The following is a 55050-nucleotide window of genomic DNA, read 5'->3' as shown; positions in this document are numbered from 1 at the left end:
CGGCATGGCCGTGGCCAATTCGCTGGCCGGCGTGAAGATTGGCGGCGCGCGCCAGGTCGAATGCACCATCAACGGTCTGGGCGAGCGCGCGGGCAACTGCTCGCTCGAAGAAGTCGTCATGGCGGTGAAGACCCGCAAGGACTACTTCGGGCTCGATTTGCGCATCGACACCCAGCACATCGTGGCCGCGAGCCGCATGGTCAGCCAGACCACCGGTTTCGTGGTGCAGCCCAACAAGGCGGTGGTGGGCGCCAACGCCTTCGCGCACGCCTCGGGCATCCACCAGGATGGCGTGCTCAAGGCGCGCGACACCTACGAGATCATGCGTGCCGAGGACGTGGGCTGGACGGCCAACAAGATCGTGCTGGGCAAGCTCAGCGGCCGCAATGCCTTCAAGCAGCGCCTGCAGGAGCTGGGCGTGACCATGGCCAGCGAAGGCGACATCAATGCCGCGTTCCTGAGCTTCAAGGAGCTGGCCGACCGCAAGTCCGAGATTTTCGACGAGGACATCCTCGCGCTCGTCAGCGCGGAAGAGGTGTCGAACGTTGGTGAGCAGTTTGCTTTCGTCTCTCTCTCCCAGCATAGCGAAACCGGCGAGCGCCCCCAGGCGAAGGTCGTATTCACCGTCCAGGGCAAGGAAGTCACCGGCGAATCCGACGGGAATGGCCCGGTTGATGCTTCCCTGAAGGCCATCGAGTCGCATGTCAAGAGCGGCGCCGAGATGGTTCTTTACTCTGTAAATGCCATCAGTGGCTCGACGGAAAGCCAGGGAGAAGTTACAGTCCGGTTACAAAACGCAGGGCGGGTGGTCAACGGTGTGGGTGCAGACCCGGACATCGTGGTTGCTTCGGCAAAGGCTTATTTGAGTGCGCTCAACAAGTTACAGAGCCAAGCTGAGAGAGTTGCGGCACAAGGTTAGGTTTTCAGGCGATCCTTGGTATTCGATCGAAGAAGAGGATGCAAGTAACTGATATTGCGTGCTTTTTTTGATTTGGATACACTGCGGTCCTCGTTTGTCGCCGCTGGAGATTTATTAATGCCCGAAGCCCGTCTACGCCGAGTTTCCAGCCAGCGGTTTCTACCCGCGTTCAAATTCATCGCCGTCGCGCTGTGCGCCACGGCGTTTTTGCTGCCTGGCGCCCAGGCAGCCAAGAAAGAAAAGCCCGCTGCCGCCAAGACCACCGTCGCCAAGAAGGCGAAGGGTCCGGTGCCGGTCGAGGTAAAGCGCAACGCCGCTTCGTCCAAGACCGCTCGTGGTCCTGTGCCCGTTGTTGTCGCCAAGCGCGGCGGCCGTGCCGAGAAGAGCGAACGCGCCGAGAAGGTCGTTCGCGGTGGCCGCAATGTCGTGGCCACCATCCACAAGAGAAATGGCAAGACCGTAGTGGCCGTGCAGCGCCGCTCGGTGGTTCGCGTCGTCGAGGCGCCCCCGCGTCAGTCCTTTGGCCAGATGGCCGGCCTGCATGGCACCGAAGACGTGCTCGACCTGAAGTCGAGCGTCGCGCTGGTCATCGACCAGGACACGCACGAAGTGCTGTTCAGCAAGAACGACCATGCCGTGCTGCCGATTGCGTCGCTCACCAAGCTCATGACCGGCCTGCTCATCAGCGAAGCCCATCTGCCGAACGAAGAGCTCATCACCATCACGCAGGATGACGTCGACACTGAAAAGCGCAGCAGCTCGCGTCTGACGGTCGGCACTACGCTGTCGCGCGGCGAACTGCTGCACCTGGCGCTGATGTCGAGCGAAAACCGTGCTGCGCACGCGCTGGGCCGCACCTACCCGGGTGGCCTGACGACCTTCGTGAGCATCATGAACGCCAAGGCCAAGATGCTCGGGATGAAGGACACGCGCTACGTGGAGCCCACCGGCCTGTCGAGCAGCAACCAGTCGAGCGCTCAAGACCTGGCACTGCTGGTCAATGCCGCTTATTCCGATGCCACGGTGCGTTCGCTGTCCACCTCGCCTGAATACCAGGTCGAAGTCGGCAACCGGGTGCTGCAGTTCAACACCACCAACCGCCTCGTGAAGAGCCCCGATTGGGAAATCGGCGTGCAGAAGACGGGCTACATCTCTGAAGCCGGTCAATGCCTCGTGATGCAGGCAAAGGTCGCCGGGCGCAAGCTGATCATGGTGTTCCTGGATTCGGCCGGCAAGTTCAGCCGCATTGCGGACGCCGAGCGGGTTCGCCGCTGGGTGGAAGCCACGCACGGCGTTGGTTCGCCGGCAGCTTCGTCGCGCAATGCCGCCTATCAAGTCGCAGGCTGAACGGCAAATCGCCAGCCCCTGACGAAAAACAGGCCCTTCGCAGGGCCTGTTTGCTTTTGGGGATTGGCTCCCTCCCTGGTCAGGCGCCTGCTGGCGGGGTGCTGCCCGAAGGCGACGGTGTTGCAGCCGTGCCGTCCTTGAACCCTAGCGCACCCGAGATTTCATTGGCCGTGGCCTGCAGCTTGGGCAGCCAGCCTTCGTCCAGCCGGTCGGCCGGTGCGGAGATCGACAGGCCCGCCACCAGCTTGCCCTGGTCGTCGTAGATACCGGCGGCCATGCAGCGCACGCCCAACTCCAGCTCTTCGTTATCGCGGGCGATGCCGTACTGGCGCGCCTTCGACAGTTCGCGCTCCAGCGCCGGCAGTTGGGTGATGCTGTTGCGCGTATGGCCGGCCAGGCCCGTGCGCGTGGCGTAGCTGCGCACGCGCTGCGGATCATCCGCTGCCAGGAAGAGCTTGCCGGTCGAGGTGAGGTGCAGGGCAGCACGGCCGCCGATGGCGCGCACCACCTGCATGCCTGAGCGCTCGCTGTAGGAGCGCTCGATGTACACGATTTCGTCGCCCTGGCGCATGCTCAGGTTGACGGGCTGTTGCGTCAGCTTGTGCAGCTCGCGCATCGGGCCCAGGGCGGCGTCGCGCACGTTGAGCCGGCCCTTGACCAGATTGCCCAGTTCCAGCAGGCGCATGCCTAGCCGGTAGCTGCCAGCTTCAGGTCGGTCGACAAAACGACCGACCGCCAGGTCGTTGAGGATGCGGTGCGTGGTCGACGGGTGCAGCCCCGTCTTTTCGCTGATCTCCTTCAGCGAAATAGCCTCCTCACGGGATGCCAGGACATCGATCAGCGCGAACATGCGCTCGATCACCTGGATCACGGGAACGGCGGGGATGTCGGATTGGTTTTTTCTCATGGCGCTTTGCGGTGATGACCGGGCGCCATTTTACCTTGTGAAATTGCCTGATGCCTGCCAATGCCCATCCACCAACACTTCGTGCGGGGAGAAACGCGCCTTGTAGTTCATCTTCGGGCTGTGTTCGATCCAGTACCCGAGGTAGACGTGCGGCAGGCCCAGCTTGCGGGCCTGTTCGATCTGCCAGAGCACGCTGTAGGTGCCGTAGCCCGCACTGGTCTCGGGTTCGTAGAAGGTGTAGACGGCGGAGATGCCGTCGTTCAGCACGTCGAGGATCGACACCATCCTGAGCGCACCGGCGCTGCCGTCGGGCAGCGTTTCGCGGAACTCCACCAGCCGCGAATTGACCCGGCTTTGCAGCAGGAACTGGGTGTACTGGTCGATGCTGTCGTGGTCCATGCCGCCGCCCGCATGGCGGCCGTTCTGGTAGCGCAGGTAGAGCTGGTAGTGCTCGGGCATGAAGCACAGCTTGAGAACGCGCGCCTGCAGATCGGCATGCTGTTTCAGCGCCCGGCGCTGGCTGCGCGTGGGACTGAAGGCGTTGGCCAGCACGCGCAGCGGGATGCATGCGCGGCAGCCGTCGCAATAGGGGCGGTAGGTGAACATGCCGCTGCGCCGGAAGCCGCTGAGCACCAGGTCGGAGTAGGCGTCGTTGTGGATCAGGTGGCTGGGCGTGGCCACTTGCGAGCGGGCCTGCCGGTCCGGCAGATAGCTGCAGGGGTAGGGCGCCGTCGCGTAGAACTGCAGCGTGTGAAGCGGGAGATCCTTGAGGTGCGTCACGTCGGGGAAAGAGGTCGCGCGGAAAGGAGTTCGGACCAGTATACGGGGTCGAATCGCCACCGTGGGCCCTCTTGTTGTCGCGCCCGGGCCACGTGCGCGACGAAGCGTTTGCGCGCCATCTCGCGGGCGCCGAGGCTCGCGAGGTGGGCGGTGTTCTGCTGGCAGTCGATCATTTGCACGCCGGAATGCCGGCACAGCGACACCAGCGCGGCCAGCGCAATCTTCGAAGCGTCCGGTCGGCGGGTGAACATCGACTCGCCGAACACCGCGCGGCCCAGCGCAACGCAGTAAAGCCCGCCCGCGAGCTCGCCGTCGATCCAGGTTTCAACGCTGTGGGCGTGGCCGGCATGGTGCAAATTCGTATAGGCCTTCACCATGTCCGGCACGATCCACGTGCCTGACTGGCCCACGCGCGGCGAGCCCGAACAGGCCTTGATAACGGCCGCGAAATCGTGGTCGATGCGCACCTCGCAACCCGGCGTCTGTGCAAAGCGCGTCAGGGTCTTGCGAAGCGAGCGATGGAGCTTGAACTCCGCCACCTGCAGCACCATGCGAGGGTCCGGGCTCCACCAGAGGATCGGCTGGTCTTCGCTGAACCACGGGAAGACGCAGTTGCCGTAGGCCTGCATCAAAGTATCGACATCGAGTGCGCCACCGGCTGCCAGCAGGCCGGGGACGGGGTCGGCCATGCCCCAGGCCGATGCAGGATCGGGCAGGGCATCTCCGGGTTCGAGCCAGGGCAGTTGTCGCATGGGCATAGGTATACACGGCTTCACCAACACCAATCCAGTTGGGCGAAAATCGCACACCGCCGACACCGCCACAAGGGTTCGGCTCACACGCCACGGCACCACAAAACCCGCCGGAAACCCTATAGTGCGCAGCTTGCATTCGCAGACCCACGCAAATCAGGCAGGCCCGCACACACGCCGGGGATGAGCACAAGAGGACCACGTACGTTGACCACTGAACCCAATCCCACGCGCTTCGGCAGCGGCCAGGCGGTACGCCGCCTCGAAGATGAAAGCCTCCTGTCAGGCGCCGGCCGCTACACCGACGACGTCACGCTCCCCGATCAGGCGCATCTCGTTTTCCTCCGGTCCTCCTACCCGCACGCACGCATCGTCTCGATCGACACCGGCGCCGCCGCCGCCATGCCCGGCGTGCTGCGCGTGATCACCGGTGCTGAAATGGCCGAGGCCGGCGTCAAGCCCATGCCGGGCGCCGCAGGCTTCAAGCGTGCGGACGGCAGCGACAGCGCCAGCCCGCCGCGCTACGCCATCGCGCACGAGCGCACACGCTTCGTCGGCGAGGCAGTGGCCGCCGTGGTGGCCGATACGGTGCAGCAGGCCCGCGATGCCGCCGAGGCTATCGTGGTCGACTACGAAGACCTGCCCATGGTGGTCGACCTCGCAAGCGCCACCGCTGACGGCGCGCCGCAGTTGTGCGAAGAAGCCTCCGGCAACGTAGCCGCCGAAATGCGCCACGGTAGCAGCGAAGCCGCGATCGCCGCCTTCGCCAAGGCCAGCCATGTGGTCGCGCTCGACGTGAACAACCAGCGTGTGGTCGCCCTCACGATCGAGCCGCGTTCCGTGCTCGCGGTGCGCGACGGCGAAACCGGCCGACTCATGATCCGCATGAGCACGCAGATGCCCTCCGGCGTTCGCGATTCCGTCTGCGCCGCCATCGGCCTTGCCAAGGAAAAGGTACGCGTGGTGGTGGGCGACGTTGGCGGAGGCTTCGGCATGAAGACCGGCGCCTATCCCGAAGACATCGCCGTCGCCTTCGCCGCGCTGCAAGTCAGCCGGCCGGTGAAGTGGGTGGCTGACCGCAGCGAGGAATTTCTCTCGAGCGCGCACGGCCGCGACATCGAGGCGCGCGCCGAAATGGCGCTCGACGCCAGCGGCAAGATCCTGGCCCTGCGCATCAAGACCCTGGCCAACGTCGGCGCGTACGCCACCGGCACCGGCGTCGCGATCCAGCTTCTGATCGGCCCCTGGGTGCAGACCAGCGTCTACGACATCCAGACCATCGACTTCCATTTCAAGGCGGTGCTCACCAACACCGCGCCCACCGGTGCCTACCGCGGCGCTGGCCGCCCCGAAGCCATCTTCACCATCGAGCGGTTGATGGACGAGGCCGCACGCCAGACTGGCATCGACCGCATCGTGCTGCGCCGCCGCAACTTCATCCGCCCCGAGCAGATGCCGTACAAGAACCCGATGGCGCAGACCTACGACACCGGCAACTTCGAGTCGGTGATGGACCAGGCGCTGACGCTCGCCGACTGGCAGGGCTTCGAGACCCGCGCGGCCGAGTCGGCCAGCAAGGGCAAGCACCGCGGCCTGGGCATTGCCACGTTTCTCGAATGGACCGGCGGCAACGTGTTCGAAGAGCGCGTCACGGTCTCGGTGCAGGCCGATGGCGTGATCGAGGTGTTTTCCGCAGTCAATGCCATGGGACAGGGCATTGCCACCTCGCTGGCTCAGCTGGCGGTCGATGCATTCGGTGTGCCCATCGAGAAGGTGCGCGTGGTGCTCGGCGACACCGACCGCGGCGACGGCTTCGGCAGCGCCGGTTCGCGCTCGCTGTTCACGGGTGGTTCGGCCGTGCGCATCGGTGCCGAGCGCACCATCGACAAGGCGCGCGAGCTGGCCGCGCAGGAATTCGAGGCCTCCATCGACGACATCGTCTACAGCCGCGGCGTCTTCAACGTGGCCGGCACCGACCTTGAACTCGACCTCTTCGCGCTCGCCGCCAAGCAGCCCGAGCGCGAAATCTTCGTCGACTCCACCAGCACCGTGGCCGGCCCGACCTGGCCCAACGGCTGCCACATCTGCGAGATCGAGATCGATCCGCCCACCGGCGAAATCAGCGTGGTGGCCTACAGCTCGGTCAACGACGTGGGCCGCGTCATCAACCCGATGATCGTGCGCGGCCAACTCGAAGGCGGCGCGGTGCAGGGCATCGGGCAGGCGCTGTACGAGCAAGTGGTGTACGACCACGAAACCGGCCAGCCCGTCACCGGCAGCCTGATGGACTACGCGGCCCCGCGCGCCGACATCGTCGACACCATGTTCAACATGGAGATGGACGAATCGACGCCTTGCAAGAACAACCCGCTGGGCGTGAAGGGCGTGGGCGAGCTCGGCACCATCGGCGCCACGCCGGCCATCGTGAATGCGGTGGCCGACGCCTTCGCGCGCAACGGCCTGGCCACGCGCGCTCCACGCCTGCACATGCCGCTGAGCCCCGCGCGCGTGTGGCAGGCGATGCAGACCATCGACTGAGCGTCACACCGCATCGGGGACCTGAAAGGCGCAAGCCATGCTCGTCACCACCGAACTGCAGACCGACCCGATCCGCGTTTCCAGCTACCGTTGCGACGCGGGCCCCGACGCGCAGCCCTTCACCGAGCTGCACGAAGGCTATTCGGTCTCGTATGTGCGCAAGGGCAGCTTCGGCTACCGCACGCGCGGCCATGCCTACGAGCTGGTCGCCGGCTCTGTGCTGGTCGGCTGCCCGGGCGACGAATACGTCTGCACGCACGATCACCATGTCTGCGGCGACGAATGCCTGGCCTTTCACCTGTCGCCGGGTTTCGTCGACCTGATCGGCGGTGACCGGAAGACCTGGCGCACCGGCGGCCTGCCGCCCCTGGCCGAACTCGTGGTCATCGGTGAACTCGCACAGGCCGCGGCTGATGGGCAGAGCGACGTTGGCCTGGACGAGCTGGGCATGTGGTTCGCGAGCCGCTTCGTCGAAGTCGTGTCCGACCGAACCAAACCTAAGACCGCGCCCGTTGCTGTACCACGCGACCGCCGCCGTGCGGTCGATGCCGCGATGTGGATCGACGCCCACTCGCAGCACGACATCGGCCTCGACGGCGCGGCCGCAGAGGCCGGCCTGAGTTCCTTCCACTTCCTGCGGCTGTTCTCGCAGGTGCTGGGCGTCACGCCGCACCAGTACCTCGTGCGCTCGCGCCTTCGGCATGCCGCACGCCTGCTGGCCGACGACGACAGCCGGCCCGTGACCGAGGTCGCGCTCGACGTGGGTTTTGCCGACCTCAGCAACTTCGTGCGCACCTTTCATCGCGCGGCCGGCGTGTCGCCCGGCAGCTTCCGCAAGGCCGCCCAGGGCGACCGCAAGATTTTCCAAGACCGCATTGCCGAGCTCTTCCATGATGACCGCCTGATCCACCCATCGAGCAGGAAGCCATCATGTACGACCACATCGGACTGAAAGTCAAAGACCTCGCCGCGAGCCGCCGCTTCTACGAAGCCGCGCTCGCACCGCTAGGCCACGTGCCGGGCCCGCACGACGAAAGCTATGCCGGCATCGGCCCGGCTGACGAGCCCGCGCTGTGGCTCTACGCGGCCAAGGGAGCGAAAGGGCCCGGCACCCACATCGCCTTCCGCGCGTCGAATCACGAGGCCGTGGCCGCCTTCCACAAGGCCGGCCTGAGAGCGGGCGGCACCGACAACGGCGGCGCGGGCCCGCGGCCGGACTACAGCCCGACCTACTACGCGGCCTTTCTCATTGACCCCGACGGCAACAACGTCGAGGCGGTCTGTCCCTGAAGCGAGGTTTGCCATGGCCACGGTCTACAAGGAAATCATCGTCGAAGCAGATGCAGCTCAGGTGTGGGATGCGCTGCGCGACTTCAGCGCGGTGCATACGCGGCTCGCGCCGGGCTTTCTCACCGCCTGCACGATCGACGCCGAGGGTGCTCGCATCCTCACTTTTGCCAACGGGCTTGTCGCGCGCGAAGTGCTGGTTGGCGTCGACGATGCCCATCGCCGGTTGGCCTATACCGTCACCGGCGGGCAAGCCGCACATCACCACGCAACGGCGCAGGTGTTCGAGGAAGGTGCGGGCCGTTCGCGCTTCGTCTGGATCACCGACGTGCTGCCTGACGCCATGGCGGCCTACATCGGGCCGATGATGGAGCAGGGCGGTGCGGCCATGAAGGCCGCGCTTGAAGGGCGTGCCGTTTCGGCGGCCGCCTAGAAGTCTTCCAGCGGCAGGCCGACGTAGTTCTCCGCCAGAGCGGTGGAGGCGGCGGTGGAATGCACCAGGTAGTCGAGCTCGGCCTCCTGGATCTTCTGGCCGAAGGCGCCCGTCTCCGGAAAGCGGTGCATCAGCGAGGTGAACCACCACGAGAAGCGCTCGGCCTTCCAGACGCGGCGCAGGCACAGGTCAGAGTAGCGGTCCAGCGCCGAGGCTGATTTCTCGCTGTAGAAGATTTCGAACGCGCGCGATAGATAGCCCACGTCGGCCGTGGCGAGGTTCAGTCCTTTGGCGCCTGTCGGCGGCACGATGTGCGCCGCATCCCCCGCCAGGAACAGCGAGCCGAAGCGCATCGGCTCGGCGACGAAGCTGCGCAGCGGCGCAATGCTCTTTTCGAGCGAAGGCCCCGTCACCAGCCGCTCGCGCGCCTCGGGGTCGAGGCGGGCGCGCAGTTCGTTCCAGAAGGCCTCGTCGCTCCAGTTTTCCACGCGCTCTTCGGTCGGCACCTGCACGTAGTAGCGGCTGCGCGTGGCACTGCGCATGCTGCACAGCGCGAAGCCGCGTTCGGTGTTGGCGTAGATCAGCTCGTGCGACACCGGCGGCACGTCGGCCAGTACGCCGAGCCAGCCGAAGGGGTAGACCTTCTCGTAGGTGTGGATCGCATCGGCCGGCACGCTCGCGCGGCTCACGCCGTGGTAGCCGTCGCAGCCGGCGATAAAGTCGCATTCGATCTCGTGCGTCTGGCCGTCCTTCTCGTAGCGCACGCGTGGCTTGCCCGAATCGAAGTCGTGCAGGCTGACGTTCGCCGCGCTGTAGATGGTGGTGAGCCCCTCGGCCGTGCGCGCTTCCATCAGGTCGCGCGTTACCTCGGTCTGGCCGTACACCGTCACCTGCTTGCCGCCCGTGAGGCCGTGCATGTCGATGCGGTGGCGTGCGCCCTTGAACAGCAGCTCGATGCCTTCGTGCGGCAGCCCTTCGGCCTTGGCGCGGGTGTCGACGCCGGCACGCGCCAGCAGGTCCATCGTGACCTGTTCCAGCACGCCGGCGCGGATGCGGCCCAGCACGTAGTCGCCGCTCTGGCGTTCGACGATGACGTTGTCGATGCCAGCCTTGTGCAGAAGCTGCCCGAGCAGTAGGCCGGCGGGGCCGGCGCCGATGATCGCGACCTGGGTGCGCATGTTCGTGTCTCCGAGAGGGTTTCGTGGAGCGTAGGCCGCATGCGGCTGTCTGTGGCGGTGGCTCGCGAGGCTCTGTGCGATCATGCGAACGCGTGCGCGATGATCGCGCAACACTTCGACCAGACGACGAACCACCGACGCATGACCATCGCCAAAGCCGACTTCATCGAGGGCATCGCCAAGGGAATGGCAGTGCTCGAAAGCTTCGACACCGAGCGCCAGCGCCTCAACGCCACGCTGGCCGCCGAGCGTGCCGGCCTCACGCGAGCCGCGGCCCGCCGGCACCTGCTGACGCTGGCCCACCTGGGCTATCTGGAAACCGACGGCAGCTATTTCTGGATGGCGCCGAAGGTGCTGCGCTTCTCGGGCAGCTATCTCGCATCGTCGCGTCTGCCGCGCGCGCTGCAGCCCACGCTGAACCGGCTCGCGGCGCAGACCGGCGAGTCGTTCTCGGCCGTGGTGCTCGATGGAGAAGAAGTGGTCATCGTCGCGCGCAGCGGCAGCTACGGCACGCCGACGCGCGTGCTGGCCTATGGCCTGCACCTTGGTGCGCGGCTGCCTGCGCATGCCACCTCCACCGGCCGCGTGCTGCTGGCGGCGCTGGCGCCGACCCAGTTCACGCAATGGCTCAAGGGCCGTCACCTCGCGCGGCTCACGCCCAACACGGTGACGCAGGCGCGCGGCCTGCGGCAGCTGATTGCCCGCACGCGCAAGGACGACTATTGTTTTGCCAGCGAGGAACACGAGCTCGGCGTGCAGGCGCTGGCGGTACCGCTGCGCGACATGCAAGGCCACACGGTGGCCGCGCTCAACGTGGTGCTGTCTGGCACGCGCTATCAGGAAGAGACCCTGCAGCGCGACATGTTGCCGCTGCTGTTCGAAGCCGCACGCGAAGTCCGCTCGTTGCTCTGATCTGAACTTTGGCCGCGGCCCGCGCCTCGAACCCCCGGAAACGGACACAACCATGCGACTCCTCCTTCTAGAAGACGACGTGATGATCGGCGAAGCAGTGCTCGACCTGCTGCGTGCCGAGCAGTACGCGGTGGATTGGGTAAAAGACGGTGAAGCCGCCGAATCGGCTCTGCGCACCCAGCAATACGACCTTGTGATGCTCGACCTCGGCGTGCCGCGGCGCGACGGCCTCGAGGTGCTGCGCAATCTGCGAGCGCGCAAGCAGCGCATGCCGGTGCTGATCGCCACCGCGCGCGACTCGGTGCAGCAGCGCATCGAAGGCCTCGACGCCGGTGCCGATGACTACGTGCTCAAGCCCTACGACCTCGACGAACTGCTGGCCCGCATCCGCGCCTTGCTGCGCCGTGCGGCAGGGCGCGCCGAGCCTGTGTACGAGCACATGGGTGTGAGCATCAACCCGGCAACCCGCGAGGTCACGGTGGCCGGCCAGCCGGTGGTGTTGTCGGCACGCGAATGGGCCGTGCTGGAGCCTCTGCTCGCGCGGCCCGGCATGGTGCTGTCGCGCGCCCAGCTCGAGGAAAAGCTCTACAGCTGGAAGGACGAGATCAGCAGCAACGCGGTCGAGGTCTATGTGCACGGCCTGCGCAAGAAGCTTGGCGCTGAACTCATCCGCAACGTGCGAGGCGTCGGCTACATGGTGCCGAAGGTATGAAGTGGGCGCTGACCGGATCGCTGCGCGCACGGCTACTGTGGTTTCTTCTCGCGGCCATCGTGCTGGCCGCGGGGGCGCAGGCGCTGGTGGCCTACCGCACGGTACTCGCCGAGGCCGACGACATCTTCGACTACCACATGCAGCAGATGGCGCTCTCGCTGCGCGCAGGCCTTCCGCCGAGTGCGGCAGTGGGCGGTATCGGCACCGGCGAGCAGAACTTCGATTTCGTCGTGCAGGTGTGGACTGCCGAAGGCGTGCGCATCTTCGAATCCGCCGAAGAGGCTGCGCTGCCGCAGCTTGCGGTGCTCGGCTTTGCCGACGTGCACGCGCGCGGCACCACCTACCGCGTGTTCTCGATGCAGACGCGCGGGCTGGTGATCCAGGTGGCGCAGGACATGGCGGCGCGGCGCCACATGGCCGGCACGCTGGCCCTGCGCACCATCGCGCCGGTGGCGCTGATGGCGCCGCTGCTGATGCTGGTCGTGTGGTGGGTCGTGAGCCGGTCGCTCGCCCCCGTGGCGCGCGTGCGCAAGCAGGTGGCATCGCGCCAGGCCGACGACCTGTCGCCGGTGAGCGAGGAGAACCTGCCCGAGGAAGTGCGCCCGTTGGTGCAGGAGCTGAACCTGCTGTTCGACCGCGTGCGCCACGCCTTCGATGCGCAGAAGCACTTCGTCGCCGATGCCGCGCACGAGTTGCGCTCGCCGCTGGCCGCATTGAAGCTGCAGGTGCAGGGCCTGCAGCGCGCGCCCGACGATGCGTCGCGCGACCTCGCCGTGAGCCGCCTGGTGGCGGGCATCGACCGCGCCACGCGGCTGGTCGAGCAGATGCTCGCGCTGGCCCGGCACGAGGCCAGCATGGCGGCCGGCGCGAAGCCCGAGCCGGTCGACCTGTCCGAGGTTGCGCGGCTCGCGGTCTCCGACGCCGTAGCGGCAGCGCAGGCGCGGGGTATCGACATCGGCATTGCGCATGCCGATGCGGCGGTGGTCAACGGCCAGTCGGAGGCCTTGCGCATGTTGCTGCGTAACCTGCTCGAGAACGCGATCAAGTACACGCCCATCGAGGGCCGCGTCGACATCGGCATCGCCCGCCAGGGCGACGCGGCCGAGCTCACCGTGGACGACAGCGGGCCGGGCCTGCCACCCGACGAACGCGAGCGCGTGCTCGACCGCTTCTATCGCTCGGGCGAAACGCAGGCGCCCGGTAGCGGCCTGGGCTTGGCCATCGTCAAGTCGATTGCCGACCTGCATGGGGCGACGGTGGCGCTCGACCAGTCGCCGAGCCTCGGCGGGCTGCGCGTGCTGGTGCGCTTTCCCGCGCGTGCCTGAGCCCCTTTGCAGGGGCCGCGCCGTTTAAGCGGCGCTTAAGTCAGACCGACGACATTCCTTTCATCGTTTTGGCGCCCAAGCGCCCTGAAAGGAACCGACAAATGAACTCCCGTCTGACTTCGCCCCGCGCCCTGGTGATTGCCCTGGCGAGCGCGGGCGTGATCGGTGCCGTTGGTGCCGGTGCCTACACCAGCGCCCGTGCCGTGGGCACGCCGACCACCAATGCCACCGCCGTGGCGCCCGCAGCCATGGTCACGCTGCCCGATTTCTCGACCATCACCTCGCGCGACGGCCCGGCCGTGGTCAACATCAGCGTGACCGGCACCATGAAGGCCTCCGACGACGAGGCTGCCGCCGAGATCCAGGGCGTCGACCCCGATGACCCGATGTTCCAGTTCTTCCGCCGCTTCCAGGGCCAGATCAATCCGCGCGGCCAGCAACAGCAGCAGCGCGAAGTGCCGGTGCGTGCGCAGGGCTCGGGTTTCATCGTGGACCCCAGCGGCATCATCATCACCAACGCCCACGTCGTGAAGGACGCGAAGGAAGTCACCGTCAAGCTGACCGACCGCCGCGAATTCCGCGCCAAGGTGCTCGGCGCCGACGCCAAGACCGACATCGCGGTGCTCAAGATCGACGCCAAGAACCTGCCCGTGCTCGCACTCGGCAACACCAAGGACCTGAAGGTCGGCGAATGGGTGCTGGCCATCGGCTCGCCCTTCGGTTTCGAGAACACCGTGACGGCAGGCGTCGTAAGCGCCAAGGGCCGCTCGCTGCCCGACGACAGCTACGTGCCTTTCATCCAGACCGACGTGGCCGTGAACCCCGGCAACTCCGGTGGCCCGCTGCTCAACACGCGCGGCGAAGTGGTCGGCATCAACTCGCAGATCTACAGCCGCAGCGGCGGCTACCAGGGCGTGTCGTTCGCCATTCCCATCGACGTGGCGATCCAGGTGAAAGACCAGATCGTCGCGACCGGCAAGGCCACACACGGCCGGCTCGGCGTGGCGGTGCAAGAGGTGAACCAGGCCTTTGCCGATTCGTTCAAGCTCGACAAGCCCGAAGGCGCGCTGGTCTCGAACATCGAGAAGGGCGGCCCCGGCGACAAGGCCGGCCTGAAGGCGGGCGACGTGATTCGCAAGGTCGATGGCCAGGCCATCGTCTCCTCGGGCGACCTGCCCGCGGTGATCGGCCAGCAGGCGCCGGGCAAGAAAGTCACGCTCGAAGTGTGGCGCCAGGGCGAACGCCAGGAGCTGCAGGCCAAGCTTGGCGATGCGAGCGAAAAGCCCGTCAAGGTCGCGAAGGCCGATGCCGACGTGGGCCAAGGCAAGCTGGGCCTGGCGCTGCGTCCGCTGCAGCCGCAGGAAAAGCGCGAGGCCGCTGTCGAGAACGGGCTGCTGATCGAAGACGCGGCCGGTCCCTCGGCGCAGGCCGGGGTGCAGGCGGGCGACGTGCTGCTGGCCATCAACGGCACGCCGGCGCAGAGCGTGGAGCAGGTGCGTGAGGTGGTGGCGAAGGCCAGCAACAAGTCGGTGGCGCTCTTGATCCAGCGCGGCGAAGACAAGATCTTCGTGCCGGTTCGCATCGGCTGACCGAAGAGACGACGGCCCGATGAAGCCGCCAGGCAAGCTGCAGTTGGAAGTGATCCACGAACGCTCGCCGGCCGGCGGCCTCTCGGCGCACATCCTGCCCACGTCGGCCACCATGATCGGCGTGTGCATGACCGTGATGTCGATTGGGCATCTCGGTCCGCGCGACGACATGCGGCTGCTGATCGATCGTCTGCTGGCCCTCGACGCGCTGGTCTTCCTGGCCAGCGCGCTTTTGTCTTTCATCTCGATGCGCGCCCGCAGATCGGGTGCGCGGCTCGAAGCCTGGGGCGAAATGGTCTTCATCGCCGGCCTCGGGCTGCTGGCGCTGGGGGCGGTGACGCTGGCGTTCGCGCTGCGCTGAAAGAAGCGCCTCAGGCCCGTGCGCAGGGCCAGTCGAGCTGCATGCGCGCTCCCCCGGATGCGGGGTCCACCGTTTCGATCTGCAGCCGCGCGCCGATGGACTGGGCTCGCGCATGCATGTTCGCAATGCCGTGTCCCCTGTGCCCACCACCGGCTGGCGCAGTCGGCAGGCCGCGCCCGTTGTCCGTGAGCACGATGCGCACCAGCGACGGCTTCTCGTCGCCATGCCAGCTCGCATGCATCACGATGCGCGTGGCTGCCGCGTGCTTGAGCACGTTGGTGAAGGCTTCGAGCAAGATGCGCTGCAGCTGCAGGGCCGCCCGTGCGGCGAAGGGCTCCAGCGGCGGAATGACCTCCACGTCCCACACCAGCTCGATGCCGGCTGCGTCGAGCCGCGGCTGCAAGCGGTAGCGCAGGGTGGCCAGCACGGTCGGCAGGTCGTCGTGCGTGGGTTGCAGCGAATCGACGGCCATGCGCATTTCGTCGAGCGCGAGCTTCACGTGCTCTTCGATCACGGCGCGGTCCGGCCTGGCCTGCGTCACCACGTTGAGCAGGCCCACCAGCTGCGAGCCCACGCCGTCGTGAATCTCCCGCATGATGCGCTGGCGCTCCAGCAGCACGGCCTGTTCCTGATTCTGCTGGCGCACGGTTTCGAAGGCACTGCGCAACTGATCTTCGCGCTCCGCCACGCGCGCCGCGAGATTGGTGTTGAGTGCGCGGTAGTCGGCCACGGTGCGGCTGTAGCGCTCGACCACGAGGCCGGCCAGGATCATCACGAAGAAGAACATCGCGTGCGCCGTCAGAGTGAAGTCGGCGCCGCCGAAAAGGCCCATGCGCACCAGCAGCAGATCGTGCGCGCCGGCCAGGATGGCCAGCGTGCCCGCCGCCATCAGCACGCCGGCAATGCGCCGCCGATCCACCAGCGCGCCATACACCACGTAGGGCAGGCAGACGATGCTGGTCAGCTGCAGGACGACCAGGCCGGCGGTCCACAGCGAAGGCCGCGCAAACGCGAAGGAGGCGCAGGCCAGCGTGACCGACAGCGCGAGCGCGGCGTGGATCGATCGCACCAGCCACGGCGGGTTGCGCTCGAGCACCAGCAGCACGAAGCGCGCGATCAGCCCGATGTGGCAGGCGTAGCAGACCGCCACCACCGCGCCCCACAGCGGCCAGGGAATCGGCACGTCGGGCCACACGCGGTCGAGGTTGCGCGCCACGCCCGAGAGCGCGGCCAGCGCGAAGCAGCCGTAGAGCGCATCGCGCTGGCGCAGCCACAGGCCGCCGGCAATGCCGCCCATCAGCAGCAGGCTGACGGCATACACGATGGCCGAGGTGTTGCGCCAGCCTTGCCGCTCGCGATAGAGCACCGCGAGCGAGGCCTCGGTGCCGTACTGGACGCTGGCCAGCCCCGCGCCACGCTGGCGCTGGATGGTCGTGCGCACGACCAGCGACTGCGGCTGCCCCGTACGGTGCAGCACGGCCGGAACCGGAACCAGCAGGTTGCTCTTGGTCGCGTCGTGCTTCGGCACGCCCAGCGTGCCGAAGCTGGCCACCAGCGCGTCGTTGAACGAGATCGCCACCTGGTTGCCCGCGCCCGACATCAGCAGGGCCGCGGGTTCGTCGGCCGGCACCGCGGCGGAGGGCAGTTCGATGCGGTAGGTTGCCTTGCCTCCGCGGCCGGGGAACTCGTGGTCCCAGCGGAAGGGCAGTTGCACGCGGCGCTGCTGCACCGGCAGGCCGTCGGGTTCGAGCGTGGCCTCGACCGAACTCGCGTCGATGACGCCAGGCGTCGCAGCGGCACGGGCGTGGGCGCCTGCCAGGGCGAGCCACAGGCAGAGCAACGCCGCGAACAGCAGGCGTTGAACGCCGCTGCCGGTCACGCTAGGGAAGCCAACCGAGGTTGCGTGCCTCGAACACCGCTTCCGATTTGTTGTGCACATCCAGCTTGCCGTAGATATTGCGGATATGGGTTTGGACCGTCGACGCCGAGACTCCCATCTGCGTTCCGACTTCGACATAGGTGAAACCACGAGAGACCAGGTCGAGCACCTCGAACTCGCGCGGCGACAGGCGTTCGGGGGCGATCGCCGAAGCGCTCGACGCGGTGCTGGCGGGCTTGGCGGCAGCCGGTTGCTGCTGCCGCGGGGCAGCACCCGAATGAGCCTGCCAGCGGCGCAGCAGCTTGCGCGCGATTACCGGCGACATCGGCGAGCCGCCGGCGCGCAGGTGGCGGATGTGGGTGGCGAGGTCGGCCTCGGTGCCGTCCTTCAGCAGGTAGCCGCTGGCGCCGGCCTCGAAGGCCTGGACCATGTTGGCCTCGTCGCCGAAGATCGACAGCACCATCACCGCGCAGGCCGGCTGCATGTTGCGGCACTGGCTGATCACCTGCAGCCCGGGGCGGTCGGGCAGGCCGAGGTCGACCAGCAGCACGTCGATGGGGTTGTCGACCAGCCAGCCGAGTATGTCGGCGGCGTTGGAGGCGCTGTAGGCCAGGCTCAGCGACGGATCGGCGTCGACCACGCGCGAGATGCGCTCGCGCATGCCGGTGTCGTCTTCGACGAGGGCAACCTGTGTTTCTGCGGTCATGCGCGCGCCAGGCCGGGGAGGCTGTATGCGCTCATGCAGGACGTGGGGGCGAGGCGCATGGAGAAGAGGTCTCTGGGGTTGCTGGATGGCACAAAGGGTAGGGTGCCACCAGCGCGCCGCCCATCCTATATACGGGGGAGGCGGCCCACCGCTTTCCGTGGCTTGCGCGTGGCCCTGCCGAGCCGCTCGGCCACGAGCGCCAGATGCTCGACCAGTTCCTTCGGCGATTCGACCTCGAAGTCATGCGGCAGGCAGCCGAGCCAGACGGCCAGTGCGTCCAGCGAATTGGCGCCGGTGGCGATGCGCGTCGAGCCTTCGTCGATGGCCTGCGGCATGCCGCTGACCCAGCCGAGGTAGGGCTCGAGTGCCTTGGTGGATGCGTGCACCACGACCTGCGCATGGTGCAGGTAGGGCGACACCTGCAGCGCGTGTTCCATGTAGGCCGCGACGTCGCCATGGGGCAGCCGGCGCGGCGTGAATCGCGCGCCGGTGGGCGCGGGCTCGACGATGCGGTCGAGGCGGAAGGTGCGCCAGTCCTGCCGCGTCGTGTCCCAGGCCAGCAGGTACCAGCGCTGCCCCGTCTGCACCACGCGATGCGGCTCCACCGTGCGTTCGGTGGTGGCGTCGTGATGGTCGTGATAGGCGAAGCGCAGCTCGAGCCGGTCGGTGCAGGCTTCGGCAAGAAGGGACACGGCCTTCAGCCGCACCGGCGACTTGCCGCGCATCACCGGCACCACCGACGCGCGCACGCTGTCGAGCCGGCGGCGCAGGCGCGGCGGCATCAACTGTTCGAGCTTGGCCAGCGCGCGCATCGATGCGTTCTCGATGTCGCCCGCGGCGCCTATCGGGTTGCCCAGGCCGAGCGCGACGGCGATGGCTTCTTCGTCCTCCAGTAGCAGCGGGGGCAGGGCTGCGCCCGCGCCCAGCCGGTAGCCGCCTGCCACGCCCGAGGTGGAGTCGACCGTGTAGCCGAGGCTGCGCAGGCGGTCCACGTCGCGGCGCAAGGTGCGCTCGGTGATGTCGAGCCGGGCGGCGAGGTCGGCGCCCGTCCAGGAACGTTGCGCCTGGAACAACGAAAGAAGCCGGATCAGGCGTGCGGAGGCAGACAGCATGTGCGCATGATGCACGCGATCGAGGACAGGATCTGTCCGCAATGGGTCGTAGCCTTGGCTTTCATCTCAACCCCAGGACACAGACCCATGAAGAAGACATACAACGGCAGCTGCCATTGCGGCAAGGTTCGCTTTCAGGCCCTGATCGATCTCGCAGAGGGCACGGGCAAATGCAATTGCTCGATCTGTACCAAGGCCCGCGCATGGGGCGCCATCGTGAAGCCGGAGGCCTTCACGCTGCTGTCGGGAGAAGAAGACTTGTCGCTGTACCAGTTCAACTCGCACAGTGCCGAGCACCTGTTCTGCAGGCACTGCGGCATCCGGTCGTTCGGGCGCGGCAATGTGCCCGAGATCGGTGGTGCCTACGTGAGCGTGAACGTGAGCTGCCTGGACGACGTCACGCCGGAAGAGCTGTCGAAGGCACCCGTCCAGTACATGGACGGGCGCAACAACAACTGGTTCGAGCCGCCAGCCGAAACGAGCTACCTCTGAGCGAGGCGGGCCGGCCGGCGATGTGCGCTACTGCGCCTGCTTGCTGCTGCTGCGGCGCTGCTGCTTTGCTGCTCCCGGCGCCGAGGTCTGCGAGGGCGCCGCACCGCCATCCACGCCCAGGCGGCCACCACCACCTAGGCCCTGGCCGCGCACCGTCTGCGCCTTGTAGTTGCGCAGCGAACGAACCATCTGATTGAACGCATCCATGAAGGCCGCGGCAATCACCTTGCCCTGCGGCGTGCGCGTGTAGCCGCCAATGCCGCCCGCGGCGGAAAGACCGCCGAGACCGGCAAAGCCCGCGAAGTCGGTCTTGGAGGCGCTGCCTTCGGCAGCCGCGACCTGCACGCCCGAGCGGTTGTCGATCAGGGTCAGCAGCGCGCTGGCTTCCTTGGTCTGAAGGCTGGCGCCGAGGCTGGCAATGGCGCGGCCGCGGCCACCACCCACCAGGCCGCCGAGTGCGCCACCCAGGCCACCGGCGTCGTTGTTGCTGAAGACGATTTCGGGCGACAGGCCGTAGTCGGATGCGACCATCTGGCCGCGCCCGAAGTTGCTGCCGCCGCGCATTTCGCCCGACTGCATCAGCGCGCGCTCACGCGTCATGGCGTTCATGCCGGCCGCGCTGCGCTCGACCACCACGAAGCAGTTCGATTGCTGCACCAGCAGGCGCAGCAGGTTGGCGGTGGGAGGCAGCTTGTATTCGCCGGTGAGGATGGTGTACCAGCCCGCATTCACGTTCTCGATCAGCGAGACCGTGCCGAGTGGCGAGTCGCAGCGCTCGAGCTGGCTGCTTTCGCCAGAGGTTGCGCTGCCTGCGGCGCTGCCGGTGGCCACGGTCTTGGCCGACTGGCTGCCCATTTGCATGTCCATGGTCTGGCAGCCTGAAAGGGCTAGCAGGCCCGCGAGTGCACTTGCGAGAGAGAGTTTGGAAAAAGCCATGTCCGGATCAGTCAAGTGAAAAGAATGCGGCGCCCGTGACGGGCGTCACTAGTCAAGACCGAAGATGGAATTGCCATGGCCTGTACGACCTCCCGATTCGTCGCGCCGCTGGCGACCGCGCGACGATACGACCCGAGAGTCCGGCACACCAGTGCCGAAAGTCATGTGCGTGTGCGCGCGGCCTGATCGCTTGCTTGCCACCGCGTGAGTGGCGCCTCGGCCAGAGTCCGAAAACGGGGACGTGTGGGTGACGGCAACCCATGTCCTCGATCGCCCCGGCCGCAACGTCGAGCAGGCGCGCTGCGCTTGGGAACGGCACTGGAGCGCGGCGATTATTACTCAGGAAACTTTTTAAAACAGAAGTGAAACAGCGGGTGCGCCTTGCCTGCAGTTTCAGAGGGAAAAGATCACGGCGGCGCTGTCCCGAAAGTTACAGTCGGCGCCTCACCTACAGGAGATCCCAGATGGCAACCAAGAAGAACGTCGTTGGAGAAGCGGCAGCGGAACTGACCCGCCAGCAGGTGCAGCAGGCCCTGGCCATTGCAGGGGCCTCGAACTTCGCCGGAGCCGCCGACCCGGCTTTCGTCGGCTCCATCCTGGTGGCCCTGGCCGTCAACACGAGCGCTGTGAGCGCGACCATCGACAGCGCCAAAGACCGCACCGGCGTCGTCATGAAGCACTGACCGGACCGACCCGCGGGCGCGGGCACCGTCAGCGCGTGTATTCGCCGTTGGCCTCCGGCTGGAACAGCACCGCGACCACGCGCGCCGCGCCTTCTGCGCCGTTGGGCATCTGCCAGCGTGCGAGCGCTCCGGTCTTCACGCCCAGCAGGCCGATGCCGACGGGCGACAGCACCGAGACGAAGCCCTCGCCCGGCTGCGCGTCGCCGGGGTAGCAGAGGGTGATCTTCTGTCGCTGGTGCGTGGCCGGGTCTTCGACCTCCACCTGGGAATTCATCGTCACGATGTCCGCAGGGACCTCGCGCGAGGGCAGCACGTCCGCCGCGTCGAGAAGCTCGGTGAGCGCGGGTGGAAGCGGCTGGCCCGGCAGTTTGCCGAGGCGCACGAAGTCGAGTTCGGTGAGCGTGCGCTCCCCGTGAATGGTTGCAAGCATGAAGCACTCCAGTTGAATGCGACCTCGCCCTGTGCAGGAGAGCGGGCGAAGTCGCTGCCGCGCGGCGGGTGCCCGGCGGTCAATGGTTCGCGCATCAAGAAGGAAGGTAGCGGACCGCCGGGCTCAGGAAAGTGCGCAGGTGCGTCGCAAGACCGCCGTGGTCGCCGCAGCGACAACACCCGCGCGACGGCCTGCCGCTGCCTGGGGCAGGGCAGCGCGTGCAGAGTGTTTGCGGAACACGGACGAGGGGGCCATCCGGACGAGTGTAGGGACGCGATGCGAGGCCATCAAGCAATGGCCTCACGTGCCTTGCCGGTAAGCGTGGTGTGGGCCGAGGTGTTGCCTGAAGAAAGCCAGCACCTGTGCATTGAAGTGAGCATGGAAGGCGGCGCGGTCGAAATCCAGGCGGTCGCGGCAGATTTCCGGCATTGCCTGCGCCATGGACGGCGGGCAGGGGGCCACGAAGGCGAAGTGTGTGGCGCCTTGCACCATGTGCCACTCCGGCTTGACGGGCAGGTCGCGGCGAAGCTCTTCCACGTAGCGAGGCGCAACGCCATCGCCTCCGAAGGCCGAGGCCCACAGCTGCATCGGGAGCGTCACTCCCTTCAAGCCGCCGGCGTCGAAGGCAGTCAGCGGATCGACGATGACGGCGGCCTTGATGCGGTTGTCCGGCGGCGGCATTTTCGGCACTTCGTTGCGGCGGATTTCTCCGCACAGCGGAACCGTGGAAGCTGGCGGGCACAGGTCTTCGCGCAACCGGAAGTCTGGAACGGCGCCGACCGAGACAAGGCCGGTGTAGCCGCCCGCCGAGAAGCCGAAGAGGCCGACCCGGTTTGCATCGAGCGCGGCGCGTCCGGGCCACGCGCTGAGCATGTAGTCGACCAGCCGCTTCATGTCCGCCGGCCGCGTGGCATACACCGACAGATGGCTTGCGCCGCTCATGTCCTGATAGTTGTGGCCCGGGTGGTTGATGGCCGCCACGACGAAGCCCGCGTCGGCGAGCGCGGCCGCCGTGTCGTGGTGCAGGAGGGACGAGCCGCCCTTGCCATGCGAGACCACGACCAGCGGCAGCTGCGTGCCGGAGATCGGGCAGTTCCTGGTGCCCTCGATGACCAGCGGATCGATCGCGATCTTGACTGCGGGCGCATCACAGGGTGTCCACACGGCGCCGAGCAATGCCGGGCCGTCCTTGCCGGCGGGCACTTCGATAAAGGCGAAGCCCGCGGCGTGCGCAAGGCTGGCGCAAAGGCTGAGGGCGATGAGAAAGAGGGAGCGGTGCCACAAGGTCATGACGTGCTCGCGCGGCGAATGGGAATCAGCAGATCGGTGCGCAGTTCGGCCGGCGAGACCTTGCGCGTCGAGTTCAGGTAGTGCTCCAGTGTGGGCCGGTCGTCAGGCTCGTAGCCGCTGGCCGGTAGCCACCGGACATAGAGCGCGCGCACGGCAGCGTTGATCTGGGTGTAGGGGCCGGCCAGGCGGTGCACGGCGTAGCAGCCGCCGGGAATGTCGAGCATCTCGACCTCGGCATCGTCCGGCCAAGGGTCGGGCGAGTTGACGGCGGCGTAGTACCTGAAGCTGGCCTTGTCTTCGGGATCGTTGAACGAGGCGCCCCATCGGTCCGAAATGACTCGTGCGCCGGCCTGCAGGCGCAGCCGCCGGTGGGTGTGGGGAATGGTCGCGAACGGCCCCTGGTGCCGCAGCGCATGTAGCCGCTGCGCCGGGCACTCGACGATCCGCACGGCCGGTGCAGCGCCTTCGTTGTTGTCACCGGAGCGCGGCAACGCATCGACATCGAGGATCGCCCGGGCCATCTGCTGCTGGAATGCGCGCGGCGACTGTCCGGTGAACTGGCCGAAGGCGCGCGTGAAGGCTTGAGGGCTCTCGTAGCCCACGGCCAGCGCAACCTGCGTGACGCTCTGGGTGCCGCCTTCCAGCAGGCGGGTGGCGAGCGCCAGCCGCACGCGGCGGACCGTGGCGGCCACCGTTTCGCCGGCCACGCTTGCGTAGACGCGGTGGAAGTGAAAGGGCGAGAAGTGCGCGAGCCGCGCGAGGTCTTCGAGGCGGTGGTTGGCCATTGGGTCCGCGACGATGGCCGCGACCGCGCGCGCCACGCGGGCCCGGTAGTCCTGCTCGGTTCGACGGCTTTCCATGCGCGGGAGTTTGCGCGCTTCGCGGGGCCGGTACTTAGCCGACTTTGCGCATATCCAAAAAGACGTCGGGGCTTGCTGATCTGCCCGAAGAAAGGCTCCAAACGCGGATTTGTTCACAATTGAATACATTGGTGCTAATCTAGAGTTGCGGTCTGTCACACCATCGTCATGGCGTGCATCTGGAGCCGTCTTTGAAGCACCCGCATTTCTTCGCCCTTGGTGTCCTTCCCCGCACATGCCTTTCCAGCGCACTGCTGCTGTGGCTGGGCAGCAATGCGATGGCGGCCTGCACCAGCACTTCGGGTGTGAGACTGCAGGCCACGGCGGGCTCCGTGTGCAGCGCGGCCGGCAGCTACGGCAGCAGCGGCGTGCCCGGGGGGCAATCAGCGCTGGGCGCATCGGGCGGAGGCATCGTCAATGCCACGGGCCTCATCACCATGACGATGTCCCAGAGCGGCATCAACGGCGTGTACGCGACGGGCACCGGCTCGCAAATCAACCTGCTCGGTGGCCTGACGCTGGACCGCCCCGGCGCAAGCACAGGCATTCGCGGCCTGCGCGCGGCGAGCGGGGGCACGGTCACCGTGAGCGGGCCACTGTCGATCACGTTGTCCAACGGGGCCAGCAACTACGGTATTTACGCGGAGCTTGCGAACACCCGCGTCATCCTGAACGGTGACACGAGCATCACGATGGGGGCCGGGGCTTCGTACTCGCCCGGCATTCGCATGACCTCGGGGGCGAGCCTCGTGTCGAACGGCGCGATGATCATCAGTGCGGCAGGCGATTCGAGGTCCGATGCGATCGCGACCGATCTCGGCGGCACCGCGCAACTCAACGGCAACCTGAACCTCAGCGTGAGCGGCCAGCAGGCCTCGACGCTCAAGATCACCAGCGCCGGAACCATCACCTACACGGGCACGGCAAGCCTGAACAACTCCGGCCTCAACGGGTCGGGCATCCGCGCCGTCACGGGCGGCATTGCAACGGCCGCTGCATCGTCGAGCACCACGATCCATTCGAGCGGTATCAACAGCATCGGCATTTCGGTGCGCGATGCCGGCTCGCAGGTGAACCTGGCGGGCCCCGTGACGATCCAGGCCACCGGCGTTACGCAGGCGAACACGCCGAGCGGCACACAAGAGTCGTACGCCGCGGGCCTGCTGGCCACCGGCGGCGGCGCACTCAACGCGACTGGCTCGCTCGCGATCACCACCACCGACCCCAGCAGCTATGGCGCCGCGCTGCTCGCGAACAGCCCTTCGATCAGCGCCACCGGCACCGGCTCCATCACCGCCGCCGGCAGTGCGCTGGGCTTTCTCTCGGGCTCGGGCCAGACGGCAAGCTTCGACGGCTTTGTGATCACCAGCGCATCGGGCGACCTCGTGCGCGTCGATGCGGCCACGGGCGCGGTGCTCGCATTGAAGAACACGAGCGCCACCGCCAGCAGCTCCGGCAACCTGCTGCAGGCAATGAACGGCAGCAGCTTCACCTTCACTGCCGATCGCAGCACGCTGAGCGGCAACGTGGTGACGGACGCCACCAGCACCGTCGACATGCGCCTGCTGAACGGCTCCAGCCTGACGGGCAGCATCGACCCGGTGAGCCTCACCGTCGACGCCACGAGCCGCTGGGCGATGACGGGCAGCTCTTCGCTGAACAGCCTGACGCTCGCGGGGCGCATCGACTTCCAGCCACCGGGCCCCGGCTTCGTGCCGCAGACGCTCACCGTCAACGGCAACTGGGTGGGGCAGGGGGGCATCGTGGGCATGCGCACTGCCCTCGGAGACTCCAGCTCGCTGACCGATCGCATCGTCATCAACGGCGGCGCCGTGAGCGGCACCACCACGCTGCAGGTGAGCAATGCGGGCGGCCTCGGCGCATTGACGACGGGCGACGGCATCATGCTCGTGAGCGCCATCAACGGAGCGACGACCACGGCGCAGACCACGAAGAACGGTTTCTCACTGGCCGGTGGCCATGTGGACGCCGGCGCCTACGAGTACCGCCTCTACAGCGCGGACGCCTCAGGGGCCGGCGAGAACTGGTACCTGCGCTCGACCGCGCCGGCGACCGCGAGCCCGTCAACCCCGGCCCTGCCGACCTACCGCGCCGAGGTGCCCCTGTTCGCCGCACTGCCGTCGCAGCTTCGCCAGGCGGACCTGGCGATGCTGGGCAACCTGCACCGGCGTACGGGCGACGACCAAGGCGTCGCGTCGAACGACTCTGCGCCGCAGAGCCGGCGTGCCGCGTGGGGGCGACTGGTGTACGCCGACATCGACCTGCGCCAGCAAGGTACGGTCACGCCGTCGAGCGACGGGCGCCTGCGCGGCTTCCAGACCGGTGTGGACCTGTATGCGCCAACGGGCTCGGCATGGCGCGCCGGTGTGTACGTCGGCCAGATCGAAGGCCGCGTCGGCGTGCAAGGCTTCGCGCGCGGCGTGCAGGGCACCGTGGGCAGCAACGATCTGCGCTCGCGCTACCTGGCGGCCTACGCCACGTGGAAGGACGATGAGAACGATCGCTATGCCGATGCCGTCCTGCAGGGCGGCAGTCACCGCTACGGCGTGGAAGCCACGGGCAACCAGGCCAGCTGGGGCAAGGGCCGCAGCCTGCTGGCGTCGCTGGAGGTCGGGCAGGCCTTCGGGCTCGCTCCGGGTTGGCGCATCGAGCCGCAGGCACAGCTCGTTTATCAGAAGCTGAGGCTCGACGATGCAGTTCTCTCCGGTGCCAATGTGTCGCAGCAAACCGGTGGCGGTTGGCTGGGCCGTCTCGGTGTGCGCGTGCGCGGTGAAATGGCGACGGCCGCCGGCCTGCTGCAGCCCTATGCACGCCTGAACCTCTACAGCGCCAGTGCCGGCACTGATGTCGCGCAGTTCATCAACGCGGCGGCCGTCACGCGCATCGCAAGCGCGACCGCTTACCGCAGCGCTGAACTGGCGGGCGGCTTCACCCTGTCGCTTTCGCAGGCCACCAGCGTCTACGGCGAGATCGGCCGCCTCTATGCGATGGGTGGCGACACGCGGGCAAAGTCGGCGCTGCAAGGGTCTGTTGGCGTGCGTGCGCGCTGGTAGCGCGGGAGGCGTTCGTCCTCTGAGCAATCGCCCGGCCAAAGAAAAAGCCCGCTGTCCAAAAAAGACAGCGGGCTTTCCAGAGGCCTTGCGGCTTGTATTGGCTCCTCGACCTGGGCTCGAACCAGGGACCTACGGATTAACAGTCCGGCGCTCTACCGACTGAGCTATCGAGGAACAAGCCTTAAATTATATGCAATGGATTTGTCGATCTCGCTGGCCGGCTGCATTTTTTGCGCCGGTGCGATGACTGCCTGCAACACCGCAATTGAAAATGCCCCGCTACCTTTTGAGTAGCGGGGCATTCAGAGGCCTTGCGGCTTTGTAGTGGCTCCTCGACCTGGGCTCGAACCAGGGACCTACGGATTAACAGTCCGGCGCTCTACCAACTGAGCTATCGAGGAACAAGCCTTAGATTATAGCGTGCTTTTTTACGGCTTCTCAAGAGTGCGTTCAAAGCGCAACGCTCAGCCCCAGACGCAGCGTGCGCGGCGCACCCGGGAACAGATACACATGGCTGAACTGGTAGGGTGATTCCTTCCAGTAGCGGCGGTCGAACAGGTTGTCGACGGCCAGCGTCCAGCTCGTGTTCACGCCGCGCAGCTTGGTGTCGTAACGCAGCACCGCATCGACGCGTGTCCACGAAGGCAGCGTGATCGAGCCGTCGGGCAGCACGTTGCGCCGGCCTTCATACGAAAGCTGACCCGCGATTTCAAGGCCCGGCACTGATGCGACGCGGTACGCGGCCTGTGCGCGCAGTACTTCCTTGGGCACGTTGGTCGGCGATTGCCCGTTGAGCGCCGGGTTCGCAGTGCTGCCGCGCCGCTTGGCATCGATCACCGCGACGCTGCCGCCGATGCGCCACGGCCCCTGCACCCATTGCGCACCGGCCTCCAGGCCGCGATGCACCGCGCGCCCGTCGTTGCGCACTTCGCAATAGGTGCCGCACAGGTCGATGTTGGTCATCGGCCGCGAGATGTCGAACCACGCCACCTGCCAGTTGAATGCCTCGCTGCCGCCCTTCAGGCCCAGCTCCCATTGACGCGAGGTGAGCGCGGGCAATGCCTGCCCGGCATTGCTGTACTGCGAGATCCTGTTCGGCACGACTTGCGACTCGACACCCTTGCCCCAACTCGCATAGGCCAGCAGCCCCGGCTGGATGGCGTAGCTCGCTGCGATCCACGGCGTGGTCACGTTCTGCTTGTACCCGGTCGGGCTCGATCCGTCGTTGCCGATGCTGCTGCGGTCGAGCCGCGTGTGGCGCACGCCGAGCCAGGTGGTGAAACGGTCGTTCCAGCGGATCGCGTCCTGCACCGACAGCTCGGTCGAGCGCTCGTCGCGGTTGGTCTGCGGCGTGGTGGCGTCCGGGTTCGCCGGCACCACGGCCGTGCCCCAGATGTTGCCGGTGCCCGCGTAGTTGTAGGCCTGGTTGTCGAAGCGATTGCGCACGCGGCTTTGCAGCAGCCCGAAGCCGAGCTCGTGCCGCACGCTGCCCGTCATCACGTTGCCCTTGAGGTTGAGGCTGCCCGCGGTCTGCGTGCGGCGCTCGTTGTCGCTGCGGAAGTCGTAGACATCGAATGTGCCGTCCGAGCAGTAGCGGTCGTAGTTGCCTTCGGCGCTGCAGCCGAAGGCGTAGGCCAGGCGGTCGTCGCTCTTCAGCCGCTGCTGGCCGATCTGCGCGCTCCAGCGCCAGTCGGCATTCAGCGCCTGACTGAAGCGCACCGTGCCTGTCAGCGCCTTGAACACCGAGGGCTGCGACCACGGCTGGTTGTTGAGGTTGATACGCGGATCGACCGGCGCCGGCAGCACGCTACCCAGCAAGCTGTAGCCGTTCTGGCTCGGCTGCGTCTTGCGGCTTTGCTCGATCTCGAACTCCAGCACCGAGTCGCGCGTGATGCGCCAGTCGGCCGCGAGCGAGAACAGATTGCGGTTGCCGTCGAGGTTGTGCGTCAGCGGCTTGAGGTTTTCGCTCGCCACGTTGATCCGGTAGCCGAACTGCCGGTCTTCGCCGAAGCGCCCGCCGAGGTCGAGGGCACCGAGCACGCTGCCGCGGCTCGTGGTCTCGATGCGCACCGTGCGCAGGTCCTGCTCGGTGGGCCGCTTCACGACATAGTTGATCAGCCCGCCCGGCGCGCTGGTGCCGGCCTGGATGCCGCTGGTGCCGCGCAAGATCTCGACGCGTTCCTTGTTGTCGAGCGGAATCGATGTCTCGGCGCTGATCGGCAGGCCTTCGCGCCGATAGTTGAAGCGGTTGTCGAGCACGAAGCCGCGCACCGTGAGGTAGTCCCAGTAGCCCGCGGAGTTGTAGGCGTCGGTGACCGAGGCGTCGAACTGCGTGAGGTCGGCGAGCCGGCGTGCGCCGCTGTCGCGCAGTTGCTTGCTGTCGATTACCGTGGCCGAGATCGGCAGCTCGCGCAGCGGTACGTCGCCGAAGCCGCTCACGTCGGCTTGCGGCGCGGCGGCCGCGTCATTGACGGTAACTTCACGCAGTGCCGCCTGCTGCGCGTTGGCGCTCCAGGCTGCGGCAAGAAGGGCGGCAGCAATGGCGCACGAGAGAGGCGAGAGGGTGTGTTGCTTCATTCTGTTCAGTTGCTGACCGTGGCGGCGCTCATGGCCGCCATCCATTGCGCGGCTGTGGCCTCGGGGTCTTCGGCCGTGACCAGCGCGCGCACCACGGCGACGGAGCCGACGCCGGTGGCCAGCACCTCGGGCAGCCGCACGGCATCGATGCCGCCGATGCCGACTTGCGGATAGCCGCGCAGCAGGCGCGCATAGGCGCCGAGCCGGGCCACGCCTTGCGGCGCGGTCGCCATCTTCTTGAGCGTGGTCGGATACACCGCGCCCATCGCGATGTAGCTCGGGCTCACCTTGTCGGCGCGCACCATCTCCGCATAGCCGTGCGTGCTGACGCCCAGGCGCAGGCCCGAGGCGCGCAGTTGCGCCAGTTCGTCGGGCGAGAGCGCGTCCAGGTCTTCCTGGCCGAGGTGGATGCCGTAGGCGCCGGCCGCGATGGCGACCCGCCAGTGGTCGTTGACGAAGAGCAGCGCGCCGGTGCCTTGCACCGCTTCAACGGCTGCCTGCACTTCATGTTCGATGGCTGCTGCGTCGTCTGACTTGAAACGCAGCTGCACCGTCGGCACGCCGGCACGCGCCATGCGGCCGACCCATTGCGCGTCGGGCAACACGGCGTACAGGCCGAGCCGCTCGGGGCAGGGCGGAAATGCGTCGTCGCGCGCAGTGGGTGGAAACGGCCGCATGCCGAAGTCTTCGGGTGCGTCGGGCCATAGCGCGGCGTCGAAGTTACCCAGGCGCTGCGTCTGTGCGCGCCAGGCATGGGCCAGGCATTCGGCATCGATCTCGATGAAGCCGAGGGCCGAGCAGGCTTGCTTGGCGCCGCGGTAGACCGGATCGTCCGACGTGAAGTTCGGCGCGGCCACGGGTGCGGCGGTGATGGCGCCAAAGCGCAGCCCGTGGGCCGCGACGATGGCGTGCGCGATGGCGCGGGCGTCGGTTGTGGTGCTCATGGTGCGTGGTGCCAGAAGGGCGTGCCGAGCACGGGCGTGCTGGGCTGCGCGGCGTCTTGCGCGGCCATGGCGCCGGCACGGTATGCCGTGCGGCCGGCCTGCACCGCGTCGGCGAAGGCACCGGCCATCGCGACCGGGTCTTGCGCCAGCGCAACGGCCGTGTTGAGCAGCACGCCGTCGTAGCCCCATTCCATCACCTGGCAGGCATGCGACGGCAGCCCCAGGCCCGCGTCGACCAGCATCGGCACCTTGAGCCGGTCGCGCAGCACCTGCAGCGCATAGGGGTTGACCGGCCCGCGGCCGGTGCCGATGGGCGCGGCCCAGGGCATCACCGCCTGGCAGCCGACATCGACCAGCCGCTGGCACAGCACCAGGTCTTCGGTGCAATAGGGCAGCACCTTGAAGCCGTCGCGGATCAGCTGCGATGCGGCATCGACGAGGTTCAGCGTGTCGGGCTGCAGCGTGTAGTCGTCGCCGATCAGCTCGAGCTTGATCCACGGCGTGTCGAACAACTCGCGTGCCATCTGCGCGGTGGCGACCACTTCTTGCACGCTGTGGCAGCCGGCGGTGTTGGGCAGCACCGGCACGTCGAGTTTGCGAAGAAGCTCCCAGAAGCCGTTGCCGAGATCACTGTTGCCGGAGCCCTGGCTGGCCGTCTGGCGGCGCAGCGAGGCGGTCAGCATTGCGGGCTTTGCGCGCTTCACGGCGGCTTCGAGCAGGTCGGGCGAGGGGTAGCGCGCGGTGCCGAGCAACAGGCGGCTCTGGAACGTTTCGCCGTAGAGCACCAATGGATCGTTCGTGGTCGTCATGTTCTTTGTCTCCATCATTCAACCGCCCGTCACGGGGCGGATCACTTCGATGCGGTCGTCGGGTTGCAGTGCGTGCGCGGCATACGCCGAGCGCGGCACGAACTCGCGGTTCACGGCCACCGCGAAAGGTGGCGTGGCGTTCAGCGCGGCCAGCGCGTCGGTGAGCGTGGCCTGCTCGGGCAGCGTGAAGGGCTTGTCGTTGATCAGGATATTCATGTGTCGGAGGTCTCCATGCCGAAGCTCCTTGCCAGGGCCGCGTGGCCGTGCGCGAGCAGTTCCATCGCGGCGTCGAGCAGCGCGGGCGCGATCATGAAACCGTGGCGGTACAGGCCGTTGATCTGCAGCACGCGCGGCTGCGGCTGGCGGATGGCGGGCAGGTTGTCGGGCAGCGTAGGGCGGCACTGCGTGGCGATCTCGACGATGCGCGCTTCGGCAAAGCCGCTGTGCACAGCGTAGGCGGCGCTCAGCAGTTCGAGCGTGGAGCGCACGCTGGCGGGCGACATGTCGTCAGACTCGATCTCGGTCGCGCCGATCACGAACAGGTTGCCGGGCTTGGGCGCGACGTAGAGCGGGTAGCGCGGGTGCACGAGGCGGGTGGGGCGCTGCAGGCTCACTTCGGGCGCATGCACGCGGATCACCTCGCCGCGCACGCCGCGCAGCGCGTTCCACTGGGGCTTGGCGCCTAGGCCGCGGCAGTCGATCACCCAGTCGGGCTGGCCCGTCGTGCCGGGCGAAAAGTCCGAAGGTGCGCGCGGCGATTGCCAATGCAGCGTGACACGAGGGTTGTCTTGCAGCGTCGCAAGAAGCGACGCCAACAGTGCGCGGTTGTCGAGCTGGCCTTCGCCCGGCAGGAACAGGCCCTGCGCGAAGCGCTGGCCCAGCGAAGGCTCCAGCGCGGCGATGGCCGCGCCGTCGAGCGTCTGCATCGGCGCGAGTTCTGGCACCTGCGCGCCGGTGTGGGCGAGCACGCGTGCAAGCCGCGCGGCTTCGGCGCTGTCCTGCCGATGCCAGAGCACCAACGTGCCTTCGCGTTGGAAGAACACAGGCTGCGCCAGCAAAGCCAGCAGCTCAGGCCAGCGCGAGAGGGCGTGCTGCCCCATGCGCACGACCGACACCGGCGCCACGGCCGATTCAGCCAGCGGGGCCAGCATTGCCGCGGCCACGCGTGCGGCAGCGCCTTCGGCATCGGGACTGCCGGCTTCGAACACATCGACCTTGCACCCAGCCTGCGCGAGCGTCACCGCCATCAGCCGGCCCATGAGGCCCGCGCCAAGGATCGCAGCCGATTGAAAAGGAACGCTCACTGCCGTGCTCCTTCGCATTGCCGATACCGCCGATAATTTTCGGCATGACCCAAGGACCCACCCAGCGCTACGCACGCGTGCTCTCCATCGCCGGTTCCGACAGCGGCGGCGGCGCCGGCATCCAGGCCGATCTCAAGACCTTCGCAGCCCTCGGCTGCTACGGCATGACGGCCATCACCGCGCTCACCGCGCAGAACACGCTCGGCGTCTCGGGCATCCACGGCGTGCCGCCCGATTTCCTCAAGGCGCAGATCCAGGCCGTGGTGGAAGACATCGGCGTCGACGCCGTCAAGCTCGGCATGCTGCATGCGCCCGAAGTGGTCGAGGTGGTGGCCTGGGCCATCGACCGCTACCAGCTGAAGAACGTGGTGCTTGACCCCGTGATGGTCGCCACCAGCGGTGATCGACTGATCGCGGCCGAGACGGTGCAGGTGCTGGTGCGCGAACTGTTCCCGCGCGCCGTGGTCGTCACGCCCAATCTCGACGAGGCCGCCTTGCTGATCGGCCATGCCATCGATGGCATAGATGCGCTCGACCGTGCGGCGGACGAGTTGCTTGCGCTCGGCGCCAAGGCCGTGCTGCTCAAGGGCGGCCATCTGCCGGGCGATGAGGTGGTCGACGTGCTTTTGCAATCGGGTGGCGAAAGAAGACGGCTGGCTTCCAGGCGCATCGCCAGCCGCAACCTGCACGGCACGGGCTGCACGCTGTCGTCCGCCATTGCCGCGCACCTTGCGTTGGGGGCTGCGCTGCCCGAGGCAGTCGAACGGGCACGCGCCTACATCCTCGGCGCGATGGCTGCCGGTGCGGATGTGAAGATCGGCGCGGGTCATGGCCCCCTCAACCACGGCTTTGCGCCAGTGTCGACGCACCGTTTGCCGTTGTCAGCTTCGGTCGGCTGAGCCAGGCCAGGACGAAGGTCGCCGCCAGCGTCGGCAGGGCAGAACCGAACTGCGGCGCCCACTTGGCCAGCGCGTGGTAGGCCGCGATGCCCGCGATCCAGATCAGCGCCGCACCGAAATCGATCTGGCGCGTGCCGGCCAGTGATACCGACTGGCCGCTACCCAGCCGCCCAATGATTACGCCGTAGAGCGGCACGAACACCGAGCTCAACAGCAGCAGGAAGGGCTCCAGCGTGTGCATCGGCAGCACCAGCGCCAACGCGATGCACAGTGCGGCCAGCAGCAGGCCCCAGCGCTTCACGCTCCAGCGCGGCAGCAGGCTGTGCGTGGAGACCGAGCCCGAATAGACATCGCCGTAGGCGTTGTCGAGTTCGTCGATCAGGATCAGGCCCAGCGCCACCAGCCCGCCCTGCGCCAGCAGCAGCGCGGTGACGAGGCTCACGCCGGGCTCGGCCACGCTCACCACCATCACGCCCAATGCGTAGCACCAGATGTTCGCCAGCGCATAGCCGATCCAGGTGCCGCTGAACGCGCTGCCCAGTCCACCCGCACTGCGTTTGCCGTGCCGCGCGTAGTCGGCCACCAGCGGCAGCCACGACACCGGCATCGCGATCACGAGGTCGAGCGCGCTGAACATGCCCATCGTGCCGTCGCCCGGACGTGCCCAGAAGGCGTCCAGGCCCTTGGCCTGCAGCCGTGTCGCGAATTGCCATGTGAGCCAGATCAGCGACAGCACCACCAGCGGCAGGCCGAAGCGGCTCACGAAGCGCCGCACCAGCCTGACCATTGAACCCGCGAGCAGCGCCAGCAGCACCGCGCCCCACAGCAGCGTGGTCAGCACGCCGCCCCAGGCGGTGCCCAGCGAGGGGCCGACCACCGATTGGCCGATGGCCTGCGTGCCTTCCCGCATGATGACCAGCTCGAAGGTGGTCCAGCCCACCAACTGCACGATGTTGAGCAGCACCGGCAGCCGCGCGAAGGCGCTGCCGTAGGTGGCGTGCATCAGGCCGGCGCTGGCCAGGCCGCTCTCGCAGCCCAGCCGCGCGGTCCAGGCCAGCAGGCCGGCGCCGACGCAGGAGCCGAGCACGATGGCAATGACCGCATCGCGCGTGCCCACGGCCGGTACGAGGTAGGCGCCGATCTGCATCACCAACAGGCCTACGCCAAGGCTGAACCAGAGCGAGGCGTGGTCGTGCCAGCCGAACACACGCTGGGACGCGGGCAGCGGCGTCAGCGCCTCGTTCGAGACGATCGCGTCGTTGTTGTTGTCGTGTGCCATCCATTTGCTCCAGTGCAAAAGGTTTGGCAGGTGGGCGGGGCCCCAGTGGCGCGGCCGTCACGCGAGAGAACGTGAGAGGCCACCGGACCAGCTTCCCTGCGCGAGGATTACCTCAATCAGGTTCAAAGGGACTTTCTCAGCCGGACGGCAAGCCGCCCAACACCCCTAGCAAGTACGCCGCGAGGAACCCACGGCGCGGGCCGGAGTTTATCCCCTGCGGGGAAGCCGCAATGACAGGTGTGCCTTTTCAGGGGAGGGGAAACCCGTAGGGTGCGCGGAAGTCGGGCGAGAATTGCCCGAGAAAAAATGGGAGCGTGTGCCGGTCGGTGCGCGAAGAGGAACTGTATGGCAGACGATTTCAAGGACACCCGCCTGCGCCGCTTCAGGGTCGACGTAGGCACCATCATCTGCGCCGTCGCGCTGCTGCAGTCGCTGCTGCTGGTGGCATTCGGCTACTGGGCCGCCGAGAAGCTGGTGTCCAGGGTGGGCACGGCTTCGCACAAGATCAACCACGACCGGGTCGAGGACAATGTGCTCGCCTTCCTCGCCAAGACCGAGGGAGTCATCCGCTCGATCGGCGATTCGCCCAGCGTGCACGCCACTGGCGAAGACGGCGAACAGACCGCCGAGATGCTCTGGACCATGCTCGAGCAGACCCCCGAGCTCGACAGCATCAACGTGGCCACCGACGGCGGCCACGTGCTGATGGCCGTGCGCTACCCGACTCCGGCCATCCGGCAGGTGCTGCGCGGCCCGGACTTCAGCACCGAAACATGGCAGTACAAGCGCTCGCCCGACGCCGATGGCGGTGATGCGAAGCAGCGCTTCGCGACGACGGCAATCACGGCCTATCGCAGCGACTTCGACCCGGAGCAGCGCACGTGGTACCGGGAGGCCATGAAGGCGCACGGGCCTGTGTGGACGCAGCCTTTTCTGATGAGCGACTCACAGGAGCTTGCAATCGGCCATTCATTGCCCAGCGCACGTGTCGACGACGAGGGGCACACCCGCCAGCTGGTAATCGACGGCAACGTGTCGCTGGGGCATCTGTCGAAGCTCGTGCGCATCTTCGGGGCGCTGGGGACTGGCGAGAGCGCCTTGCTGAGCTCCGACCATCATGTGATTGCGCGCAGCGACCATCCTGACCCAGTGCGCGAACTGGAGTCGCCCGACACCGGCGTGCTCGGCGCCCTGCATGCGCACATGCTTGCCGCGAGCAAGGCGGGTGGCGCTGACGACATGGCTTTTTCCATCGAGCATGAAGGGCGCAAATATCTCGTGCAGACGTCGCACATCCCGCACACCAGGTGGCAACTCGTCAGCTGGGAGCCCGAAGACCTGCTGCTCGGCGACCTGCATCGTTCGGTGCTCTGGGCGCTGCTGCTGACGCTGAGCTTTCTTGGCATCGCGCTGTTCATTTCGCTGCGGCTGTCGAAGCTCGTGACCCAGCCGATCGAAAACCTCGCGCTCGTCGCGCGCCGCATCGGGCGGCTGGAGCTCGACAACCTGCCGCTCGAGCCGAGCCGTGTGCTCGAAATCCAGCATCTGAACCAGGCGCTGGACGAATCGGCGCGCAGCCTGCAGGCCTTTCGCAAGTTCGTGCCGGTGGACATCATCCGCCAGCTGGTCGCCGAGGGCCACGCGCTGGCGCCCAGCGGCTCGCCGCGCCGCATCACCGCGATGTTCACCGACGTTGAGGGCTTCACCACCATCTCTGAATCGATGGAGGCCGATGTGCTCGTGCGGCAACTGACCGAGTACTTCAACCTCGCGGCCGGCATTTTCGCGCGGCATGGCGGCGTGGTCGACAAGTTCATGGGCGACGGCATCATGGTGCTGTGGGGTGCGCCGTCCGATCTGGAAGATGCGGAATACCGGGCCTGCGTCGCGGCGCTCGAACTGCATGCCGAAATGGACGCACTCAACGGCAAGTGGCGCGACGAAGGCCTGCACGAATTCCGAACGCGCGTAGGCATTCATACCGGCAACGTGATCGCCGGTGTGCTCGGGTCGAGCAACCGGCTTTCGTACACCGCCATCGGCGACGCTATCAACGCGGCAAGCCGCATCGAGGGCGCCAACAAGGAGCAGGGAACGCGCACGCTGATCTCGGAGACCACCTTCGAGGGGCTGGGCGGGCGGCTCGCCACGCGCCGCATCGAGGAAACGACCGAGCTGCGCGGCAGGCAGGCGCGCATGGTGCTGTACGAGCTGCTGGGGCCTACGCAGCCCTGACCCTGCGCGCGAACGCCTCCAGCCCGTCGATGGTGATCTGGATGTGCCGCTCGAAGCTGCTGTCGAGCGGCACGGTGGTGCCGTTGTCCCAGCGCAGGATGAAGGCCTTGTTGGCCAGCTGCGCCAGATTGCGCGTGAGCACCGGGTGGTCGAGTGGGCGAATCGTGTGCACGCGCTCGCGCAGCTCCTCGGCCCAGGCCTGGGTGTTGTCTACGGGCAGTGGCGAGAACTCCATTGTCAGAAAGCCCAGCATCGCCGCGATCACGCAGTTGTAGGCCTCCAGCAGCGGCTCGCCCTCGAAGCCTGCTTCGGTCAGCGCTGCCAGCACGCCTTCGACAAGCTCTATAGGCAGGCTGCCGTTCGACACCAGCTGCGCGCCCAGCAGCTGCGCCACGTTGGGATGGCGCCGCACCGCGGTGCGGCAGCGGCGGAACAGCTCGGCGATCCATGCCTGCCAGGCGAGCTTGCCGGGCGGTGGAGTGACTTCGGCCATGACGGTGGCCGCCACCTCGGCCAGCAGCGCCTCGCGCGTGCTCACGTGCCAGTGCACCGTGGCCGGATAGACGTCGAGCCGCGCCGCGACCTCGCGCATGCTGAAGGCACCGAGGCCGAATTCGTCGATCTGCGCCAGAGCGACTTCGGCGATGCGCTGTTTCGTCAGGGCGCCGCCGCCAGCGGGGCGGCCGGCCGTGCGGGGCTTGGGAGGCGATTTCTTCGTCATGGTTGCGGGCATTGTGCTGCAGGTTGATTGACGGTATAAATAATATTAATTGAGCACTGACTAATAAATTGCGCTGCAAGCGACGATCACACCACCACCCGAAGGACATCTGCCATGACCCATGCCGCCATCGACCAGGCCCTTGCCGGGGCCCATCAGCGCTTCACCGAGGGCAACCCCGCCAGCCACCATCAGTTCGAGGAACAGGCGCGCTACATGCCCGGCGCCAACAGCCGTTCGGTGCTGTTCTACGCGCCGTTTCCGCTGACCATCGCGAGGGGAGCGGGGGCAGCGCTGTGGGATGCCGACGGCCACCGCTATGCCGACTTCATCGCCGAATACACGGCCGGTGTCTACGGCCACTCCGCACCCGAGATCCGCGAAGCCGTCGCCGAGGCGATGCAAGGCGGCATCAACCTCACGGGCCACAACCTGCTCGAAGGCCGGCTGGCCAGGCTCATCTGCGAGCGTTTTCCGCAGATCGAGCAGTTGCGCTTCACCAACTCGGGCACCGAGGCGAACCTGATGGCTCTGACAGCCGCGCTGCACTTCACGGGGCGCCGCAAGATCGTGGTGTTTGCGGGTGGCTATCACGGCGGCGTGCTGGGCTTCGGCGCAAAGCCGCTGCCGACGACGGTGCCGTTCGATTTCCTGGTGCTGCCCTACAACGATGCGCAGACGGCGCGCGAGCAGATCGAAAAGCATGGCGCCGAGATCGCCGCCGTTCTGGTCGAGCCGATGCAGGGCGCGAGCGGCTGCATTCCGGCGCGCCTCGACTTCCTGCAGGCGCTGCGAGAGTCGGCCACGCGCGTCGGCGCGCTGCTGGTGTTCGACGAGGTAATGACCTCACGCCTGGCGCCGCACGGGCTGGCGAACAAGCTGGGCATCCGGTCGGACCTCACCACGCTGGGCAAGTACATCGGCGGTGGCATGTCCTTCGGCGCTTTCGGCGGACGTGCCGACGTGATGGCGCTGTTCGACCCGCGCACCGGATCGTTGGCCCACTCGGGCACCTTCAACAACAACGTGCTGACGATGGCGGCCGGTTATGCTGGGCTAACGAAGCTGTTCACGCCCAAGGCGGCCGGTGCGCTGGCAGAGCGGGGCGAGGCGATGCGGGCGAGGCTCAATGCGCTTTGCACGGAAGAGGGCGTTGCGATGCAGTTCACCGGGCTGGGCTCGCTGATGAACGCGCATTTCGTGGGCGGCGAGGTGCGCAGCATCGACGATCTTGCAGCGGTCGATGGGCGCCTGCGCCAGCTGCTGTTCTTCCATCTGCTGAGCGAGGGCATCTACACCTCGCCGCGCGGCTTCGTCGTGCTGTCGCTGCCGTTGGCGGACGCAGACATCGACCGCTACGTTGCTGCCATCGGCAGCTTCATCGGTGAGTACCGGGCGCTGTTCCCCCGTGCCGCGAACTAGCGGGAGCCGGCCACGCCCAGCAGCTCGTGCAGACGCGTGCTGGTGGTCGTGTACTGCAGCGGCACGGCCTTGCCGGGGAACACGATGACCGTGGCGCCCCAGGCGGCCAGCGTGGCCTCGTGGAAGCCGCAGACGATGAGTTTCTTCTTGCCCGGGTAGGTGTTGATGTCACCCACCGCGAACACGCCGCGTTCGCGGGTTTCGTACTTCTCGGTGTCGACCGGCACCTGCTTGCGCTCCAACTCCAGGCCCCAGTCGGCAATGGGGCCGAGGCGCGGCGAGATGCCGAGGCAGGCGATCAGCGCGTTGAGCGGCAGGTCGACCGTCGTTGCGTCGGGCGTGGTGATCTGCAGTTGCTTGCCGTCGAAGGCGGTGGGCTGGCCGACCTTGAAGGCCAGCTTGCCTGCGGCCACAAGGGCGCGCATGGCTGAAATATTGGCCTCATCGGCCTGGAACCCGTCGCGCCGATGGACCAGCGTGACTTGCTTCGCCTTGGCTGTGAGCGCAATGGCGGTTTCAAGCGCGATGTCGTCGCCACCATTGACCACCACCGTCTGCCCGGCAAAGCGGTCCAGCGAATCGGGGTGATAGAAAAGCGAGCTGCCTTCGTACTGCGCAATGCCCTCGACCGCGATGCGCTTGGGCACGAAAGCCCCGACGCCGGCCGCGATGAACACCGTCTTCGCCAGGAAGGCCGTGCCGGCCGAGGTGGTCAGCAACAAACGTTCGTCGGCCTGGCGGGCCAGCGTGGCAACCTGCTCGCCAAAATGAAACTGCGGCTTGAACGGTGCCACCTGCAGCAGCAGCGACTGCGCCAGACCGCGCCCGCTGGTCACGGGCGTGCCGGGAATGTCGTAGATCGGCTTGTCGCCATACAGCGCCACGCACTGGCCGCCCGCGGCGGGCAGTGCATCGACGATATGGCAGGAGATTTCGAGCAGGCCCAGCTGGAAGGCCTGAAACAGCCCCACGGGGCCGGCACCGACGATCAGCGCGTCGGTCTCGATGGGAGCGGCGGTGGCGGCCGGCTGGTTCAGCGGATCAGCTCCCCGACCTTGTCCGTCTTGTCTTTCCACTCTTCGGCGTCAGGCAGGGCGGGCTTGCGCTTGGTGATGCTCTTCCAGCCGTCGGCCAGGGCCAGCTCGGCGTTGATCTTGATGAAGGCGATCTGGTTGGCCGGCAGGTCTTCCTCGGCGTAGATCGCGTTGACCGGGCACTCGGGGATGCAGACTGCGCAGTCGATGCATTCGTCCGGGTCGATCACCAGCATGTTGGGACCTTCGCGGAAGCAGTCGACGGGGCAAACGTCCACGCAGTCGGTGTATTTGCAACGGATGCAGGCTTCGGAGACGACGTGAGTCATTTGTCTTTTAACGTCAGTGTGAGATCGGGGGAAACCCGAGATTTTAGGCCTTTGCGGCGGCGGGCTGCACGAGCACGGCAGCAGCGGTCTTGTGGGAGGCCGTATCGACCAGCACCAGCGAGCCCAAGGCACGCGATTGCGTGAAGGGCAGCACGGCCAGCGGCTGCTGCAGCGCAAGCACCACGTCGCCGATGGCATTGGCTTCCAACTGCGTTGCTGGCTCCGATTCGAGCGTCGTGATGTTCACGCGATCGACGATGCGCGCCACCTTGGCCTTGACCCAGCGGTGGCCTTGCAGCGCCCAGTACACGCGGCCCGCGACCAGCGGCTCGTCGTCGAGCCAGGCCACGGTGGCGGTGATCTCGCGTACCGGCTCGAAGGCGCCGGGCGCCAGCAGCCAGTCGCCGCGCGACACGTCGACCTCGCGGTCGAGCACGATGCCGGCGCTGTGGCCTGCATGCACCGCCTTCGGCTGGCGCGTGTGGCTCAGCACCTGCGCGACCGTGGCGGTCTGGTTGCTCGGCAGCACGGTCACGCGCTGGCCGGGTTCCACGTGGCCCGAGGCGACGCGGCCCCAGAACACGCGGCGGCCCTGCGAGGTGTCGGCGGACGACGAGAACTTCTCGACCCACTGCACCGGGAAGGCGAAAGGCACGGCTTCGTCCTGCGCCGTCACGGGCAGCTCTTCGAGCAGCTCGAGCAGGCTTGGGCCTTCGTAGCCGACCCAGTCGGCATGGCGCGTGGCCACGTTCCAGCCCTTGAGCGCCGAGATCGGCACGATGCCCGCCACCTGCACGCCGGCCGCTTCGGCAAAGGCGTTCAGCGCGGTCGAGATGCGCTCGAAGGCGAGGCCGGCGTCGTCGATGGCGTCGAGCTTGTTCACCGCGAACACGATCGACTGCACGCGCAGCAGATGGCACAGCAGCGTGTGGCGGCGCGTCTGCGGCAGCAGCTCGCGCTTGACCACGGTGCCGTCTTCCACTTCGGCGGCCCAGGCCAGCTTGGTTGCGTCGACCAGCACCACGGCGGCGTCGGCGGCCGAGGCGGCCGTGACCATGTTGCGCGTGTACTGCTCATGGCCCGGCGCGTCGCCGATGATGAACTTGCGCTTGGCAGTCGAGAAGTAGCGGTAGGCAACGTCGATCGTGATGCCTTGCTCGCGTTCGGCCGAGAGGCCGTCGGTCAGCAGGGCGAGGTCGGTTTCACCGCCGCGCTGCACGCCGGCCAACTGGTCTTGCAGCACGGTCTTGCTGTCGACCAGCAGGCGGCCGATGAGCGTGCTCTTGCCGTCGTCGACCGAGCCGCAGGTGATGAAGCGCAGCGCGGTGCCGGTGTCGCCGTGCGCATTGGCGGCGGCGGTGTTCACAGGGGTAGCAGTCGTCGTCGCGCTCATCAGAAGTAACCGTCTTTCTTGCGTTTTTCCATGGATGCTTCGGACGTCATGTCGTCCATGCGGGTCGCGCCGCGTTCGCTGACGTCGACCGACAGCGTCTCCAGCACCACGTCGCCCGCGTCGGCCGCAAGGCTCTCGACCGGGCAGGTGGTCGTGATGTCGCCCACGGTGCGAAAGCGCACGTCGCGCACCTGCACCGTTTCGCCGTCGCGCGGCGGGGTGAGTTCGGTCACGGGCACCAGCAGGCCGCGGCGCTCCACCACTTCACGCTTGTGCGTGTAGTAGATCGACGGCAGGCCGACATGCTCGCGCTCGATGTATTGCCACACGTCGAGCTCGGTCCAGTTCGAGATCGGGAACACACGGAAGTGTTCGCCCGGGGCCAGGCGGGTGTTGAACAGCGTCCACAGCTCGGGGCGCTGGTCCTTGGGCTGCCATTGGCCGAAGCTGTCGCGATGCGAAAAGATGCGCTCCTTGGCGCGCGCCTTTTCCTCGTCGCGGCGGGCGCCGCCGATCAGCGCGTCGAAGCGGAATTCTTCAATTGCTTCGAGCAGCGTCACCGACTGGTGCGCGTTGCGCGACTCGCCCGGGTGGGCCAGGCGCACGGTGCCGCGCTTCATCGAATCCTCGACGCTGCGCACGATCAGCTCGGCGCCCAGTTCCTTCGCGCGTTGGTCGCGGTAGGCCGTCACTTCGGGGAAGTTGTGGCCGGTGTCGATCATCAGCAACGGGTAGGGAATGCGGCCGACGCCGAAAGCCTTTTCCGCGCACTTCAGCAGCACCAGCGAATCCTTGCCGCCCGAGAACAGCAGGGTGGGGCGCTCGAAGGCGGCCGCGACCTCGCGCAGGATGAAGATGGTTTCTTCTTCCAGCGCATCGAGGTGCGTGTTGGAGAGGTGCGCTGGTGACAGCAGCAGTTCGGTTTCGGTACGGGCGTTCATCGGATGAGGTGCTGGATGCAAAGGATCGGTGAGCCGTTGGCTCTCAGTGCGCGAGATGCAATCCGCACTCGCGGTTATCTTCGCCCTTGGTCGGGTCCACGTAGTCGAAGTTGTTCGGCAGGCCGTGCGCTTCGCAGTACTCGTACAGCTCCTTGGACGACCAGTGCAGCAGCGGCGCGACCTTGATCAGGCCGTCGGGATTGACGCTGACCGGGTCCATCTGCGCACGAACGGCCGTGTCGGTGGCCCTAAGCGCGGTGAACCAGACCTTCGGTGCCGTCTCGCGCAGCGCGCGGGCAAAGGGCTCCAGCTTCACTTCTTCCGTGAAGGCGGCATGGCGTGGATCGTCGAGCGCCGGCGTCGGCCCCTCCACCGCTTCGCGATGCGCACGCGAGCGGCGCGGCAGATAGATGTGCAGGTCCAGGCCCAGCTGCTTCGTCACCTCGTCGGCAAAGCGGTAGGTGGCTTCGGTGTTGTAGCCGTTGTCCATCCAGACCACGGGAACATCGCGCTTTGCGCGCGTGACCATATGCAGGATCACGGCCTCGAAAGGGCGGAAGTTGGTGGTGATGATCGCGGGCTGGCCCAGGCCGATCGCCCAGTCCGCCAAGCCCTCGGCGTTGCGGCCGAGTTCGGTGTTGATGCGTGCGAAGTCAATGTCCGTGGCAATGCTCATGTCGAAAGTTCCCATGCGCTCTCAGTTGCCGGCCGCGAAGTGCGGCGCGGTCTGCACCGCGTCGCCCTGGTAGAAGGCGCCAAAGCGGTCGAACTGGCGCTGCGCGTCGGAGGCGTCAACGCCTTCCTTCAGCACGGCGCTCGAGAAGCCGGTGCGCTCCATCTGCACCAGCTGGTCGATCAGCACGTCGCCCGTGGCGCGGATGTCGCCCTTGAAGCCGAGGCGGCGGCGCAGCAGGAAGGCCTGGCTGTAGGCGCGGCCATCGGTGAACTTCGGAAAGTTCAGGTCGATGCGCTCGATGTCGGCCAGGCACACCTCGATGGCGAGCGGGTCGGCATCGTTGGCCAGTTGCAGCACCTTCGGGTCGCCGTCGTCCACGTGTTCTTCGGCCGAGAGGATGTTCAGAGTCTTGTTCATGCTGCTTCCTCCACCTTGAAACGCGCACCGTTGGCGGCGGCCTTGAACGGGTCCGGCCCCACGCGGCGCAGCGTGTCGATGAAGTTCTCGCCGCTTTCGCGGGTGTCGCGGTAGGTGGTGAGCACGGCCTCGATCACGCCCGGCACTTCGGCCGCCGAGAACGAGGGGCCGACCGCCTTGCCGGCCTGCGACGCGCCGCTGAGCGCGGAGCCGTCAGAGCCGCCGAGGGTGACCTGGTACCACTCCTTGCCGTCCTTGTCGACGCCAAGGATGCCGATGTGGCCGCTGTGGTGGTGACCGCACGAGTTGATGCAGCCGCTGATGTGCAGGTCGATCTCGCCCAGGTCGTCGAGCTCGTCGAGGTCTTGATAACGCTCGGTGATGGCTTCGGCGATGGGAATGGAGCGTGCATTGGCCAGCGCGCAGAAGTCGCCGCCGGGGCAGGCGATCATGTCCGTCAGCAGGTGCACGTTGGCACTGGCGAGGCCAGCGGCGCGCGCGGCGAGCCACAGCGCGTGCAGGTCTTCGGCATGCACCCAGGGCAGCACCACGTTCTGGTCGTGCGTCACGCGGGCCTCGCCGGCCGAGAAGCGGTCGGCAAGTTGCGCGAGCGTGTCGAGCTGGTCGGCCGATGCATCGCCGGGCGCCTGCTTCAGGCGCTTGAACGACAGCGTGACGGCGCGCAGCGCGGGGTTCTTGTGCGGTGCCACGTTGCGGGCCAGCCAGCGGGCGAACTGCACGTCGTCCGCGGCGTGGACGCGCAGTTCGGCGTCGGTCTTCTCGGCGCTCTGCAGCACGCGGGTGGCCAGCGTCGGCGGCACGAAGGAGGCGGCCACGCGGTCGTACTCTTCCTGCGTGATGGTGTGCGGCGCGCCGTCGTGCTCGAGGATCTGCTTGTACTCGGCGTCGACGTCGTCGATGTAGCGCTGGCCTTCGGCCTTCACCAAAATCTTGATGCGCGCCTTGTAGATGTTGTCGCGGCGGCCATAGCGGTTGTAGACCCGGATCACCGCTTCGAGGTAATTCATGATCTGCTGCCACGGCAGAAACTCGCGCAGCACCGTGCCGATGATGGGGGTGCGACCCATGCCGCCGCCCACCTGCACGCGAAAGCCGATTTCGCCGGCTTCGTTCTTCACCACGTGCAGGCCCACGTCGTGCCAGCCGGTGGCGGCGCGGTCTTCGGTGGCGCCGGTGATGGCAATCTTGAACTTGCGCGGCAAAAACGCGAACTCGGGGTGCAGCGTGCTCCACTGGCGCATGATTTCCGCGAACGGGCGCGGGTCGGCGATCTCGTCGACGGCGATGCCGGCGCGCTCATCGCTCGTGATGTTGCGGATGCAATTGCCGCTGGTCTGAATGCCGTGCATGTCGACCGAAGCCAGCAGGTCCATCACGTCGGCCGACTTGGCGAGCGGAATCCAGTTGTACTGGACGTTCTGGCGCGTCGAGAAGTGGGCGTAGTGGGTCGGGAGCTTGTGGCTGCCGAGCAGGCCCTGCGTCTCGATGGCCTTCTTGTAGACCTCAGCCTCGGGCTCGTCGTACTCGCGGGCGATACGGGCCAGCACGCGGATCTGGCGGCTAGAGAGCTCGCCGTAAGGCACGGCCACGCGCAGCATCGGTGCGTAGCGCTGCACGTACCAGCCGTTTTGCAGCCGCAGGGGGCGGAACTCGTCTTCGGCGAGCTTGCCCTTTTGCCAGCGCTCCAGCTGGTCGCGGAATTGGGCAGCCCGCTGGTGAACGAACTGGCGATCGAATTCTGTGTATTGGTACATCGTGCGTGTGTCTTGAAGAAGTGCGGTGCCGCACGTACAACGGGGCGCCCCAGCAAGAAGCCGAGATTCTGAAAGCCCGCCTTATGGAAACAAACTATTTTTTGGTTCGCGCTTTATGCGGATAAGCTTATTCGCCAGCATCCATGCGGGTTGCGGGGCGGTTTGATGCTTATTCCGGATAAGGCGAGGACGCTGGCGCGGGGGCGCCAGACCGGGGGATTCTAGGAACCCGGGAGCGACGATCTGGCGGGCGCGCATCCGCCGTTCGGCGGATCGGCCGCGAGCCTCTGACTTCGTGATGCTGGCCACCGGCATCGAAGCCGGCGGCAGATCGATCAATCCAGTGTCAGATTGGCTTTTTTCGCCAGCGCCTGCCAGCGTTGCAATTCCTGCATCACGAAAGCAGTGGTCTGCTCCGCCGTGGCAGGTGCGGGCGTTACCCCCGCGGCCGCATAGCCCGCCTGGACCTCGGGCTTCTGAAGGGCCTGGGCAATGGCCGCATTGAGGGCGCGCACGCGCTCGACGGGCACGCCCGCAGGCGCGGCCACCACGAACCATTGATCCGCGTCGAAACCGGGTAGCCCGGCCTCGCGCAGCGTGGGCACGTCGGGCAGCGCGGGCGACCGCACGGCGGTCGTCACGCCGTACGCATGCAGCTTGCCTGCCTTGATATGCGGCAGGACCGGGGTGATGCCGAGCATTCCCAACGGCACCTGCCCGCCCACGACATCCGTGACGGCTTGGCTGCCTCCCTTGTAGGGAACGTGCACGATCTGCGTGCGTGCGATCTGGTTCATCAACTCCCCGGCGAGGTGCTGGCTGGTTCCGTTGCCGGACGAGGCGAAGCTGAAGGCCTTGGGGTCCTTTCCGGCGGCGGCGAGCAACCCGGCCAGCGTGGGCGGCAAGGGGCTGGCCATGGTGCCCACCAGCACCATCGGGCCCTTGGCCAGCGTCGCCACGCCGGTCAGTTCCTTGCCGATCTGGGGCACGGGAACGTTGGTCAGGATCGGTCCGGGAATGGTGACCACCGTCAGCCCGTCATGGGGCGCCCTTGCGGCCGCCTGCAGCGCGATGGCGCCCGCGGCGCCCGGCCGGTTGTCTACGACCACCGGTTGCCCGAGCGCCTGTTCGACATGCCGTGCGACAAGGCGGGTGAGGATGTCTACGCTCCCGCCGGGCGGTTGACCGACCAGCCATGTGATGGGCCGGCCCGCCGCACCTTGGGCGAAAAGGCGGGGCGAGGCGGCGAGTGCGACGGCACCGCCCAGGGCCGCCAATGCGCGGCGACGTGAAGTAGAGGGCGTGTTGTTCATGGAGGGCTCACTGTCCGTCGAGTTGGCCGGGCGGGGTGTTGGGATGCTGCGCACAACTGTCCTGAAACGCCTTGACCAGCTTGAGCACCGGACCCAGGACCCAGGTGTTGTAGACCAGCACGTCAGTCGTTTCCTTGGGGTCGCGAGTGGTATTGAAAAGGTAGGGCGACTCCAGCTTTCCCTTTCCTTCGTTGACCTCGGGCTCCCAGTAGAAATGCAGTTTCCAGTCGCGCCACTTCACGGCGCGCAGATCGTTCTTGATATAGAACGGAAAGCCCTCGCGAGCCGATTTCTCGCACTCGCCCAGGAGAAAAGGCAACTGGTCCACGCCGTCGATCGGCCGGTCTTGCGGCAGGGCGGCACCGGCCACGCCCGCCAGAGTCGTGAACAGGTCGGTCACGTGGACGATCTCGTTGCTCACGCGACCGGCTGCAATGCGGCCCGGCCAGCGCGCGATGAAGGGGACCCTCAGGCTGCCTTCCATGGCTGTGTGGTACGTGCCGCTCCAGGGGCCGGCGGTGCCGCGGTAGGGCGCTCGGAACTCGGGCCCGTTGTCGCTGCAGAAGATCAGGAGCGTGTTGTCGGCTGCACCCAGCTCATCCAGCGCGCGGACCACCTGACCGACGCGGTGGTCCATCTCCACCATCGAGTCCGCGAAGTCGCCGGCTCCCGTACGCCCGGCGAATTCGGGGTGTGGCAGCGTGGGGAAATGCAGGTGGACCAGGGGCAGGTAAAGGAAGAAGGGTTTGCCGGTTCCGGACTGGCGCCGCATGAAGTCGATGGACATGTCCACCAGATCGGCATCGATCTGCCGCCGAGCCTCCAGGTCGTACACCTTCACGTTCTGCGAGGGCTCGCCGCTGCGGCCGCGCATGATCCAGGGCAGGTCCACCACGCTGGGGTCGAAGCCGACCGTCGAAGTGAACTGGCTCTCGTCGGTGGTGCGCGGAATGCCATACCACTCGTCGAAGCCCCGGTCCGAAGGAAAGCGGCCGGGCACATCGCCCAAGTGCCACTTGCCATAGTGCGCGGTTGCATAGCCTCGGGCCGACAGCAACTGGGCCAGGGTGATTTCGCGCCGGGTCAGCCCCTGGGGGAGGCCCGGTGGCACCGATTGCAGGCAGCCGGTGCGAATTGGGTGGCGGCCGCTCATCAAGGCCGACCGGGTCGGTACGCAGTCGCTTTCGACGTTGAAGTTCTGCAGCAAAAGGCCTTGCCTCGCGAGGGCGTCGATGTTCGGCGTAGGCGCGCCGCGCAGCGCGCCTCCGCCGTAGCAGCCCAACTCACCCCAGCCGAGGTTGTCGGCAACGATGAGGACGATATTCGGTGCAGAGGAGGACAGTGGCATGGCAGCGGAATGAGGGATTGGCGTATCCGGAATCTAAGTGCCGGTGCCGCCGAATCCCATTCCCCAACAGCGTTGAAGTCATAAACTTCAGGAATGTCTCTGTCGATGCGCGATATCCAGTACTTCCTTGCGGTCGCGAAGGCCGGCCTGCTTTCGGCGGCGGCCGACGAGCAGGGCGTGACCCAGCCTGCACTGACCAAGGCCGTGCGTCGGGTGGAGGCCGAGTTCGGGCTGCAGCTGTTCGAGCGCAGCGCGCGCGGCATGGTGCTGACTTCGGCTGGGCTGAGGGTTGCCGAGCAGGCGCGCCGGCTGCAGGCCGACTATGCGGACACCGTGCAGCTGGCCAATGAAATGAGGGCACAGCAGTCGGGGCTGCTGCGCGTGGGCGTGACCGACACCACGTCGGGCAATCGCGTCGCGGCGGCGCTGGGCTCTCTGCTGGCCAAGCGCCCGGGACTGCGGGTGCGCTTGCGCGTCGACCGGTCGGACACCCTCGCCACCCTGGTGCGCGAGGGCGAGCTGGATCTTGCATTGGTGCCTGCCTACGAAGGCCAGCCGCTGGATGCAGAGCGCACCAAGGTCGACAACGATCCCATGCTGCCCCTGGTGCGGTCGGGCCATCCGCTGACGCAGCGCGCCCGCGTGGCACTGGCCGATGTCGCCACGTACGGATGGATCTCGGGGCCAGCCAGTTCGGCGGCCTTCAAGGCGATCACAGACATCTTCGCCCGCCACAACCTGTCTGCGCCGCGGGTAGTGATGGAGGTGCCATTTGCGTCCGAGCTCAACCTGTCGGTGCTGGCGGCGACCGATCTCGTCACCTTGGTGCCGCGCTCCTTCATGCGGCATGCCGACGACAGCCGTTTTGCCGTGCTGCCGGTGCCGGCGCTGCGCGTGCCACGTGCCGTGGTGCTGCTCTCGCGCCCGGGCTCGACATGGTCGCCGCTGATGCAGGCGCTGCGCGACAACCTGCTGGCCCTCAAGGCCGCGCCGGCCTGAGCCCGGCAGCGCCTCAGCGCAGCATCGAAGACATCGCCGAGCAGCAGTTCAGCATGCGCACCGCCGCTTCCACCGTATCGGCGGTGAAGCGCAGGGTGACGCCGTCGATGCGCTCGAAGGTTGGCCATTGGCAGAACAGGTCGGCCAGTGCGGTTGTCTGGGTGCGCAGCGTCACGGTCTGCGGGCCCTTGAAAACGAGCGGCTTCGCGTTCGCACGCGCGGCCAGAGCTTCTTCCACCCCCGCGCGAATCGCCCGGCGTGACTGCTCGGGCGACAGCGAAATGCCGCTGGTGCAGCCAGTGGCCTTCTTGGTCTCGACGAAGGTCGCGTGCGGAAAGAGCGGACGGTTCTCGGCGATGAACACGTCGTCGCCGCTGCCCATCACCACAGGCACGCCGTATTCGCCGGCCAGCGCGCCATAGAGCCCGGCCTCGCCCAGTTCCTGTCCGCCGAGCGAGATGCCTGCGAAGGCAAAGCTGTTGATCGTGTGCGCCAGGATGCCGCGCCCCTGCGCGCGCGAGTGGTAGCCGACCATGCAGACAGCGTCCACGCCTTCTTCCACGCCCGCCACCATGCTCAGATAGCGCGGCTTGCCCTGCACGACACGGGCGCGTGCATCGAGCACGTCGGGCGGCATGTTGCGGAAGCCGCCGTGCGAGTCGTTCACCAGCACCTCGGTGGCGCCAGCGTCGAAGGCGCCGGCAATGGCCGCGTTGGCTTCGTTTGTCATCAGCAGCCGCGCGCGCTCGAACTCGGGGTTGCCCGGGCGCACCTGCTCGGAGTGGTAGACGCCGGCGACGCCTTCGATGTCGGTGGAGATCAGGACTTTCATGGAGCGGCTCGCAGTCAGGCGTGGGTTGAAAGAAGTGCGGAGGCGGGCAGCACGTCGCCCAGTGCGGCGCGGTGGTTGCCATCGCGCCCGGTCACGGGCGTTGCGCGCCACAGGGCATGAATGATCGCCTGCTCGGTGCTGTCGGCCGCTGCCTGGAACAGCCCGTCGAGCAGCCCGTCGTGCAGCATCGCCACGGCCGGCATCGGCCGCTCGACACGGTCGGGCACGGTGTAGGCGGTGGAAAAGGCCAGCACGATGTCGCCGCTGCCATGCCCGAAGACCGAGCCCGTGCGGGCCAGCCCGGCACCCGCGCGCAGCGCCAGGCGGCGCAGCTGGCGCGCGTCGAGCGGCGCGTCGGTGGCGACGACGACGATGATCGAACCCTTCTCGGCTTCGTCCACCGCCGGAAGGCTGCGCGAGGCCTGCAGCTTCGCGAGCCGGTCGCCGACCGCGTGCCCGGCCAGCACCAGTTGCGGCTGGCGCCCGTAGTTCGCCAGCACCAGCGCACCCACTGTGTGGCAGCCGCCCGTGCAGCCGACTCGCGCCGACACCCGCCGCGAGGCACTGCCGATACCGCCCTTGAGCTGGAAGCTCGACATGCCGCGCCCCGCGCCGACCGAGCCCTGCGCAAAGTCGGCGCTGGCGTTGGCCAGTGCGTGCAGGTAGTCAGCCTCGGTCACCGCCATACGCTGGATGTCGTTGAGAAAGCCGTCGTTGCACTCGAACACCAGCGGGTTGACCGTGGGCAGCGTGCGTCCGCTCTCGGGGTTGTCGGCCACGCAGTGGCGGATCTGCGCCGTGCCCACCGTGCCGACCGAGAAAGTGTTGGTCAGCGCAATCGGCGTTTCGAGCACGCCGAGTTCGGCCACCTGCACCAGCCCCACGCTCTTGCCGAAGCCGTTGAGCACCACGGCGGCGGCCGGTACCTTGTCGCGGAATGGGTCGCCGGCATGGGGCCGGATCACCGTCACGCCCGTTTGCACGGCGCCATCGCTGAGCGTCTGGTGGCCCACGGTGACGCCCGCGACGTCGGTGATGGCGTTGCGTTCGCCCTGGAGCAGGTTGCCGATGAAGGGGAGGAGGGCTTGCTGCTTGCTGGAAGACATGAAGAAGAAAGAAATTACTACTGGCGGTCGATCTTCGGATCGAGCGCGTCGCGCAGTGCATCGCCCAGCAGGTTGAAGGCGAGCACGGTGAAGAAGATGGCCAGACTGGGGAACAGCGCCACGTGCGGCGAGGTCACCATGTCTGCGCGGGCTTCGCTGAGCATCGCGCCCCATTCGGGCGTCGGCGGCTGCGCGCCCATGCCCAGGAACGACAGGCTTGCCGCCGTGATGATCGAGGTGCCCACGCGCATCGAGAAATACACCACGATCGACGAAATGGTGCCCGGCAGGATGTGCCGCACGATGATGGTCCAGTCAGATGCGCCAATGCTGCGCTCGGCCTCGATGTAGGTCTGCTGCTTCAGCACCAGCGTGTTGCCGCGCACGAGCCGCGCGAACGCCGGCACGCTGAACACCGACACCGCCACCACCACGTTGGTCATGCTGCTGCCCAGGATGGCGACCACGCCCAGCGCCAGCAGGATGCCGGGGAAGGCGAACAGCACGTCAGAGACGCGCATCACGATGCGGTCCCACCAGCCTTCGTAGTAGCCCGCCAGCAGGCCGAAGGCCGTGCCCACGAAGCCACCCACCAGCACCGAAAGAAAGCCCGCCATCAGCGAGATGCGCGCACCCATCAGGATGCGGCTGAAGATGTCGCGACCCAGCGGATCGACGCCGAACCAGTGCGTGGCCGAAGGCCCCGTGTTCAGCATGTCGTAGTCGAAGAAGTTCTCCGCGTCGAAGGGCACGATCCACGGCGCGAACACCGCGACGAACACCAGCAGCACCACGAAGAGCGCGGCAACGATGCCCACCGGCTGCTTCTTGAAGCGGCGCCAGCATTCGCCCCAGGGCGTGCGGACCTTGCCCGCGATCTGGACGGCCGCGACCGGTGTCGTTGGAATGAGGGTTTCGGCAGGCACGCCGGAAGCTTGCGTCATGGCTGCTTGCTCACTTGTAGCGAATGGTCGGGTTGATGTAGCCATAAAGCACATCCACCACGAGATTGATCAAAATGAATTCGAGCGAGAACAGCAGCACCAGTGTCTGGATGACGGGGTAGTCGCGCATCTGCACGGCATCGACCAGCAGGCGGCCGAGGCCGGGCCAGTTGAACACCGCCTCCACAAGGATGGAGCCGCCGAGCAGGAAGCCGAATTGAAGGCCCATCATGGTGACCACCGGGATCAGCGCATTGCGCAGCGTGTGCTTGAACACCACGCTGGTTTCGCGCACGCCCTTGGCGCGCGCGGTGCGCACGAAGTCTTCCTGGATCACCTCGACGAACGAGGCCCGCGTGAAGCGCGCCATCACGGCCGCCACGGCCGCGCCCAGCGTGATCGAGGGCAGGATGTAGTGTTTCCAGCTGCTGGCCCCCACCGTGGGCAGCCAGCCGAGCTGTACCGAAAAGATCTGCATCAGCAGCATGCCCAGGGCAAATGCGGGAAAAGAGATGCCCGACACGGCGAGCGTCATGCCCAGCCGGTCGGGCCATTTGTTGCGGTACACCGCCGAGACGATGCCGATGCCCATGCCGAAGATCACCGCCCACACCATGCTGGTGATGGTCAGCATCACCGTTGGGAAGAAGCGCTCGCCGATCTCGGTCGCCACCGGCCGCCGCGTGCGGATGGAGGTACCGAAGTCGCCTTGCAGCATGTGGGTGAAGAAGCTCACGAACTGCTGCGGCAGCGGCTTGTCGAGCCCGAGCTCCGCGCGGACCATGGCCACGGTCTGCTCGTCGGCGTCCTGGCCGGCGGCAAGTCGCGCCGGATCGCCGGGCAGCATGTGGACGAACAGGAACACCAGCACCGCCACGATGAGCAGCGTGGGGATCAGGCCCAACAGTCGTTTGAGGAAGTAATTCAGCATGGGGTGCAGGCAGTCAACCCCTCACCCTGACGGGTGAGGGGGCGAGGCTTAGTTCGCTACGGAGATGGCGTCGATGTTGATGTTGCCGTCGGGCATCACGAACACACCCGAGAGGCGCTTGGCGTGCGCCGACAGGTTCTGCTCGGTGATCATCGGCACGCGCGGCAGGTCCTTGCGGATCTCTTCCTGCGCGGTCTTGTAGAGCGCGGTCCGTTCCTTTTCGTCGACGGTCACCAGCGCCTTGGCCAGCGCGTTGTCGACCACTTCGCTCTTGTAGAACGACATGTTGTTCAGCCTGGGCGCCCATGCTTCCGAGGCGAACAGCGGGCGCAGGCCCCAGTCGGCTTCACCGGTCGACGACGACCAGCCCGTGTAGTACATGCGAACCTTCGCCGTCTTCGGATCGGGCCATGCATCCACCTGCTCGGTGCGCTGGCCCACTTCGAGCGCCTGCACCTGCAGCTTGATGCCGATCTGCGCGAGCTGCTGCTGCACGAACTGGATCGTCTTCTGGCTGGTGGTGTTGTTGTAGGCACTCCACAGCACCGACTCGAAGCCGTCGGGGTAGCCGGCTTCCTTCATCAGCTCCTTGGCCTTCTTCAGGTCGTAGGGAATGGGGGCCATCTTCTCGGCGTACTTCACGCCCTGGGGCAGCACGCCCTGCGCGGGGAAGGCATAGCCGCCGAACGCGACCTTGGCCAGCGCTTCCTTGTTGATGGCGTAGCCGATGGCCTCGCGCACCTTGGCGTTGTCGTAGGGCTTCTGCAGCATGTTGAATGCCAGGAAGCGCGTGATGATCGAGGGCGTGGCCACCACTTCGAGCTTGTCGCTCTTCTTCAGCAGCTCGGCCTGCTCGTAGGGAATGGGGAATGCGAAGTCGGCTTCGCCGGTCTGCAGCATCGCGGCGCGGGTGTTGTTCTCGAGCACCGGCTTCCACGACACGGTGTCGACCTTCGGGTAGCCCTTCTTCCAGTAGCCGTCGAACTTCTTGGCCTTGACGGCTTCGGTCTGCTTCCACTCGACGAACTCGAACGGGCCCGTGCCCACGGGGTGGAAAGCGATGTCCTTGTTGCCCCACTTCTTCAGCGCGGTGGGCGAGATCATCGCGGCCGAGGCGTGGGCCAGCGAGTTGATGAAGGGACCGAAGGGCTCCTTCAGCGTGATGCGCACGGTCGTCGGGTTCAGCGCTTCGACCTTGCCCACGCGGTTGAACTGGTTGTAGCGCAGCAGCTTGTTGTCCTGGTTCAGCACGCGGTCGAGCGTGAACTTCACGGCTTCCGCGTTGAAGTCGGTGCCGTCGTGGAACTTCACGCCGGTGCGCAGCTTGATGGTGTAGACCAGGCCGTCCTTCGATACGTCGTAGCTCTCGGCGAGCACGTTCTGCACCTTCAGGTCCTTGTCGAACTGGAACAGGCCTTCATAGAAGGTCTTCGTCACCGCGGTGGTGATGGTGGTGTTGGTGTTGTATGGGTCCAGCGTTTCCGGCTGGTAGCCGATCGAGAGCACCACGTCTTTCGCGGCCAGTGCCGTGCCCGAAGCGGCCAGCGCGGCCAGGCCCAGCAGTGCGGAAGCCCATCGCAGGGAGGAAGAAGATTGCGTCATGGAAGAACTCCAGTCGGTTCGTGGAAAAAAGCAGGAGAGAGAAACCTGCGGGTTGAAAAAATCAGTTCGGTCAGAAAGCGCCGCCAATGGCGTGCCGCGCAACGAAGTGGCCGGGCGCAACCTGGACCAGCGGCGGCACGTCGGGCTCGTCGCCCACCGCGCGGATGGGGCTGGGAATCTCGCCTTCGAGCAGCGCACGCGGCTTGTGGCGGCGCGACGGGTCGGCCACCGGCACCGCTGCCATCAGCTTGCGCGTGTAGGCGTGCTGCGGTGCCTCGAACACCGCGCGGCGCGGGCCGATTTCGACGATCTGGCCCAGGTACATCACGGCCACGCGGTGGCTGATGCGTTCCACCACGGCCATGTCGTGCGAGATGAAGAGAAACGCCACGCCCAGCTCGCGCTGCAGGTCGAGCATCAGGTTGACGATCTGCGCCTGAATGGACACGTCGAGTGCCGACACCGATTCGTCGGCCACCACCACCTTGGGGTTGAGCGCCAGCGCGCGCGCAATGGCAATGCGCTGCCGCTGGCCGCCCGAGAACTCGTGCGGATAGCGCTGCGCCACCTCCGGCGGCAGGCCGACCTTCTGCAGCAGCCAGTCGACGCGCTGCTGCGCCTCGGCGCCCTTGGCGATGTTGTGGATGAGCAGCGGCTCCATGATCGAGAAGCCCACCGTCACGCGCGGATCGAGTGAGGCGAACGGGTCCTGGAAGAT

General features: G+C 67.0%; 51 protein-coding genes, 2 tRNA genes and 1 riboswitch (2 of these 54 cut by a window edge). Of the genes, 18 read left to right on the top strand and 35 right to left on the bottom strand.

The features are described 5' to 3' along the window. On the top strand, positions 1 to 919 hold the 3' portion of the coding sequence (locus tag ACSFBF_RS05500) for a 2-isopropylmalate synthase (protein ID WP_435465338.1). The gene continues 620 nt to the left of window position 1, outside the view; 919 of the gene's 1539 nt are visible here — the last part of the coding sequence; its start codon lies beyond the left edge, outside the window; its stop codon occupies positions 917 to 919. Positions 920 to 1036: 117 nt separating this feature from the next. Further along, a complete protein-coding gene (locus tag ACSFBF_RS05495; protein ID WP_435465337.1) occupies positions 1037 to 2266 on the top strand; it encodes a serine hydrolase in 1230 nt (409 codons plus the stop codon). Positions 2267 to 2345: 79 nt separating this feature from the next. Here the strand turns inward: ACSFBF_RS05495 and ACSFBF_RS05490 are convergent, their stop codons facing one another. The 3 genes from ACSFBF_RS05490 to aat are packed head-to-tail and all read right to left on the bottom strand — an operon-like array spanning position 2346 to position 4705. Continuing rightward, positions 2346 to 3173: an IclR family transcriptional regulator gene (locus tag ACSFBF_RS05490; protein WP_093054436.1), complete on the bottom strand. Its 828-nt coding sequence runs from the start codon at positions 3171 to 3173 to the stop codon at positions 2346 to 2348. Between the two features lie 30 nt (positions 3174 to 3203). Then, complete coding sequence (locus tag ACSFBF_RS05485; RefSeq protein WP_435465336.1) at positions 3204 to 3953, bottom strand: arginyltransferase; 750 nt, start codon at positions 3951 to 3953, stop codon at positions 3204 to 3206. Beyond that, a complete protein-coding gene (gene aat / locus ACSFBF_RS05480) occupies positions 3950 to 4705 on the bottom strand; it encodes a leucyl/phenylalanyl-tRNA--protein transferase (protein WP_435465335.1) in 756 nt (251 codons plus the stop codon). Before aat ends, ACSFBF_RS05485 begins: the two co-directional genes overlap by 4 nt. A gap of 207 nt (positions 4706 to 4912) precedes the next feature. Between aat and ACSFBF_RS05475 the strand changes: the two genes are divergently transcribed. The 4 genes from ACSFBF_RS05475 to ACSFBF_RS05460 are packed head-to-tail and all read left to right on the top strand — an operon-like array spanning position 4913 to position 8963. Further along, complete coding sequence (locus tag ACSFBF_RS05475) at positions 4913 to 7243, top strand: xanthine dehydrogenase family protein molybdopterin-binding subunit (protein WP_435465334.1); 2331 nt, start codon at positions 4913 to 4915, stop codon at positions 7241 to 7243. A gap of 37 nt (positions 7244 to 7280) precedes the next feature. Beyond that, positions 7281 to 8195: an AraC family transcriptional regulator gene (locus tag ACSFBF_RS05470; RefSeq protein ID WP_435465333.1), complete on the top strand. Its 915-nt coding sequence runs from the start codon at positions 7281 to 7283 to the stop codon at positions 8193 to 8195. Then, a complete protein-coding gene (locus tag ACSFBF_RS05465) occupies positions 8174 to 8533 on the top strand; it encodes a VOC family protein (protein WP_435465332.1) in 360 nt (119 codons plus the stop codon). Before ACSFBF_RS05470 ends, ACSFBF_RS05465 begins: the two co-directional genes overlap by 22 nt. A 13-nt stretch (positions 8534 to 8546) precedes the next feature. Continuing rightward, on the top strand, positions 8547 to 8963 hold the full coding sequence (locus tag ACSFBF_RS05460) for an SRPBCC family protein (protein WP_435465331.1): 417 nt from the start codon (positions 8547 to 8549) through the stop codon (positions 8961 to 8963). On the opposite strand, the gene pobA is transcribed toward ACSFBF_RS05460, so the two are convergent. Beyond that, the gene (gene pobA / locus ACSFBF_RS05455; RefSeq protein WP_435465330.1) at positions 8960 to 10141 is read right to left on the bottom strand and encodes a 4-hydroxybenzoate 3-monooxygenase; all 1182 of its coding nucleotides are present in this window, start codon (positions 10139 to 10141) and stop codon (positions 8960 to 8962) included. The genes ACSFBF_RS05460 and pobA overlap by 4 nt on opposite strands. A gap of 141 nt (positions 10142 to 10282) precedes the next feature. Here pobA and ACSFBF_RS05450 point away from each other — a divergent pair, with 141 nt between their 5' ends. The 5 genes from ACSFBF_RS05450 to ACSFBF_RS05430 all read left to right on the top strand — a co-directional run bounded on the left by ACSFBF_RS05450 (position 10283) and on the right by ACSFBF_RS05430 (position 15040). Beyond that, positions 10283 to 11053 (top strand): IclR family transcriptional regulator domain-containing protein, encoded by a 771-nt coding sequence (locus tag ACSFBF_RS05450; protein ID WP_435465329.1) that lies wholly within the window; start codon positions 10283 to 10285, stop codon positions 11051 to 11053. A gap of 52 nt (positions 11054 to 11105) precedes the next feature. Continuing rightward, a complete protein-coding gene (locus tag ACSFBF_RS05445; RefSeq protein WP_093054459.1) occupies positions 11106 to 11765 on the top strand; it encodes a response regulator in 660 nt (219 codons plus the stop codon). Next, positions 11762 to 13090, top strand: a complete 1329-nt coding sequence (locus ACSFBF_RS05440; RefSeq protein ID WP_435465328.1) for an ATP-binding protein — start codon at positions 11762 to 11764, stop codon at positions 13088 to 13090. Before ACSFBF_RS05445 ends, ACSFBF_RS05440 begins: the two co-directional genes overlap by 4 nt. A 101-nt stretch (positions 13091 to 13191) precedes the next feature. Then, the gene (locus ACSFBF_RS05435) at positions 13192 to 14679 is read left to right on the top strand and encodes a DegQ family serine endoprotease (RefSeq protein ID WP_435465327.1); all 1488 of its coding nucleotides are present in this window, start codon (positions 13192 to 13194) and stop codon (positions 14677 to 14679) included. 19 nt (positions 14680 to 14698) lie between these two features. Further along, on the top strand, positions 14699 to 15040 hold the full coding sequence (locus ACSFBF_RS05430; protein ID WP_435465326.1) for a hypothetical protein: 342 nt from the start codon (positions 14699 to 14701) through the stop codon (positions 15038 to 15040). A 10-nt stretch (positions 15041 to 15050) separates the two neighbouring features. Here the strand turns inward: ACSFBF_RS05430 and ACSFBF_RS05425 are convergent, their stop codons facing one another. From ACSFBF_RS05425 to ACSFBF_RS05415, 3 genes are all read right to left on the bottom strand, one after another. After that, positions 15051 to 16919 (bottom strand): sensor histidine kinase, encoded by a 1869-nt coding sequence (locus ACSFBF_RS05425; protein ID WP_435465325.1) that lies wholly within the window; start codon positions 16917 to 16919, stop codon positions 15051 to 15053. A 1-nt stretch (position 16920) separates the two neighbouring features. Next, positions 16921 to 17625: a response regulator gene (locus ACSFBF_RS05420; RefSeq protein WP_435465324.1), complete on the bottom strand. Its 705-nt coding sequence runs from the start codon at positions 17623 to 17625 to the stop codon at positions 16921 to 16923. A gap of 125 nt (positions 17626 to 17750) precedes the next feature. Continuing rightward, positions 17751 to 18737, bottom strand: a complete 987-nt coding sequence (locus ACSFBF_RS05415) for a helix-turn-helix transcriptional regulator (protein WP_435465323.1) — start codon at positions 18735 to 18737, stop codon at positions 17751 to 17753. An 87-nt stretch (positions 18738 to 18824) separates the two neighbouring features. On the opposite strand from ACSFBF_RS05415, the gene ACSFBF_RS05410 reads away from it, so the two are divergent. After that, positions 18825 to 19229: a GFA family protein gene (locus ACSFBF_RS05410; protein ID WP_435465322.1), complete on the top strand. Its 405-nt coding sequence runs from the start codon at positions 18825 to 18827 to the stop codon at positions 19227 to 19229. Positions 19230 to 19256: 27 nt separating this feature from the next. On the opposite strand, the gene ACSFBF_RS05405 is transcribed toward ACSFBF_RS05410, so the two are convergent. Continuing rightward, positions 19257 to 20165, bottom strand: coding sequence for a CsgG/HfaB family protein (locus ACSFBF_RS05405; RefSeq protein ID WP_435465321.1), 909 nt, complete (start codon positions 20163 to 20165; stop codon positions 19257 to 19259). Between the two features lie 464 nt (positions 20166 to 20629). Between ACSFBF_RS05405 and ACSFBF_RS05400 the strand changes: the two genes are divergently transcribed. Then, the gene (locus tag ACSFBF_RS05400) at positions 20630 to 20848 is read left to right on the top strand and encodes a hypothetical protein (RefSeq protein WP_435465320.1); all 219 of its coding nucleotides are present in this window, start codon (positions 20630 to 20632) and stop codon (positions 20846 to 20848) included. Between the two features lie 28 nt (positions 20849 to 20876). Here ACSFBF_RS05400 and ACSFBF_RS05395 read toward each other — a convergent pair whose 3' ends face one another. The 3 genes from ACSFBF_RS05395 to ACSFBF_RS05385 form a co-directional block, all read right to left on the bottom strand. Continuing rightward, positions 20877 to 21278, bottom strand: a complete 402-nt coding sequence (locus tag ACSFBF_RS05395; protein WP_435465319.1) for a GreA/GreB family elongation factor — start codon at positions 21276 to 21278, stop codon at positions 20877 to 20879. A gap of 300 nt (positions 21279 to 21578) precedes the next feature. Beyond that, complete coding sequence (locus tag ACSFBF_RS05390) at positions 21579 to 22568, bottom strand: alpha/beta hydrolase family protein (RefSeq protein ID WP_435465318.1); 990 nt, start codon at positions 22566 to 22568, stop codon at positions 21579 to 21581. Next, positions 22565 to 23428 (bottom strand): AraC family transcriptional regulator, encoded by an 864-nt coding sequence (locus ACSFBF_RS05385; protein WP_435465317.1) that lies wholly within the window; start codon positions 23426 to 23428, stop codon positions 22565 to 22567. The genes ACSFBF_RS05390 and ACSFBF_RS05385 overlap by 4 nt, the downstream gene beginning before the upstream one ends. Positions 23429 to 23619: 191 nt before the next feature. Here ACSFBF_RS05385 and ACSFBF_RS05380 point away from each other — a divergent pair, with 191 nt between their 5' ends. After that, a complete protein-coding gene (locus ACSFBF_RS05380; protein WP_435465316.1) occupies positions 23620 to 26502 on the top strand; it encodes an autotransporter family protein in 2883 nt (960 codons plus the stop codon). A 98-nt stretch (positions 26503 to 26600) separates the two neighbouring features. On the opposite strand, the gene ACSFBF_RS05375 is transcribed toward ACSFBF_RS05380, so the two are convergent. The 7 genes from ACSFBF_RS05375 to ACSFBF_RS05345 all read right to left on the bottom strand — a co-directional run bounded on the left by ACSFBF_RS05375 (position 26601) and on the right by ACSFBF_RS05345 (position 32136). Continuing rightward, positions 26601 to 26676: transfer RNA gene (locus ACSFBF_RS05375), tRNA-Asn, on the bottom strand. Between the two features lie 151 nt (positions 26677 to 26827). Next, positions 26828 to 26903: transfer RNA gene (locus ACSFBF_RS05370), tRNA-Asn, on the bottom strand. Between the two features lie 49 nt (positions 26904 to 26952). Next, the gene (locus ACSFBF_RS05365) at positions 26953 to 29079 is read right to left on the bottom strand and encodes a TonB-dependent siderophore receptor (RefSeq protein ID WP_435465315.1); all 2127 of its coding nucleotides are present in this window, start codon (positions 29077 to 29079) and stop codon (positions 26953 to 26955) included. Positions 29080 to 29084: 5 nt separating this feature from the next. Beyond that, the gene (gene thiE, locus ACSFBF_RS05360) at positions 29085 to 30023 is read right to left on the bottom strand and encodes a thiamine phosphate synthase (RefSeq protein WP_435465314.1); all 939 of its coding nucleotides are present in this window, start codon (positions 30021 to 30023) and stop codon (positions 29085 to 29087) included. Continuing rightward, positions 30020 to 30832 carry a thiazole synthase gene (locus ACSFBF_RS05355; protein WP_435465313.1) on the bottom strand — a complete coding sequence of 271 codons (813 nt, stop codon included), beginning with the start codon at positions 30830 to 30832 and terminating at the stop codon, positions 30020 to 30022. Before ACSFBF_RS05355 ends, thiE begins: the two co-directional genes overlap by 4 nt. An 18-nt stretch (positions 30833 to 30850) precedes the next feature. Further along, a complete protein-coding gene (thiS, locus tag ACSFBF_RS05350) occupies positions 30851 to 31048 on the bottom strand; it encodes a sulfur carrier protein ThiS (protein WP_435465312.1) in 198 nt (65 codons plus the stop codon). Next, entirely contained in the window at positions 31045 to 32136 is a 1092-nt protein-coding gene (locus ACSFBF_RS05345; RefSeq protein ID WP_435465311.1) for an FAD-dependent oxidoreductase, read from the bottom strand. The genes thiS and ACSFBF_RS05345 overlap by 4 nt, the downstream gene beginning before the upstream one ends. Positions 32137 to 32180: 44 nt before the next feature. Here ACSFBF_RS05345 and thiD point away from each other — a divergent pair, with 44 nt between their 5' ends. Beyond that, positions 32181 to 33035, top strand: coding sequence for a bifunctional hydroxymethylpyrimidine kinase/phosphomethylpyrimidine kinase (gene thiD, locus ACSFBF_RS05340; RefSeq protein ID WP_435465310.1), 855 nt, complete (start codon positions 32181 to 32183; stop codon positions 33033 to 33035). Here the strand turns inward: thiD and ACSFBF_RS05335 are convergent. Next, positions 32974 to 34314, bottom strand: a complete 1341-nt coding sequence (locus ACSFBF_RS05335) for a purine-cytosine permease family protein (RefSeq protein WP_435465309.1) — start codon at positions 34312 to 34314, stop codon at positions 32974 to 32976. The genes thiD and ACSFBF_RS05335 overlap by 62 nt on opposite strands. Positions 34315 to 34390: 76 nt before the next feature. Next, a riboswitch (TPP riboswitch) is annotated at positions 34391 to 34491 on the bottom strand. Between the two features lie 168 nt (positions 34492 to 34659). On the opposite strand from ACSFBF_RS05335, the gene ACSFBF_RS05330 reads away from it, so the two are divergent. Continuing rightward, positions 34660 to 36549, top strand: a complete 1890-nt coding sequence (locus tag ACSFBF_RS05330) for an adenylate/guanylate cyclase domain-containing protein (protein ID WP_435465308.1) — start codon at positions 34660 to 34662, stop codon at positions 36547 to 36549. Here ACSFBF_RS05330 and ACSFBF_RS05325 read toward each other — a convergent pair. Continuing rightward, positions 36536 to 37270, bottom strand: a complete 735-nt coding sequence (locus ACSFBF_RS05325; RefSeq protein WP_435465307.1) for a TetR/AcrR family transcriptional regulator — start codon at positions 37268 to 37270, stop codon at positions 36536 to 36538. The two genes, ACSFBF_RS05330 and ACSFBF_RS05325, sit on opposite strands and share 14 nt — an antisense overlap. Positions 37271 to 37384: 114 nt before the next feature. Between ACSFBF_RS05325 and ACSFBF_RS05320 the strand changes: the two genes are divergently transcribed. Continuing rightward, complete coding sequence (locus ACSFBF_RS05320) at positions 37385 to 38692, top strand: aspartate aminotransferase family protein (protein WP_435465306.1); 1308 nt, start codon at positions 37385 to 37387, stop codon at positions 38690 to 38692. On the opposite strand, the gene ACSFBF_RS05315 is transcribed toward ACSFBF_RS05320, so the two are convergent. The 9 genes from ACSFBF_RS05315 to ACSFBF_RS05275 form a co-directional block, all read right to left on the bottom strand. Further along, complete coding sequence (locus ACSFBF_RS05315) at positions 38689 to 39768, bottom strand: NAD(P)/FAD-dependent oxidoreductase (protein WP_435465305.1); 1080 nt, start codon at positions 39766 to 39768, stop codon at positions 38689 to 38691. The two genes, ACSFBF_RS05320 and ACSFBF_RS05315, sit on opposite strands and share 4 nt — an antisense overlap. Beyond that, positions 39726 to 40055, bottom strand: a complete 330-nt coding sequence (fdxA, locus tag ACSFBF_RS05310) for a ferredoxin FdxA (RefSeq protein WP_093123335.1) — start codon at positions 40053 to 40055, stop codon at positions 39726 to 39728. Before fdxA ends, ACSFBF_RS05315 begins: the two co-directional genes overlap by 43 nt. A 43-nt stretch (positions 40056 to 40098) precedes the next feature. Continuing rightward, the gene (locus tag ACSFBF_RS05305) at positions 40099 to 41448 is read right to left on the bottom strand and encodes a sulfate adenylyltransferase subunit 1 (RefSeq protein WP_435465304.1); all 1350 of its coding nucleotides are present in this window, start codon (positions 41446 to 41448) and stop codon (positions 40099 to 40101) included. Then, positions 41448 to 42389, bottom strand: a complete 942-nt coding sequence (gene cysD / locus ACSFBF_RS05300; RefSeq protein WP_093054501.1) for a sulfate adenylyltransferase subunit CysD — start codon at positions 42387 to 42389, stop codon at positions 41448 to 41450. Before cysD ends, ACSFBF_RS05305 begins: the two co-directional genes overlap by 1 nt. A gap of 43 nt (positions 42390 to 42432) precedes the next feature. After that, on the bottom strand, positions 42433 to 43065 hold the full coding sequence (locus tag ACSFBF_RS05295) for a phosphoadenosine phosphosulfate reductase domain-containing protein (protein ID WP_435465303.1): 633 nt from the start codon (positions 43063 to 43065) through the stop codon (positions 42433 to 42435). A 21-nt stretch (positions 43066 to 43086) separates the two neighbouring features. Next, positions 43087 to 43482, bottom strand: a complete 396-nt coding sequence (locus ACSFBF_RS05290; RefSeq protein WP_435465302.1) for a DUF934 domain-containing protein — start codon at positions 43480 to 43482, stop codon at positions 43087 to 43089. Beyond that, positions 43479 to 45257, bottom strand: coding sequence for a nitrite/sulfite reductase (locus ACSFBF_RS05285; protein WP_435465301.1), 1779 nt, complete (start codon positions 45255 to 45257; stop codon positions 43479 to 43481). Before ACSFBF_RS05285 ends, ACSFBF_RS05290 begins: the two co-directional genes overlap by 4 nt. 335 nt (positions 45258 to 45592) lie before the next feature. Continuing rightward, positions 45593 to 46570 (bottom strand): tripartite tricarboxylate transporter substrate-binding protein, encoded by a 978-nt coding sequence (locus ACSFBF_RS05280; RefSeq protein WP_435465300.1) that lies wholly within the window; start codon positions 46568 to 46570, stop codon positions 45593 to 45595. A 7-nt stretch (positions 46571 to 46577) separates the two neighbouring features. Continuing rightward, on the bottom strand, positions 46578 to 47918 hold the full coding sequence (locus ACSFBF_RS05275) for an arylsulfatase (RefSeq protein WP_435465299.1): 1341 nt from the start codon (positions 47916 to 47918) through the stop codon (positions 46578 to 46580). Between the two features lie 105 nt (positions 47919 to 48023). Between ACSFBF_RS05275 and ACSFBF_RS05270 the strand changes: the two genes are divergently transcribed. Next, on the top strand, positions 48024 to 48917 hold the full coding sequence (locus ACSFBF_RS05270) for a LysR family transcriptional regulator (RefSeq protein ID WP_435465298.1): 894 nt from the start codon (positions 48024 to 48026) through the stop codon (positions 48915 to 48917). Positions 48918 to 48930: 13 nt separating this feature from the next. On the opposite strand, the gene ACSFBF_RS05265 is transcribed toward ACSFBF_RS05270, so the two are convergent. From ACSFBF_RS05265 to ACSFBF_RS05240, 6 genes are all read right to left on the bottom strand, one after another. After that, positions 48931 to 49749, bottom strand: a complete 819-nt coding sequence (locus ACSFBF_RS05265) for a M55 family metallopeptidase (protein WP_435465297.1) — start codon at positions 49747 to 49749, stop codon at positions 48931 to 48933. A 14-nt stretch (positions 49750 to 49763) separates the two neighbouring features. Continuing rightward, complete coding sequence (locus ACSFBF_RS05260) at positions 49764 to 50855, bottom strand: P1 family peptidase (protein WP_435465296.1); 1092 nt, start codon at positions 50853 to 50855, stop codon at positions 49764 to 49766. A gap of 17 nt (positions 50856 to 50872) precedes the next feature. Then, complete coding sequence (gsiD, locus tag ACSFBF_RS05255; protein ID WP_435465295.1) at positions 50873 to 51799, bottom strand: glutathione ABC transporter permease GsiD; 927 nt, start codon at positions 51797 to 51799, stop codon at positions 50873 to 50875. 10 nt (positions 51800 to 51809) lie between these two features. After that, positions 51810 to 52730, bottom strand: a complete 921-nt coding sequence (gsiC, locus tag ACSFBF_RS05250; protein WP_435465294.1) for a glutathione ABC transporter permease GsiC — start codon at positions 52728 to 52730, stop codon at positions 51810 to 51812. Positions 52731 to 52778: 48 nt separating this feature from the next. Beyond that, positions 52779 to 54332 (bottom strand): glutathione ABC transporter substrate-binding protein GsiB, encoded by a 1554-nt coding sequence (gene gsiB / locus ACSFBF_RS05245; RefSeq protein WP_435465292.1) that lies wholly within the window; start codon positions 54330 to 54332, stop codon positions 52779 to 52781. 70 nt (positions 54333 to 54402) lie between these two features. Further along, positions 54403 to 55050: the end of a dipeptide ABC transporter ATP-binding protein gene (locus ACSFBF_RS05240; RefSeq protein ID WP_435465290.1), read on the bottom strand. It continues 1230 nt past the right edge of the window; the window shows 648 of its 1878 coding nt (coding positions 1231–1878); the start codon falls outside the window, past its right edge; its stop codon occupies positions 54403 to 54405.

The organism is Variovorax nivicola (assembly GCF_051216475.1).
Taxonomy (GTDB): Bacteria; Pseudomonadota; Gammaproteobacteria; order Burkholderiales; family Burkholderiaceae_C; genus Variovorax.
Note: the sequence above shows the minus strand (reverse complement) of the source record. Positions and strands in the feature narration are given on the sequence as shown.

Bases quoted from the DNA above. Each gene is read 5' to 3' on its own strand.
- ACSFBF_RS05290 (WP_435465302.1), bottom strand. From the start codon at position 43,482: ATGAACAAGACTCTGAACATCCTCTCGGCCGAAGAACACGTGGACGAC.
- cysD (WP_093054501.1), bottom strand. From the start codon at position 42,389: ATGAACGCCCGTACCGAAACCGAACTGCTGCTGTCACCAGCGCACCTC.
- ACSFBF_RS05385 (WP_435465317.1), bottom strand. From the start codon at position 23,428: ATGGAAAGCCGTCGAACCGAGCAGGACTACCGGGCCCGCGTGGCGCGC.
- ACSFBF_RS05365 (WP_435465315.1), bottom strand. From the start codon at position 29,079: ATGAAGCAACACACCCTCTCGCCTCTCTCGTGCGCCATTGCTGCCGCC.
- ACSFBF_RS05265 (WP_435465297.1), bottom strand. From the start codon at position 49,749: ATGAAAGTCCTGATCTCCACCGACATCGAAGGCGTCGCCGGCGTCTAC.
- ACSFBF_RS05440 (WP_435465328.1), top strand. From the start codon at position 11,762: ATGAAGTGGGCGCTGACCGGATCGCTGCGCGCACGGCTACTGTGGTTT.
- ACSFBF_RS05460 (WP_435465331.1), top strand. From the start codon at position 8,547: ATGGCCACGGTCTACAAGGAAATCATCGTCGAAGCAGATGCAGCTCAG.
- ACSFBF_RS05445 (WP_093054459.1), top strand. From the start codon at position 11,106: ATGCGACTCCTCCTTCTAGAAGACGACGTGATGATCGGCGAAGCAGTG.
- gsiB (WP_435465292.1), bottom strand. From the start codon at position 54,332: ATGACGCAATCTTCTTCCTCCCTGCGATGGGCTTCCGCACTGCTGGGC.
- gsiC (WP_435465294.1), bottom strand. From the start codon at position 52,730: ATGCTGAATTACTTCCTCAAACGACTGTTGGGCCTGATCCCCACGCTG.
- ACSFBF_RS05330 (WP_435465308.1), top strand. From the start codon at position 34,660: ATGGCAGACGATTTCAAGGACACCCGCCTGCGCCGCTTCAGGGTCGAC.
- ACSFBF_RS05390 (WP_435465318.1), bottom strand. From the start codon at position 22,568: ATGACCTTGTGGCACCGCTCCCTCTTTCTCATCGCCCTCAGCCTTTGC.
- ACSFBF_RS05465 (WP_435465332.1), top strand. From the start codon at position 8,174: ATGTACGACCACATCGGACTGAAAGTCAAAGACCTCGCCGCGAGCCGC.
- ACSFBF_RS05405 (WP_435465321.1), bottom strand. From the start codon at position 20,165: ATGGCTTTTTCCAAACTCTCTCTCGCAAGTGCACTCGCGGGCCTGCTA.
- aat (WP_435465335.1), bottom strand. From the start codon at position 4,705: ATGCGACAACTGCCCTGGCTCGAACCCGGAGATGCCCTGCCCGATCCT.
- ACSFBF_RS05450 (WP_435465329.1), top strand. From the start codon at position 10,283: ATGACCATCGCCAAAGCCGACTTCATCGAGGGCATCGCCAAGGGAATG.
- ACSFBF_RS05430 (WP_435465326.1), top strand. From the start codon at position 14,699: ATGAAGCCGCCAGGCAAGCTGCAGTTGGAAGTGATCCACGAACGCTCG.
- pobA (WP_435465330.1), bottom strand. From the start codon at position 10,141: ATGCGCACCCAGGTCGCGATCATCGGCGCCGGCCCCGCCGGCCTACTG.
- ACSFBF_RS05470 (WP_435465333.1), top strand. From the start codon at position 7,281: ATGCTCGTCACCACCGAACTGCAGACCGACCCGATCCGCGTTTCCAGC.
- ACSFBF_RS05395 (WP_435465319.1), bottom strand. From the start codon at position 21,278: ATGCTTGCAACCATTCACGGGGAGCGCACGCTCACCGAACTCGACTTC.
- ACSFBF_RS05285 (WP_435465301.1), bottom strand. From the start codon at position 45,257: ATGTACCAATACACAGAATTCGATCGCCAGTTCGTTCACCAGCGGGCT.
- ACSFBF_RS05400 (WP_435465320.1), top strand. From the start codon at position 20,630: ATGGCAACCAAGAAGAACGTCGTTGGAGAAGCGGCAGCGGAACTGACC.
- ACSFBF_RS05325 (WP_435465307.1), bottom strand. From the start codon at position 37,270: ATGACGAAGAAATCGCCTCCCAAGCCCCGCACGGCCGGCCGCCCCGCT.
- ACSFBF_RS05275 (WP_435465299.1), bottom strand. From the start codon at position 47,918: ATGCCACTGTCCTCCTCTGCACCGAATATCGTCCTCATCGTTGCCGAC.
- ACSFBF_RS05335 (WP_435465309.1), bottom strand. From the start codon at position 34,314: ATGGCACACGACAACAACAACGACGCGATCGTCTCGAACGAGGCGCTG.
- thiE (WP_435465314.1), bottom strand. From the start codon at position 30,023: ATGAGCACCACAACCGACGCCCGCGCCATCGCGCACGCCATCGTCGCG.
- ACSFBF_RS05270 (WP_435465298.1), top strand. From the start codon at position 48,024: ATGCGCGATATCCAGTACTTCCTTGCGGTCGCGAAGGCCGGCCTGCTT.
- thiD (WP_435465310.1), top strand. From the start codon at position 32,181: ATGACCCAAGGACCCACCCAGCGCTACGCACGCGTGCTCTCCATCGCC.
- ACSFBF_RS05490 (WP_093054436.1), bottom strand. From the start codon at position 3,173: ATGAGAAAAAACCAATCCGACATCCCCGCCGTTCCCGTGATCCAGGTG.
- gsiD (WP_435465295.1), bottom strand. From the start codon at position 51,799: ATGACGCAAGCTTCCGGCGTGCCTGCCGAAACCCTCATTCCAACGACA.
- ACSFBF_RS05355 (WP_435465313.1), bottom strand. From the start codon at position 30,832: ATGACGACCACGAACGATCCATTGGTGCTCTACGGCGAAACGTTCCAG.
- ACSFBF_RS05305 (WP_435465304.1), bottom strand. From the start codon at position 41,448: ATGAGCGCGACGACGACTGCTACCCCTGTGAACACCGCCGCCGCCAAT.
- ACSFBF_RS05415 (WP_435465323.1), bottom strand. From the start codon at position 18,737: ATGCTGTCTGCCTCCGCACGCCTGATCCGGCTTCTTTCGTTGTTCCAG.
- ACSFBF_RS05435 (WP_435465327.1), top strand. From the start codon at position 13,192: ATGAACTCCCGTCTGACTTCGCCCCGCGCCCTGGTGATTGCCCTGGCG.
- thiS (WP_435465312.1), bottom strand. From the start codon at position 31,048: ATGAATATCCTGATCAACGACAAGCCCTTCACGCTGCCCGAGCAGGCC.
- ACSFBF_RS05320 (WP_435465306.1), top strand. From the start codon at position 37,385: ATGACCCATGCCGCCATCGACCAGGCCCTTGCCGGGGCCCATCAGCGC.
- ACSFBF_RS05260 (WP_435465296.1), bottom strand. From the start codon at position 50,855: ATGTCTTCCAGCAAGCAGCAAGCCCTCCTCCCCTTCATCGGCAACCTG.
- ACSFBF_RS05280 (WP_435465300.1), bottom strand. From the start codon at position 46,570: ATGAACAACACGCCCTCTACTTCACGTCGCCGCGCATTGGCGGCCCTG.
- ACSFBF_RS05495 (WP_435465337.1), top strand. From the start codon at position 1,037: ATGCCCGAAGCCCGTCTACGCCGAGTTTCCAGCCAGCGGTTTCTACCC.
- ACSFBF_RS05410 (WP_435465322.1), top strand. From the start codon at position 18,825: ATGAAGAAGACATACAACGGCAGCTGCCATTGCGGCAAGGTTCGCTTT.
- fdxA (WP_093123335.1), bottom strand. From the start codon at position 40,055: ATGACTCACGTCGTCTCCGAAGCCTGCATCCGTTGCAAATACACCGAC.
- ACSFBF_RS05420 (WP_435465324.1), bottom strand. From the start codon at position 17,625: ATGACCGCAGAAACACAGGTTGCCCTCGTCGAAGACGACACCGGCATG.
- ACSFBF_RS05295 (WP_435465303.1), bottom strand. From the start codon at position 43,065: ATGAGCATTGCCACGGACATTGACTTCGCACGCATCAACACCGAACTC.